Below are 41807 nucleotides of genomic sequence, written 5' to 3'. Positions count from 1 at the left end.
TGCTATTATAGTTAACTCATTGAAATCAGTCAAGTTTTTGTCCTGAATCTAACTCGTAAGCAGCGCACTTTAACGACCACTCGGAGCCGTGAACATAAGGCGTTTCTGAGTTTGCTTGTGGGGATGCCATCACCCATTGGTCAAATAGCCGGGGGGCTTTTTTGCTGTGAGATGTGCCAGGAGGACATCGCTGGACTATTGGCGGTAGTGGTTAGCAGACAGCGGCACATCTTGAAGTCTGTGAGACCGCAAGCACGAACTCTGAAGAAGAGAAAGGGGTTTTCATAGCGAGTGCCATGTCGTTGCTTTGTCGAGCGTTACCGGATCGCAACCCGGCAACTTACATCGTTGTGTAGGAGAGCCCGGCAACCGATTGGGGTTATGACGGAAGAACCCAGGCTGCTCGGGCAAGGCGCAACCTTGAGTCGCCGCTCCTTTAACCAGCCACAGATCCTCATGAAGGCTGCACTGTCCATCAATCGAAACTGGAAGATGACCCACAAAAAATATATCGTGCCTCTTATTACTGAGAGGTTAAGCCATGGACTTCAACGCCGTCCGCATGTTCGTCAGCGTAGCGCAGACCGGCAGCCTGTCAGCTGCCGCCGAGCGCCTGGATATTCCATTGCCGACCTTGAGCCGGCGTATTCGCGAGCTTGAACAGCAACTGAAAGTGCAACTGCTCGAACGCTCTGTACGAGGCACCAGGCTCACCGATTCGGGGATGCGGTTGTACGAACATGCCAGTCGCGGCATTGAAGCGTTGGCCGAGGGCGAACAGGCGGTGATCAGTGATCAGGCGCTGCTCAAAGGCCGCCTTCGGTTGTCATTACCACCTTCGTTTGAGCCCTGGTGGGATGTCTTGTCGGCGTTCCAGCGCCGCTATCCACAGGTCCAGGTCAGCGTCCATACCACCGAGCGGCGTATCGACTTGATCGAGGATGGTGTCGATGTGGCGTTGCGGGTCGGCATGATTGCCCACGAGACCATGGTTGCCCGCCGCCTGCTGAACTATCGCCACTGGTTGGTGGCCAGTCCGACGCTGATTGAAAGGCTGGGTATGCCTGCCAGTGTCGAGGCTTTGCACGGTTATCCCTGTGGCACCTGGAGTCAGGGAACCTGGCAGTTGGGAAGCGTGGAATTCAAGCCGCAGGCCATGTTGACCACGAATGACTATGCGCATTTGCGCAGCCGGGCGTTGGCCGGCGATCTGGTGACGGAGCTCCCGCCTTTTCTAGCCGGGCCCGCCATCCGCGAAGGGAAGCTGCTGGTGCTGCTACCTGAGCATCCACTGCCGGAGCAGCAGATCAACCTGATCTACCCATCACACCGTCATCCGTCGGCTATCGTGCGGGCGTATTTGGATTTTGCGCAGGGGTACGTGGAATATTTGGCGAGCGCGTCGTCAATGACCATTTTGGCTCCAGTCAGTTATTAAATCCGCAGACTATTCGCAGGGAAGCGATCAATGCGTTATTTACTTGGATGTCTGGTTTTGCTGGCAACAGCCGTTGCGGTCGCTGGCGACCGTGCTGTGACTTCGGGTTCACATCTCCAGGGTAGGAATGGTCACCTGGCCACATTCGATCAGTTGGCCAGCAGTCACTTGAAGTCCATTATTTGGTTTGGCGGCATACCCGGCAAGAAAGCCGATGGCTACCAAGACGATACAGAGCAGGGATCTTCGGATAATCATCGGGAATTCGCTGAGTCATTGGTATGAAAACATGCAGCACTGAGTCCCGATTGTGAAAAAGGTTCCTGGCGTGCGTTACGCACCAGCCACCCTGATCAGTCATTTGTCTGCTGCTGAGGCGCCACAAATATTTCCCCTACGTTTTTGCGATTCCACATATCCGCCACGTCTCCCATCGTCAAGGGCTCGCCACTCTTGATCCAGGCCATGAACGGCCGGTCGAACCTGAACGACTCCCCGCACTCGCCGACCAGAAACTGGCGAACCTTTTGCGTATTTCGGTAGTGCTTATCCAATGGGGTGGTGCGGGTGATGGGGCCGGAGTGCCAGTCGAAGATCATTGCCATTCCTTTGGTGATTAAGATGTGAGCGGTATGAGCGGCGTAGCCCCCTGGCTACCGGGAAAGGCCACAGTTCATCACCACCATCCCGATATCGGCCTTGTCGGTACTGAACGGTATTTCTCCTCGCACCTCGAACCCGCAGCTTTCATAGAAACGCTGCGCACTGGCATTGGACTTCAGCACCTCCAGCCAGATAGAGCCTTGCTGACGGTTTTTTGCTGACTGAAAAATGAACTGCAAGAGCTGCTTCCCGTAGCCTCGGCCGGCCTGTGTTTTGAGGAAGTAGACTTTCTGAAGCTCAGCACCAACCTGTCCAGGCAAGGGCATGGGTTTGGACCAGTTGATCTTGGCAAAGCCTACGCCTTGGTTGTCTGCATCAAATGCCATAAGCCAGCAATGACAGGCAGGCGACTCGATTGATTGCTGGAGTTCGCGGATTGAGAAGTCTTTGTTCAGGAAGTCCTGCATGCCCGCAGCGCTCCAGATGTCAGAGAAATGCTCTCGATAGGTCTCCATGCCGAGATTCCGAAGTAGGGGGATGGCTTCTATGGTTGCTTCCCTAATGCCGATCACTGTTTTGCTCCCTGTCTGAATTATCGGATGCGGCTGCTACTCGATTGCTCCTTTGGGTCAAAACCGGTTTTCAGTTGTTCGATACTCACCTGATAGGTCTCACCCGTCGCCAGCGTTACGCTGACCCAAAGTGGCGGGTCAGTTTGTTTGTAATCCGCCCGACGTTGCCTAGGCGGTGATCATCGTCGTCGTTTCAGGCAATGCTTGGTGGTTGATAACAGAAAGGTAATCTTCAAGCTACCTTGGTGAAAGGGTCGGTTCGTTAATCTCAAGTCTGGAAAGTTTGCTGTAGTGACTTGAGAGATAAACCCTATGAACCTGTTAAAACTAAGTATTGCTGCATTGATGTTGTCACTGTCCACGGCCGCGCTCGCCACGGGAGGCGGTGACCGTGTGTTCGACCAGATGATGAGCGATAACCAGAAAGCCATGGCCGCTTATGCGGCAAAAAAAGGCAAGGACGAGCCCCAGGTCCAGGGCTATCGCTACGGGATGAAGCTGGACATCGCCAAGGTGGTCAACATAACGCCACCGATCCGCTCCTGTGACATCGTGCCATCGCGCATGACCTACGAGGATTCGGGCGGCAAGCTCAATACCATCGAATATAAAGTCATGGGGCAGTGCCGTAATAATGGCCGCTGAAAGGTTGCCTTATGACTGCACCGCCACCGTTGATTGACCGTGAGCTGGCGCAACGTTTTCTGACATGCGTACGTTGTGCCAGTTTTCGCCAGGCCGCCAGAAGCCTGAATATCCGCGCCGCAGTGCTGCGCAAACAAATGATCCACCTGGAAAGCCATCTGGATAGCCCGCTGTTTGTGTATCAGGACAGCGCCCTGCGCCTGACCCTCAAGGGGCAGCGTCTGCAAGCGGCACTGGTGGCGCGTTTTGGCGATGTGCAACCACCGGCGAGCGTCTTGCCTCAACCGTTGTTGCGCCTGGCCGTGGAAGATTCCCTCATGCACGATCTGCTGGCGCGTGAGGTCTTGGATTTCATGCGCAAGCACCCGGCAATGCAGTTGGAAGTCATCCCGTTGACGGGCGAGCCAACGCGTCAGGCCGATATCATGGTGTGGCTGGCCGATCCTGGTCGCCCGCGGCCTTCCCCTGGGTTTGCCATGACCACGCCGCAACGGCTGGCACGCATTGATTACAGCCCGCATATTGCCAAGCGCTACTGTCGCGGTAACCGTTTGCCGGCGCAAATCGCAGACCTGTCTGACTTTATGCTGGTACAAGGTCGTACGAATGCTCCGGTGGCGGCTTTTGAGCCCTGGAACCGCCTGGTCAAACAGCGCCAGAGGGCAGTAGCCCAGGTGCATTCCCAGGCGTGGGTGCGGGAGTGGGTCAGGCACAGTGCCTGTGTCGGCTTGTTGCCAAACTACATCACCCATCTGGACAAGACGCTGCTGGGCCTGACGCCGTTATTCAGCGAACGCATGGAGCGGCTGGCATGGCTGTCCACTGCGCCCTTGACGGCCGAGCAACCTCATGTGCAAGCGTTGGTGGCGCTGATTCACAAAGCCTTTGACGAGCGCAGTGATTGGTTTGAAAGAGTGGTCGGCTAGCCCCCTTGAGGTGGAGGAGTGTCATCTGAGTCAGCAGCAACTTTAATCATTCTGAAATATTTGGCGAGATCCTTTGGAAGTTGCTGGGCCCTTTGTTTATAAGGCCTGCGTCGTGATTCAAGAGCGAAAGTCGTCACCGTCACAAAAGTGTCTTTTAAATAAACCCAAACCGTCATCTGCTCTTTGGAAGCTCCCCGTCGCCAAGTTGTACTTAACGATAACGAGGGGAAGTTGATGTCGATTAGCGATTCGAAATACGTTGGATTCACTCAGTTGAGCCTGGCCGTCATGGGCAGTGTATTGGCCATGTCGGTTCAGGCTGGCACGGTGACCACCGATGGTGCTGATATCGTGCTGAAAACCAAGGGCGGCCTCGAAGTTGCCACCGCCGACAAAGAGTTCAGCTTCAAGTTGGGCGGGCGTATCCAGGCTGATTACGCCAGGTTCAATGACTACTACACCCGTAACGGTAACTCGGCAGACGCCGCCTATTTTCGTCGGGCCTACCTGGAGTTTGGTGGTACGGCCTACAAGGACTGGAAGTATCAGATCAATTACGACCTGTCCCGTAACGTGGGCAATGACAGCACAGGCTACTTCGACGAAGGCAGTGTGACTTACACCGGGTTCAATCCACTGAATCTGAAAGTCGGTCGTTTCTACACGGATTTCGGCCTGGAGAAAGCCACCAGTTCCAAGTGGGTCACGGCCCTGGAGCGCAACCTTTCCTACGACGTGGCGGAGTGGATCAACGACAACTCCGGCATGGGCGTACAGGCCACCGGCGTCGTAGGGAGCATGGCCTACTTGTCCGGCAGCGTATTCAGCGAAAACAACAACGACACCGACGGTGACAGCGTCAAGCGCTACAACCTGCGTGGTGTGTTTGCGCCGTTGCATGAGTCCGGCAATGTGCTGCACGTGGGGCTGCAATACGCCTACCGTGACCTCAAGGATGCAGCCATCGACACCCGTATCCGTTCACGCATGGGTATGCGTGGCGTCGAGACCAATGGTGGCAACAGCGCGGGCACCAACGGTACCCGCTCGGTATTTGGCGGCAGTGCTGCCCAGCAGGGTTTGTGGCAGGACGATTCGGTGTGGGGCCTGGAAGGCGCCTGGGCGCTGGACGCGTTCTCGGTACAGGGCGAATACCTGCGCCGGACGCTCAAGGCCGATGCCGCACGCAGTGACATCAAGGCCAGCGGTTATTACGCGCAGATGGCCTACACCCTGACCGGCGAGCCACGCCTCTACAAACTCGATGGCGCCAAGTTCGACTCGATCAAGCCGCAGAACAAACAGATCGGCGCCTGGGAGGTGTTCTACCGCTACGACGCGTTTACTGTCGAGGACGACAATGTGGTGGTCAGCACCAACGTGCGCCAGGTCGGCGACAGCGAGGGCAAGGCACACACCCTGGGGGTCAACTGGTACGCCAACGAAGCCGTCAAGGTCAGTGCCAACTACGTCAAGGCCCGCACGGATAACGTCAGCAACACCGTGGGCGATGACACGGGCGATGGCATCGTGATGCGCTTGCAATACGTGTTCTAGAACACGCAGGAAAGTGGGGTGCCGATGGGGCAGTGTTGATGCCCATCGGTGCCATCCTGGCAGTGTTTCATCGAGAAGGGTTCTCGGTCGCTACGTTGCTCATGTCCAGAGTCATCCCGCACTTTCTCACCACACAGTTGACGGTCTTTGCCATCACGTTGTTCGTGCTGTCGCTGGGGCGCGTTGACCAAGAACCAAAGGCCCTGGTGCTTGATCTGATTCGCCGGGCTTTTAGTCCCAATCCTATTTGCTTCTTTTTTGGCACTGATAAGCTTTTTTCCTGGAAACAGTCTCGGGAAATTCTTGTCATGATCTTAAATGCCGCCGTGCCCAACGAGTTCAACGCCTTGCGCGTCATCACGTTGGCAACCGACGCTACCTGCGCAAGTCGGCTCTCCGGCGCCTTGAGTGCTATGGGTATTACGCCTCTGGCCAATGTTGAGTCCTTGAGCGCAATGCAGGCCTGGCTGGATGAAAGCCCGGTCGATGTCATCGTCTGCGAAATTCGGCTTGGGTGCGACGATGGGTTGATGCTGCCCAGCCTGCTCAAGGGGCGGTATGACGCTGGCACTCTGACGCAGTTGCCGAGTATTTTCTGGACGGGTGAAACCACCTTGAATGCTCGGGCGCAAGCGGTCGATGGGGCCTGTGTACCGCCTCGACAAGGTAGCAACAATCAATTCTGGATCAGACACATTGGCGGGGTGGCCGTGAGCGCACTGGAGTCCCATGCGCGTCTGGCCCGCACCGCGGGTATTCTGGTGGAGATCCTGCGTGACGGCACGCCTCTGGAGCTGGGCGATGCCTTGCGAGCCGTGATGCTGACCCGCGCAGAAGCCGACCCCAAGTTGAACATGGCCACCTTCGACGCCCTGGCCGAGGATGAAGTGATCAATGCCCTGACCACAGGGGAGGGGCTGCGCTTCGTGTTCCAGCCACAGTTCGAACTGTTGAGCCGGCGTGTGGTGGGCGCCGAGGCGTTGGTGCGCTGGAAGCATCCGCAGTTTGGTGAAATACCGCCGTCAGTGCTGATGCCCCTGGTCAACCGGCTGGGCTTGGACCTGTTGCTGTTCAGCCTGGTTGAAATGTGGACCATCCGGGTCATGCTGGCCCTCAAGCGTGAACGCATCTGGATTCCCATTGCGGTCAATGCGTCGGCGAAAACCATTTGCACCCCGCACTTCGCTGACAGTATGGCGGCGCGTATGCGGCAGGCCGACCTGCCAACCCGGCTGCTGAAAATCGAACTCACCGAGGATGTGCCTGAGCCGGATGAACTCTTGCTGTCGGCTTCGCTGACGGCCATTCGCACCAAGGGTTTTCAGGTGTCCCTGGATGACTTTGGTACTGGGGCGGCCACCTTGAATTTGTTGGCAAACCTGTCGTTTGATGAGATGAAAATCGACGGCTCGTTCGTGCGGGCTGTCGAGCAGCATGCCTCGTCACGCAAGGTGATCGCAGGCATCGTCAATTGGGCGGGCTTGCTCAATTTGAACCTGGTGGCCGAGGGCATCGAGGATGAGTCCACCATCCCGTTGCTGCACCGCTTGGGATGTCGCGTCGGCCAGGGGTATGCCCTGGCTCGGCCAATGGAAATCGATGCGTTCCTGGGTTTCGTGATCGAGCAGGGAAAACCCCAGTAACGCGCCTCCGCTCGCCTTCAGTCCTAAGACTGATGGTGTTTTTAGGAGTGCTCCGATGTCCATTTCTGCGTTATTGCCTTAAATTTCCATCATCGAATTTTTTATCGAGGGCTCCAGGAATTAGTGCCTCTTTGCGTCGGGTAATTATTGCTTGCTGTAATTGACTTGAGAAATCGACTGTTCACCGGGCAACTTTAAAGTTTGTCTGTGGGCACTTTTTTGCGTAAACAAAAGTTCGCCCGTTACTCTTTTAGTGTGCGATTGCTCAGTTGCACGGATGTAATTGATGTTGTAGGTCCGTCAGCCATGACGGCAACTTACCAATGATGAATGGGTGTTATTCATCTTTTTGCTCGTTATACAGAGTGTCCTGTGATCTATGAAACGCTTACAAATTGCTTTGCTGGATGATCATGCAATCGTGCGACATGGTTTGGTCAATCGGCTGGTGCAGGAGCCTGACTTTGAAGTGGTCGGCGTCTATTCCCGCACGCGTGACCTGCTGGCAGGGCTGGCGAAAGATCCGGCACAGGTACTGTTGTTGGACTACGTGCTTGGGCCGAATGAGTTGGACGGAGTTTTACTGATTCGCGCACTGCGGGTGAAGTTTCCACAATGCCGCATTCTGGTGTTCTCCACGCACCATGATGCCGCCACCGTGATCCTGGCCCTGCGTGTCGGCGCCCGGGGCTTTCTCGGGAAGGGCGAAGACATGACCCAGTTGATCGATGCGGTACGGCTGGTGGCCTCGGGGGCGGTGTACCTGAGTCCGGACATGGCTTATCGGGTGGCCGAAGCGACGGCTGTCACTTATGACGGGGAGGCCAGGAGTCGTGAGGACGCATTGCGCTTTGTCAGTCTGTCTGCCCGTGAGCAGGAAGTGATCCGCTGTTACCTGACGGGCATGACCATCACCGAAATTGCCGAGAAATTCAATCGCAGTATCAAGACCATCAGCTCACAAAAGGCCTCGGCCTTTCGCAAGTTGGGTGTGATGTCGAACAACGAGTTGTTCAAGATCAAGCACATCATTGAGGGTGTGTGAGCCCGTTGGCTTTGTGCGCCGTGTCATTTTCCGTTTGTTACATATACTCAAGTACGTATCAGACGTTGTATCGCAGAGTTATCCCTGTTTTCCAGCAGCACCGCGTGTGCTGGGCTGAGTGGGCTTGATCACGATGAAACCTATACGTATTGCTTTACTCGATGACCACGCTGTTGTTCGCCATGGCCTGGCCAATACCCTGGCCGCCGAGACGAACTTTGAAGTGGTAGGCATTTATGAGCGCAGCCGAGACCTGATCGCCGGTCTCGCCACGGCGCCTGCCGACCTGTTGCTGCTGGATTTCTCCCTGAGCCCCGATGAGTTGGACGGCGTGTCGCTGATCCGCGCCTTACGGGTCAAGTTTCCTGCTTGCCAGATCCTCATCCTGTCCAGCCATCACGACCCGGCGACCGTGGGCCTGGCCATGCGCGTCGGTGCCCGGGGGTTTGTTGGCAAGGGCGAAGACATGGGCCAGTTGCTCAAGGCCATCCGCAAAGTGGCTTCGGGGGCGGTGTACCTGAGTACCGACATGACCTATCGCCTGGCCGAAACCGTCACCAGCGATACCCGCAAGGCTTCGGACGAGGTGCCGGACGCACTGATCCTGGCGGAGTTGACCAGTCGCGAGCAGGAAGTCATCCGCTGTTACCTGGCAGGCATGACCATCACGGAAATCGCCGAAAAATTCAATCGCAGCATCAAGACCATCAGTACCCAGAAAACTTCGGCGTTTCGCAAGCTGGGGGTCACGTCGAACAACGAACTGTTCAAGCTCAACAAGATCATTGGTTCGCCATGAGGCAGTGGCTATGTGGGGGTGTGCTGCTGTGGTTGATGGGGGGAACGCCTGGCCTTTGTGCAGGCCCCATTCAGTTGAGCGAACAGGAGCAACGCTGGATAGAGCAGCATCCGGTGCTACGGGTGGGCGTGGTCGAGGACCTGATTCCTTTCGAGTACATGAGTGAGGGGATACTGCGAGGCCGCTCAGCGCAGTATCTGCAATTTGTGACGGATGCCACGGGTCTCAAATTCACGTATGTACCGGGAAAGACCCTGGAGATACGCGAGAAAATGCTCCTTGAAGGTCAGGTCGACCTGTTGTCCTCTTATCTGCACTTCAGGACTGAGCCGGTCACTGAAGGCTTTACCGCGCTGACCTATCACACCACCGCGCCGATCATCGTGACGCGCGTCGACAGCCCCGGCATTTTTGATCTGGATCAACTGCAAGGTAAAACCGTAATGATCCCCGACGTTGATCATTACGAGCAGATATTCGGGGCAACGGGGGGCTACGCCAACCTGATCAAAAGCACCTCGGCCCTGGAGATGCTGACCCGCGTCGAGGATGGCAGGGCCGATGCAGTGGTCGCTTCCGAAACCTTCCTGATGCCTTATCTGTATCGGCAGTTCCAGGGCGTGCTGGAAACGTCGGGCGTGGTTGGGAGCCAGATACTGGATGTCAGCATGGCAGTTCGCGATGATCAGGTCATATTGCTTTCGATCCTTGGGAAAGTCCTGGGATCAATCACCGCCGAGCAACGCAATGAGATCTATAAACACTGGTATCAAGAGCTGGACCTGGATGTTCCGACTCTGTTAACCATCGCCAGCCACTACTTGCATATCCTGATTCTCGGGGCGTTGGTGCTGACCAGTTTGTGTGTGCTGGTCTATCGCGGTCATCGCCAGCGCTTGAAGGCGGTGCGTAACGAGCAGGAAAAAACCATGTTCCTGGCGGTCATGGGCCATGAAATACGTTCACCGATGAATGCCGTGCTGGCGGCCATGGAGTTGCTGGGGCACACCCGGCTCAATGAGCAGCAGCGCCACTTTGCGCACCTGGCCAATAGCGGCGCCAACGCCTTGGTGCGCTTGCTTGATGATGTGCTGCACACGCCTGACTCGGGTGCCAGGGCCTTGCGCCTGAGCGTCGAGCCGACCGATGTCACGGCGCTGGTGCAAGGTGTGGTTGGCTTGCACCGCCTGCGTGCCCGGGAAAAGCATTTGAGCTTGAATATGAACATCCAGGCACCGCTTCCCTTGCTGTTGCTCGACAGCTCCCGCCTGACGCAGATTTTTCATAACCTGCTTTCCAATGCCATCAAGTTCACCGATGCCGGAGGTGTCGACATCAAGCTGTGCCTGGTGGCCTCGCAGGCCGGTGACCCGCAGTTGCAAGTCAAGGTCCACGACACCGGGATCGGCATGAGCGAAGCGGTACAGGCCTCTTTGTTTCGTCCCTATGCCCAGGCCAGTCAATCGTACAAACGCTCCGGTGGTACGGGCCTGGGCCTGGTGATCTGCCAGCAACTGGCGAGCTTGATGCAGGGTTCGTTGAGCCTCAGCAGTGAACCGGGCGTGGGCACTACCATCATTCTCTGCGTGCCGGTGACCGTTGCACCTGAGCCCGCTGCACAACCACCGGTTCAGGCGTCAGCGCCTCAGGCTGTCACCGACGGCCTGCAGATCCTGGTGGTGGAAGACACCCTGGCCAACCAGGAGGTGCTGCGCGCCCAGATCGGCGGTTTTGGCTGCCAGGCCGTGATCGCTGCCGATGCTGCCCAGGCCCGGCTCTTGTTCGGTGAGCAGGCCTACGAACTGATCCTGATGGATTGCGACCTGCCGGACCAGGACGGTTACAGCCTGGTCCGCGAACTGCGGGTGTTCGAGCGCCAGTTGGGGCGGGCCCGTTGCCCGATCATTGCCATTTCTGCCTTGACCGGTGAGCAGCACCTTAAACGCTGCATGGGTGCTGGCATGGACGCGGTATTGAGCAAGCCGATACGCCTGGGACAACTGCGCGAGGTGATCGAGCGCTGGTGCGATGTCAAGTTGGCGGCACCCCGTGCGAGCCTGATGGCACCCAGGCTTGATCAGGCGGCGATCAATCGAGAAATGGCCAGTGACCTGGGAAGCCTGATCAAGGCGATAGCGCTTTGTGATCGTCCCAGCGCTGTGCATGTTGCCCATCGCGTGCACGGCGCGGCGCTGATTATGGAGTGGTCGGCCCTGGGCCAGAGTGCCAAGCGCCTGGAGAGCCTGTTGCGCGCGGAGCAGAGCTGGGATAGTCCCGTCTATGCGCAGGCCTTGCAGGCGTTGCTTGAGCATTGGCATGCCATGGGTGAGAGCACATCCTTCGACGTGCTGGCGCCTGCCCGCAGCACGCGGATGGCGCCGCGATGAGCGCCGTACTGGCACGCCTGCTGCTGATAGGGCTCCTGCTGGGTAATCTGGGTATGCAAGCGCAGGCCAGCCCGGAGCCGATGCAATTGACACAGCAGGAGCTTGAGTGGATTGCGGCCAACCCGGTGCTGCGTGTCGGGGTATTCGACAACCTGTTGCCCTTTGAATACATCAGCGATGGCCAGCTCAGAGGGTTGTCGGCCAAATACCTGGGGTTGATCAGCTCGCGCACGGACCTGCGTTTCGAGCCGGTGAGCACCACCACGCGCAGCGCTCGCCAAGACATGCTGCTCAGTGGCGAAGTCGACATATTGCCCACCCGGCGCCGTGATGACGATCCGGTGAAGGATCGCGGGTTGCTCTACACCACGCCTTACAACAACAGCTCGACTATCCTCGTCAGCCGTTTTGGCGATCAACCTTTCGTAGACCTGGAGCAGCTCGCCGGCAAGCGCCTGGTGATGTTGGGGCGCGAAGGGTATTCCGCATTCTTGCAGCAGAAGGTGCCCGGTATCACCATCATCTCGGCGCAGAATGCGGTGGACATGATGGCGATGGTCATGGACGGCCGCGCCGACGCGGCGATTGCCTCCGAATGGTTGCTGATTCCCTACCTGTCTCGCCAATACCGTGGGGTGTTGCAGATTTCCGGTGTGGTCCCCGAGCAACGTACCGGCGTAAGCATGGCGATACGTGACAGCGACCTGATCCTGCTGTCCATTTTGCAGAAGGCGCTGGCGTCCATCACCAGCGACGAGCGCAAGGCGATCTATGACGCCTGGTTCGCCGATATGAACCTGGATATTCCTACCATCAAGGCGATTGCCGAGCATTACCAAGGCGAACTGTGGCTATTGCTGTTCGTGGTGGCGCTGCTGCTCGCGCTGGTCGTGCAAAGTCGTCTGCAGCGGCGCCAGGCCATGCACAGTGAGCGAGAGAAGGCGATGTTTCTGGCCGTCATCAGCCATGAAGTACGCTCGCCGATGAACGCTGTATTGGCTGCTGTCGAGTTGTTGGAGCACACGCCGCTCGACGAGCAGCAGCGCCACTTCACCGGGTTGGCCAATAGCGGGGCCAACACCTTGCTACGGCTGGTGGATGATGTGCTGGATATCTCCAAGATGGAGGCCGGGCAACTGACTCTCAATCTTGAGCCGGTGGATCTCTGGGCACTGGTCCTGCGGATAGTGGACGAGTATCGAGCGCCCGCCGAGGACAAAGGCCTTGAACTGATGGTGACGGGCGAGCGCCCCGACGATCCCTTGCTGCTGGATGACCTACGCCTGGCGCAGGTGCTGCGCAACCTGGTGTCCAATGCCGTCAAGTTCACCGATATCGGTCGGGTCGAAGTGCAACTGCAACTGCTGGAAAAACCTGCGGTTGAGGTCCGACAGCTGGTGATTCGGGTCATCGACACGGGTATCGGCTTGTCCGAGCAGGCGCAGTCCTCGCTGTTCCGGCCTTACGCCCAGGCCAAACAATCCTACCGGCGTACGGGGGGTACCGGGCTGGGCCTGGTGATCTGTCGGCGGCTGGTACGGCTGATGCATGGTGAGCTGGTCCTCAGTAGCCTGCAAGGCGTCGGTACCCAGGTCGAAGTGAGGCTGCCTGTTGAGCGCGCCGCTTGCCATGCACTGCCGGCAACCGAACAGGCCCCGACTCCTGAGGTGAGCAACGGTTTGCAGGTGCTGGTGCTCGACGATTCGTTGCCCCGCCGGCAAGGGTTGCAGGCACTGCTCGGCAGCCTTGGTCACGGGGCGCTGCTGGCGGCGAATGCCGCCCAGGGGAGGGCGCTGTTCAGTGCCCGCAGGGTCGACATGGTGCTGATCGACTGTGACTCGCCAGAGGGTGGCGCGCAACGCATTGCCGGCGCATTGCGTGAGTTGGAGCGTGAGCAGGAGCGCTCCTATTGTCCAATCATTGCCCTCTCGCCATCTGCCGGTAATGAATACCTTCAGCGTTGTTTCGACGTGGGTATAGATGGCGTGCTGACTAAACCGATCGAACAGGCCAAGTTGCAACAGATGATTGAACTCTGGTGCGAAGTTCCCCAGGCTCCCCCGGTTGAGCCGCGTCCGGAACCTGCTGCGGCGCCGGAGGAACTGCACAAGGAACTCAACCGCCTGATTGAGCGGCTTGCCCTGCGTGATCGCAGTTCGGCGTTGGACGCGATACAGAAGCTGCACATGGCAGCGTTGGTGATTGGCTGGGCAGACTTTGCGGTCACGGTGCAGCATATCCAAGCGTTGGTGCAGGATGAAGTGAACTGGCCGGCAGAAGCGATTGCGGACCATGCTCGTAGCTTGCTGGAGCACCGGGGTGGGCTTGTCTGCGGGGCGCAGGTGAGCGGCTGAGCGGCTGTGATTGCGATGGGATCACCGCGTTTTACTTGCCAGGCCGCAGCGCCAACATTCTATTTCGGTATTTGCCCAATACGCTGGGTTTAAGAACTATTGGAGTGACCGCTTTTTAGGAGTGATCCTATTGACGCAGTGTCGACGCTTTTTAAACAGGAGTTAAGGCGAAACAGTAAGTTCTGCGGGGCCTGTAAGTGCTGAAAAGTTTAGGCGTTAAATTGTTTTTCAGAGCACTCCTATATTGAGTTCGATGCGTCCTCCCTAAACTTCATCCCGCAACAACACAGAAGCTCTCCGGCAAGCGGAAGCTTTAAAACTTACTGTAGAACATCGCTCTCTCGGAGTTACTCATGAATTACAAAGCCCGCGCCCTCGCTGTACTGGTCGCTGCCACAGTCTCTTCCGCTGCTCTGGCTTCGGACGGCAAAATCGATTTCAACGGCGAACTTAAAGCCGAAACCTGCAAAGTTGCAGTGAACGGTGCATCCGGTGCGAATGGGACTACCGTCACGCTGCCAACCATCTCCACCGCTTCCCTGACTACCGCAGGCCAAGTGGCCGGCCAGACCGGTTTCAACATCGAGCTGAGCGATTGCTCTGCTGCGATCAAGACCGCTGCTGCCTTCTTCGAGCCGGGCGGAAGCGTTGACCCGGCCAGCGGCAACCTGAAGAACGTGAGTGGTTCTGCCACCAAAGTTCAACTGCAACTGGTTGACGCAACCAATGGCCAGGCGATCATGGCCGGCAACACCGTGCAGGTCACTTCGACCAGCCGTGTCGACGTTGCAAACACCACAGCCATCCTGCCATACGCAGTTCAGTACTTCGCCCAGGCTGCTACTACTCCGGGCACCGTTGTCAGCTCCGTGACTTACTCCATCAACTATCAGTAAGTCGCAGACCATGGACACACGCCCTGCTGTTTATTGAAAGGGCGTGCTTCCATGCGGCAACGGGATTGCTTTATGTCTTGCTCACTTGCATTCAAGCAACTGCTCCTGACAGGGATGGCGACACTGATGTGTTCCCAGGCCTTGGCAGGGGTAGTGATTACTGGAACCCGCCTGATCTACCCGGCGGACCACAAAGAAATCACCGTAAAACTCAATAACAACGGCACGCAGCCAGCGCTGACCCAGTCGTGGATCGATACCGGCGACGTCAAGTCGACCCCGACCAGCTCCAAGGCGCCGTTCCTGCTTTCGCCACCCGTGGCGCGCATTGATCCGACCAAGGGCCAAAGCCTGCGGCTGATGTTCACGGGGGCTCCCTTGGCCCAGGACAAAGAGTCGGTGTTCTGGCTCAACGTGTTGGAAATTCCGCCCAAGCCTGAAGCCGGCACGGACCTCAATACCCTGCAAATGGCGTTTCGTTCACGGATCAAATTGTTCTACCGCCCGAGCGATTTGCCGGGTACTGCCAGTGAGGCGATTGAGCAGGTGCAATGGCAACTGGTGCCGGCGCGTGACGGGCAAGGTCTGGCCTTGCAGGCGTTCAATCCGACGGCGTTCTACGTCTCGCTGGTTGAACTGGAACTGGTGGCCGGCGCCCAGCGTGAGCGCAGTGAAGACGGCATGATCGCTCCGGGTGAAACCCGGCAGTTCGTACTGCCCGCGCTCAAGGCGCGACCGGCCGGCGATGCCCTGGTGGAGTTCAACGCCATCAATGATTACGGCGCACTGGTCCCGACTCGGAAACCACTCCAGCGCTGATCAATCCCTGACGTTTCTACTCGCGAGTCATTTATGTCGACCTCTTTCAGCAGCAGGCTTTTTCTGCGGGCGCGGCCTCGCTTCGCCTTGAATCCGCTCACGGCCTTGATCCTCAAGGTGCTGGCCGTTGCCCCGGGCGTAATAGCCGTGCAGGACGCACTGGCGCAAGAGGTGCAATTCAATGACGCGTTCCTGCCTGAGGACTCGCGCAATCTCGACCTTGGTGCCTACCAGGCCGGCAACCCGGTGATGCCGGGGCAATACCGTGCAGACGTGGTGCTCAACGGCCAGTTGAACAGCCGCCAGGACATCCGCATCGAGGCCCAGGCCGACGGCAGCAAGCCGGTGGTGTGCATGACCCGTAGCTTGCTTGAACGCCAGGGCGTGGAGATGTCCAGCCTGTCGCCCGAAGCCAGCCTGGCTCTCGACAACCAGGGCTGCGCTGCTGTGGGCATGTTGATCCAGGGCGCCACCGCAAACTTTTCACCGGATAACCAGGCCCTCGACCTGAGCATTCCGCAAATGGCGCTCAAGCGTAATGCGCGCGGCTATGTCAGCCCCGAGTTGTGGGACCGTGGCGTCACCGCCGGTATGCTCAGCTATAACTTCAGCGGCAACCGTAACCACACCCGCAGCGGCAATTCCGACTCGGCGTTCCTGGGGCTGCAAGGCGGTCTTAACCTGGGTGACTGGCGCCTGCGCCACAATGCCTCGGTCAATTGGCAGTCACGCCTGGGCACTGAATACCAGGCCCTGGACACTTACGCCCAACGCGATATTACTGCGCTGAAAAGCCAGTTGACGGTGGGTGAGTCCAACACCACCGGCGAGATCTTCGACACCTTGTCGTACCGTGGTGTGCAGTTGGCGAGCGATGACCGCATGTTGCCCGACTCCATGCGCGGTTATGCCCCGGTGATCCGTGGCATTGCCCGTACCAACGCGCGGGTGACCATTCGCCAGGCCGGTAACATCCTGCTGGAAACCACCGTGGCCCCCGGCGCCTTTGTGATCGATGACCTGTACTCCACCGGCTATGGCGGCGACCTGAATGTGAGCGTGGCCGAGGCCGACGGTACCGAACAGAACTTCATCGTGCCCTATGCCTCGGTCAGCCAATTGCTGCGCCCGGGTACCTCGCGTTTCAGCCTGACCGCCGGTGAAACCCGCAACAACTTCGTCGACCAGCAGTCGCGTCTGTTGCAAGGTACTGTGCAATACGGCCTGAACAATACCTTCACCGGGTTTGCCGGCATGCAGTCGAGTGATGACTACACGGCCGTGCTGACCGGCCTGGCATTTGGCACGCCTATCGGGGCCATGGCCGTTGACTTGACCCACGCCCAGACTGACCTGGCCACCGGTGCCGCCAAAGGGCAGAGTATGCGCGTGTCCTACAGCAAGAACGTGCTCAGCACCGGTAGTAACTTCTCCGTTGCGGCCTATCGGTTTTCCACCAGCGAATACCTGGATTTCAGCAACGCCATACAACTGCTCGATGCCGAGAAAAGTGGCTGGGACACCAGCATGTTCGGACGCCCACGCAGCCGCTTCTCAGTCACCGCCGATCAGAGCCTGGGCGACTGGGGACAAGTGGCAATCAGTGGCTTTGCGCAGAACTATTGGAACCTGCCGGGCAGTGACTTGCAGTACCAGTTCAGCTACAGCAAGCAGTTCAATCGCATCAGCTTCAGTGTGAACGCCAACCGCAGCCGCATGGGCCTGGGCGATATGCAAAACAGCTTCTTGCTGACCATGAGCATGCCCCTGGAGTTTGGTGCGTCTGGCCACACCCCGCAAATAACCGCGCAGGTGGGGCGTGACACCGAAGGCAATTACAGCGAGCAGGCCGGTATCAGTGGCACCGCTGGCGATGACCGCCAGTATGGCTACGGTGCGACCATCGGTCATGACGGTGCCAACAACAGCAAGAGCGCAGCCCTTAATGGCCAGTACACCGGCGCCCGGGCCATGCTCAGCGCTGCCCTGGGCCGTGGCGATGGCTATACCAGCGCCTCGGTGGGCGCCAGCGGTACCGTGGTGGCCCATGCCGCGGGCGTAACCATGACGCCGTATCGCGGTGAAACCATGGCGGTGGTCAGTGCGCCGGGTGCCGAGGGCGCCAAGGTGTCTGGTTATCCGGGGCTCAAGCTCGACGGCAGCGGCAACGCGGTGGTGCCGTACCTGCGCCCTTATGAATTGAACGAAGTGGCAATCGACCCGATCGGCAGCTCGCTGGATGTCGAACTCAACGAAACCAGCCAACAAGTGGCCCCGCGTGCCGGCGCCGTGGTGCATCTCAAATACACCACCAACCAGGGCCGCGCGGTGTTACTCAATGTGCGCCTCGACGACGGCAGCAGCTTGCCTTTCGGTGCGGGTGTGACCGATGCCGAAGGCACGTCGGTGGGGATGGTCGGGCAGGGCGGTCAGCTCTACGCCCGGATCAAGCCTGAAACCCGCCAGTTGCTGATCAACTGGGGCAGCAAGACCCATCAGCAATGCGCGCTGGTGATCCCGGCCGGCCCCGGCGAAGGGCAGCAGTTGCAGCAGTTGGACGCCGTGTGTGCGGCCGGTAAACAAGTGGCTGGCAGCGTACAGCCCAACACTCTTCAAAAGGTACAGTTATGAACATCAGTGCTCTGCTCAAGCCGTGCCTGGCCGTTGTGGCACTATGGGCGGCGGCCGACACCGCCATGGCGGTCACCTGCACCTACACCGGTGGTATCCAGGCGGCAGTGGGTTCGATGCCGCTGCAGGTATCGTCGATCAACGTGGGACGCGATGTACCGGTGGGCACCGAGGTCTTTCGCCAGAAGTTCACTCTGGTTGCAGGCCATGCGCCGACATTGGACTGCTTGTATGCTCCCTTTCAATTGTGGACAGAGTACACGGTTGACACAAGCTACCCCTTGGCCACTTGGTCCAGCGGCACCTATGCCAACAAAGTCTACAGAACCAGCACCCCTGGACTGGGGGTGGCCTTCAACAACACGGGTGGCCTGCTGCCAAGGCGTACGAACTCACAAGCATCCAACTGCTCGTCGGGTTTCAGATGCCTTATTCCGTTTGCTGACAACCAGAATAGGGGCCCTGCCAACTTTGAATTGATTCTGATCAAGCTAGGCGATGTGAGACCGGGGATACTGATGGGTAACTCATTGCCAACCATAAGCCTGTATGCCAACGCAGGCGATGCCAGGATGTTGGGCTTCAAGATGGGCATCTCCGGCAGTATTCAGATTGTCTCGCGCACTTGTAGTACACCAGATGTTTCGGTGCCTATGGGGTCTCATCTGACCGCCAAGTTCACCGGGCTCAACAGCACCACGGGTTGGACGGATTTTGCCATCGCTTTGAATGACTGTCCGGCGTTCAGCGGGATCTATACGACAACGGGGCCGGCTTGGGAATCGCAAAGTGGCACGTCACCTTCCGGTTCGAACAATGGCAGCGGTACCCGAGTCAACAACTCCTTGCAGTACCGTATCGACCCGGCCCGCGTGGCGATCAACGCAACCAATGGTGTGCTTGCCCTCGACCCTGGCGCGACGGGGAATGTACCAGCCGCTACCGGTGTCGGCGTGCAGGTGGCGACCAGCAACGGTACGCCTGTGCCGTTGGCAACCAACCGAGCCAGCGGCCTTACCTTGCGCACCACCGAGGGCAGCTATTCGATCCCTCTGCGTGCGCGTTACCTGCAAACCGCGAGCAAGGTCACGCCGGGGCCGGCCAATGCTTCGGCGACGTTTACGATTATTTATCAGTGAGGGGCCAGCAACCGCGCAATCTCCAGTCGCAAGGCACCGTGGATGTCCTCGGCGTACGGCGTGGCGGTTTGCCTGTGATGGCGGTGTTTCAGTCACAAACTGTGGCGGCTGATCCAACGCCATCGCAGGCAAGCCAGTTCCCGCACTTGATTCATGTCGCGGCCAAAATCCCGGACCTGCCACCAACCCCCTGTGGGAGCGGGCTTGCCCGCGATGGCGTGCGCAAGAACGCCTCGACCCTTAAAACCGATCCAATCGATACGCCTCAAGTGCCGGCAAACCCTGCGGCTGTGGCACGTAGATCGGCGAAGCCAACTGCGCGATAAGCTCGGCCGTCACCGCTGCTTGCGTCAGGCCCAGGTGTTGATGGCCGAACGCGAGCAACACTTTGCCGTCGCACACCCGGTCGATGATCGGCAGCGAGTCCGGCAATGAAGGCCGAAAGCCCATCCACGGCGTCGCGTCTTCAGCACTCAGGTCATGCCGCAGCAGGCCGTGGCTCAGGCGATGCAATTGCCAGGCGCGCTCCATATTCGCTGGGCGGTCGAGGCCGGCGAACTCAACGGTGCCGGCCAGCCTCAGCCCGTCGGTCATCGGCGTCATGATGAACTTGCGCTCCAGCGAGGTGACGGCAAACGGCAGCCGCTCCTGCTCATGGGGCAGCATCAGGTGATAGCCGCGCTCGGTGTCCAGCGGCACCTTTTTACCCGTCAGTGCCAGGGTGAGTCTGGCCGAGTGCGCGCCGCAGGCGATCAGTACCTGGCGTGCGCACATTTGGCCCTGGTCGGTGATCAAGGTAACACCCTGGGCCTGTAGCTGGCCGCCCTGGACCTGTTGTTGGAGAAAGCGCACGCCACAGGACTTGGCAGCTTCGACCAACTCGCCCACCACGCGATACGGATCCAGGAAGTGCCCGGTACGAGGAAAGAACAACCCCCCTTGAATCCGCTCACTCAATTGCGGCGCGGCCTGCTGTACGGCGTCGGCCGACCAGAACTCCACCGGCACTTGTTGGTGGGTCATGCGCGCTTTCAATCCTTCAATCGCTTGCCGTGATTCGGAACGCTCAAACACCAGCAGCGAGCCGTCTTCGCGCATCAATTCAGGCCGGGCAATGCTTGCCAGCAGGCGGTGCCAGGCACCCAGGCTGCTTTCGTTAAGGGCACGAATGCCGGCCACCGTGCGCTGGTAGGCCGTCGGGCGCAGGTTCAACAACAGGCGGGCAAACCAGGGCAGGGCGTGGGGCAGGTATTTCCAGTCCAGGCGCAGCGGCCCCATGGGGTCCATCAACATTGCGGGCAAACGCATCAGGATCGACAGGTCGGCAATGGGGAACACTTGCTCGGTCGCTAGGTGCCCGGCGTTGCCGAACGAGGCGCCCATGCCGGGTGCCTGCTGGTCGATAACCACGACGCGCCGGCCCTGGCGTGCCAGTTGCAGGGCGCATGCGACGCCGATAATGCCGGCGCCGACCACGGCAATGTCGATCTCGGGTTGACGATTGTCAGGCATGTTCAGGCTTCTCTCAGGCCGTCGAGCAAGCGGCGCAACGCCAACGGATTACTGTGCTTGAGGGCGTCGGGCAGCAGGCTGTCCGGGAAGTCCTGGTAGCACACCGGGCGCAGGAAACGCAGGATCGCGGCTGTGCCCACCGAGGTCGAGCGCGAGTCCGAGGTGGCCGGGAACGGCCCACCATGCACCATCGCATCACACACCTCGACTCCGGTCGGCCAGCCGTTCACCAACAGGCGCCCGGCCTTGCGCTCCAGGGTCGGTAACAACGCCCGTGCGTGCTCGATATCGCCGTCATCCAGGTGCAGGGTGGCGGTCAACTGGCCTTCGAGATGTTCGGTGACCTGGCGAACTTCGTTGTCATTGGCACATTGCACCACCAGTGATGCTGCGCCGAAGATTTCAGCCTGCAAGCGCGGGTTGGCGAGGAAGTCTTGCGCGTGAGTGGTAAACAGCTGCGCCTGGCATTGGTTCGGGCCTTGCGCTGCCAAGCCGCTGGCCACGTGTTGAGCATGTTCGGCCAAGGTGCCGACGCCCGTTTCATAGGCATTGAAGATACCGGGGGTGAGCATGGTCTGTGCCGGGCGCTCTTTTAGTTGCTCGCTGGCGAGGCTGATAAAACGCTCCAGCGCTGCTCCCTGAACCGCAATCACCAGCCCTGGGTTGGTGCAGAACTGCCCGGCACCCAGGGTCAGCGACGTGACAAAGCCTTGGGCCAGTGCCTCACCACGCGTCTTGAGGGCACCGGCAAACAGGTACACCGGATTGACTGCACTCATTTCCGCATACACCGGGATTGGCTCAGGCCGCGCCTGGGCTGCCTGGCACAAGGCGATGCCGCCACTTTGCGAACCCGTGAAACCCACGGCCTTGATGCGCGGGTCGGTGACCAGCGCAATCCCCACTTCGCGGCCGGAACCATACAGCAGGGAGAACACGCCTTCGGGCAAGTCACAGTGCTTGACGGCACGGGCCACGGCGCGGCCCACCAACTCACTGGTGCCCGGATGGGCGCCATGGGCCTTGACGATCACCGGGCAACCGGCAGCCAGTGCAGATGCGGTGTCGCCCCCGGCCACCGAAAATGCCAGCGGGAAGTTGCTGGCGCCAAACACCGCCACCGGCCCCAGCGGCACCTGGCGCTGGCGCAAGTCGGCGCGTGGCAGGGGTTGACGGTCTGGCTGTGCGGGGTCGACCCGCACATCCAGCCATTCGCCGGCGCGCACGGTACGGGCGAAGGTGCGCAGTTGCTGGCAGGTGCGACCACGCTCGCCCTGGATCCGCGCAGGCGCCAAGCCGGTTTCGGCCACGGCACGCTCGATCAGTTCATCGCCGAGGGCTTCGATTTCACTGGCGATGGTGTCGAGCAATGCAGCACGCGTCGCCAGGGACGTCTCGCGGTAGCTGTCGAAGGCTGACCATGCCAGCGCGCAGGCCTGGGCCACGTGCTCGGTGGTGCCTCCATGGTAGGCCGGCTCCAGCGCAGCATTGGTCGCTGGGTTGATCGCATGGATGGCTTCGCGGGTGCCGGGCGTAGCGTGCTGACCGATCAGCATATTGCCTGTCAGAGTCATGGTAAGTCCTTGCTAAAAGAGTCCAGCCGCTGCGCAACACGATGGTTTCACAGCGGCGTGCGCGGCAGTCAGTCGACGTTCTGTTCTGCCGACCAGTTGGCGTACCACTGGCGGAACAGCGCGTACTGGTTCTCGGCATAGCGGCGCTGGGCATCGCTGAGCACATCGCTTTGGTTGAAGTGCAGGCGGTATTGCAGGTCGCCATTGAGCACCATCAGGTGCTTGTAATAGAGCACCAGGTCGCAGCCTTCATCGAAGGACGACAGCACTGCCAGCGCCGCTTCCAGTTCGCGGGCCTGGCGTCGGGCCTTGGCGTCGCCCTTGGCGGCTTTCTTGCTCAGGGCCACCAGTTGCAGGACTTCCCGTGGCAGGGCGTTGCCAATGCCGGTGATGGCGCCGGTGGCGTTGCAGTTGACGAAACCGTGCACCACCTGGGTATCGACGCCGACCATCAAGGTCACGTCATCGTCCTTGGAGGTGATGTGTTCGGCCGCATAGCGCAGGTCGGCAGCGCCGCCGAACTCCTTGAAACCGATCAGGTTCGGGTGCTCGCGGCGCAGTTCGAAGAACAGGTCGGCGCGGGTCGCAAAGCCGTAGTAAGGGCTGTTGTAGATCACCGACGGCAGGTTCGGCGCGGCGCTGAGGATCGCCGCAAAGTGCGCCTTTTGTGCAGTCGCCGAGGCGCCACGGGACAGCACGCGCGGGATGACCATCAAGCCATGGGCGCCGACCTTGGCCGCGTGGGCGGCATGGGATATTGCCTCACGGCTGTTGACCGCGCCGGTGCCGACGATGGTCGGGATGCCGGCGGCCACCAGGCGCGCCACGCCTTCCTGGCGCTGGGCTTCGGTGAGCAGCGGCCAGTCGCCCATGGAACCGCAATACACCACGGCGCTCATGCCGATATCGATCAGCTCGCGGCCCTTGGCGACCAGGGCATCGAAGTCCGGCTGGCGCTCGGCAGTGCATGGGGTCATCAGGGCCGGGATGCAGCCGGTGAAGATGTTATCGCTCATTGTTTTATCTCCTTGGAAGGGGTTGGTTAAATGCTGCCGGGTGCGCAAATGCCCCAGGCAAAGGGATCCTGTGCGTCGATCAGCAACGTGCTGTCGGCGGTCATGTAGGCGCGGCCAGTGATGAACGGGCGGATACGCTGGCCTTCCCACTCAAAACGGCCTTCGAACTGGCTGGCGGTGATGCTGGCTTGTACCCAGGGCTCACCGGCCTGAAGTTTTCCATCGGCGGCCAGGCACGCCAGCTTGGCGCTGGTGCCGGTGCCGCAGGGTGAGCGGTCGTAGGCTTTGCCGGGGCACATGACGAAGTTGCGGCTGTCGGCCAGTTCGTCATCGGCAAACAGTTCGATATGGTCAATCAACGCGCCGTCTTCGCCCTGGATACCTTGGGCTTCGAGGGCCTTGAGCATCGCCCAGGTGAAGTCGGTGAGGGCGTCGACATTACCCATGTGCAGCGCCTGGCCGTGCTCCGACACCAGGAAAAACCAGTTGCCGCCCCAGGCGATATCGCCGTAGACACGGCCATGTCCTGGCACATCCACCGGCACCTGCTGGCGATAGCGATAGGCGGGCACGTTGCGCAGGGTCACGGCGCCATCCTCATGCAGGGTGGCGCTGACCGGGCCCACCGGCGTGTCGATGCTGTGCACTCCCGGTGCGATGTGCCCCAGGTAGTGCAGCGAGGCGACCAGGCCGATGGTGCCGTGGCCACACATGCCGAGGTAGCCGGCATTATTGAAGAAAATCACCCCGCAGGTGGCCCCCGGCGAGACGGGCTCGCAATACAGAGCGCCGACCAGGACATCGTTGCCACGGGGCTCCAGCAGGCACGCGCGGCGCCATTGATCATGTTCGCTGCGCAGGCAGTCGAGCTGGTCGGCGATGGTCTGACCGGCAAGGGCGGGGAAGCCATTCATGATCAGGCGCGTGGGTTCGCCGCCGGTATGGGAGTCAATCACGTGCAGTTGTTTCATCAAGCTCTTCCTTAGTGATTGGCCAGTTGCGCGTTGGCCGGATGCAGGCCGGTGGCGGGCAGCACGGCTTCGCTTTCGTCGTCTTCGTGTTCCAGTTCAACCAGGTGCGCAGGCACGCCGGTGGCTGCGCCCCAGTAGTAGATGCCCAGTGCGCAGGCGGCGACGACCACGGTGTCGAACGGGTGGGTAAGCACGCCCAGGCCACCAAAACTGCCGAGCTTGGACAGCACGATGGTCACTGCATAGAAGCCGATCAGCCACGCACTGGAGCGCACTTGCTGGGCGATGTTCAGGTGCTGGGTCGGCACCAGGCGACGGCACAGCAGGTACACCACAAACATCACGATTTGCAGGCCCAGCAGCCAGGACACGGTGTTCCAGCCTGACCAGTAGACGATCAGCGCGGCGATGATGAACGACAGCGGGCCCAGCACATTCATCCACTTGACCCGGAACGGGCGTGGCATGTCCGGGGCATTGCGCCGTAGTGCGGCGACGCATACCGGGGCCACCGCGTAGCTCAATACCAGGGCGGCGGATACCACGTTGATCAGCGCTTCCCAGGATGGGAATGGCAGGGTCCAGAATACCGACAGGCCAAAGGTCAGCCACAGCGCCGGGCGTGGGATGCCGGACTTTTTGTCGATGCGGGTGAAGATCTTGAAGAAGGTGCCAGTCTGCGCCCAGCCATAGATCACCCGTGGCGTGGCGTTCATGTAGATATTGCCGCAGCCGCTGGGGGAGATCACCGCGTCGGCCACCACCAGGTAGGCCAGCCAGCCCACGCCCAATGCCAGGGCGATATCGCGATAGGGCAGCGCCAGTTCCTTGCTGATCCCAGCCCAGCCGTTGGCGAGCATTTCGGTGGGCACGCCGCCGAGGAAGGCCACTTGCAACAACACATAAATGGCCGTGGACAGCAGCACCGAAAGGATCAGGGCAATGGGAATGGTGCGTTGTGGATTCTTCACTTCGCTGGCCACCGAAATGATCGGCGTCAGCCCCAGGTACGCAAAAATCACCCCTCCGGCAGACACCGCCATTTCGATCCCTGACAGGCCGAACGGCGCGAACCCTTGGGAGTGGAAGTTCGCCGGCTTGAAGAAGGTGAACAGTACGCCGATCACCAGCAACGGCACGACGAACTTGAACAGACTGACCAGGTTATTGGCGATGGCAAAGGTCTTCACGCTGCGGTAGTTGAGCACGAAAAACAGGCACAGCAGGCCAAACTGCAGCAGCCAGCCCAGGGTGGTGGGATCGCTGGACCCCGCCTTGGTCAGTTCGGGAAACCAGGCGGCGGCGTATTGCCGTGCAGCAACCACTTCAATCGCCACCAGGCTGGAGAATGCGATCAGCGTGATAAAACCCATCAGGTAGCCCAACAGCGGGCCGTGGGAATACACCGGGTAGCGCACCACGCCACCGGCACGGGGCAGGGCCGCACCCAATTCGCAATACACAATGCCCAGCAACAGCACCGCAAAGCCGCCCAGCAACCAGGAAAAAATCCCCGCCGGACCTGCAATGGACGACACGTGACTGGCGGCAAACAACCAACCGGAACCGAAGATGGCTCCCAGTCCGATAAAGGTGAGGTCGATCAGAGACAGCTGTTTCTTGAACTTGCCTTGGGCTGACATAGCGGCGCCTTCTTGTGGGTTATTGGATAGGCATGCAGTGGCGCTACAGTGAACCCATCGACCCGCTGGCGATTGATGTTTTGCGTGGCGATCAATGACGAATTCAGCACAATTGCCAGACTCGACAGGGCCATGGCCATCGGGCAATCTGCTGGCCTTGCGAGGCGATCAACGAGGCGGTGAGTGGCATGATGCAGAACGCGTTTGCAACCCTTTGCCAAGGCGGCGAGCAGCGGCCACACAGCCTCGAACAACTGCTGGCGGGCGTGGCCATGCTGTTGCCGATGCTCGATGTGATCCCCAATGCGACGATGTTTATCAAGGACGTGCAGGCGCGCTACGTCATGGCCAACCGTACGCTGGTGCAGCGTTGCGGCTTGAAAGACCGCCGGCCGCTACTGGGCAAAACCAGCGCCGAGGTGTTTCCCGCGCAGTTGGGGCCGGGTTATACCGAACAGGATCGGCGCGTGCTGGAGCAGGGCCTGGTGCTGGAAGACCAACTGGAGTTGCACCTGTACGGCAGCCGCGAACCCGGTTGGTGCCTGACCCATAAATGGCCGTTGCACAACCACGAAGGTGCGATCATCGGCCTGGCGGGCATTTCGGTCGACCTGCAATCGGCCAGCGAAACCCACCCGGCCTATCAGCGCTTGGCTGCTGTGGACGAATACATCCGCGCCCATTTCAACCGACGTGTGACCCTGGGTGAGTTGACGCGCATCGCCGGTACGTCCGTGGCGCAACTGGAGCGTTACTGCAAGCGCGTGTTCCACCTGACGCCCCGGCAGATGATCCAGAAAGTGCGCCTGGAGCATGCTCACCGCCTGTTGCATACCGAGTTGCCGATCACCGATGTGGCCTTGCAGTGCGGCTACACCGACCACAGTGCATTTACCCGGCAGTTCAAGGCGTTGACCGGTTTTACGCCGCGTCAGTATCGCCAGGCGACAAGTTAACCTTTGACCTTCAAACAACATTCTCAATGTGGTACGCCTTGCGCAGGGGCTCACCCATTTCTTCGTGAAGGCCGTTTTCCGTGAATGGCTTCGGGTTGGTAAATGTACGCGGTGTGGACGGGTCTCCGTCGAAGTCGAATGACTCGTTCGTCCATAACCCGACGGCTTGACGCTCGATATTATCTTCTAATCCTTTAGGTCCATCATTGATCTTGGTTTTTCCTTTAAATTCACTTTCGTTTACAGAGTTATAAGCGTGGGCCATTTCATGATATAAAACACTGATTGGAAATGTCTGGTGCTTGGTCTCTATGTATGAAGGGTTGACGCTTATGTCCCGGAAAAAGAAGTGCCCGTTATCATCGTCTGTTTGCTTGATCTCGACGGACTGATCTTCTTCAAATTGCCCGGTCTCCATGTTGAATATTTTAGCACTCGGTGTATCACCGGCAGGCGCAATATTGCGCCGATAGGCTTCATCAAGCTCCTTCAGCATTTTTTGCCCTGTGGGTGAGAGGCGTAGCAGCTCAAGGTCATCTGCAATCCGCTGTTTGAACTCAGGAGTTCCCGAAACTTTCAAGCCCTCGTGCCCTGCGTCAGAGTATTTGGCCTCTACTAGTTTAGAACCGGAGGTGCGTTGGACAGTATCATCTGTCTTGGCAAAAATCGTATTGGTATCACTGAGTGAGATAACCCGGTTTTTTTCTTTGCCAGTATAAATATGGCTGCCGCCACAACTCATTATAAAGTTATTGCCCAGACCGCCGTGCATAATAGTACGCCCACCCTTTGCGTACATTTCGTCATTGCCACGCCCACCATCCATGTAGGTTCTTTGGGTGTTGCCAAAGTAGCCTGCAAACATTCTGTCCTTGCCATCATTGCCGTACAGTGCTCCCATTCCGCGGCCTGCAATCAGTACATCATCGCCCTTGCCTCCCTCGGCATAACCAAAGCCGCTGCCAAGTCGCACCGTATCGTTGCCGGCACCCGCCAGCACCCGCGTATAACCACTTCCGGCCTGAACATAGTCGGCACCATCCCCGGTCTCGATGAGCATCCGTTCACTGACATCAGGATCGACCCAGACGTGGTCGTCGCCTCCGAGGGTTTTAATATGGATCTCCGGGATTTTATGATCACGCTGCTGACTGTCTATATGGTAGGTCTTGCCATTGATAATAATATCAATGCTTTTGTTGTTTGCTTTCTTTACGTGAACAGTGTCTGCATGACTTGTGGTTTCTATCACCAGGCGATCTTTTTTTACCTTGGTTTTAGGCGCTTCATATACCCACTTCAGTTCGCGAGAAACTGTAACGTTTCGATCGCTTAGGAGTGGGTACTTCTTTGATAGCTCCTCTTTGTCAGGATATATTCCCAGTTTTGGTTTTTTTATTTCAGATATCGTCAGGGTGTTTGAGAAATCACGATTTTGCTTTTTTACCCCGTCAGGCAAGCCATTGCTGGATGGTACTGGGTACTGTGTGGTGTTAGAGGGGCTGGAAGGTGGTCTGTCTATGGTTTTCATAATAAGGCCTATAATCAAAGTTGGTCCCGTCGAAACTTATGCAGGTGTTCATAATTGACTTGATAAGGTCTGTGGTATCGAAGGAAACATAGTTCCACAAGGCTTGACGGGTTTAATCGTGTAAAGACTTTTCAACGCACTCCGGTATGCAGCTTTCTCTACCTGGCGATGTCAGTACTTATGGTGGCTGACCCACCGTTATCGCCGTCTTACGGGGCGGCTTTACAGGGCCCACATTTGATCGTCATTGCTGCAACTGCTGGGCCTCACGCTTGAAAAAGCGGCCAGGGCCACGTCGAGCTGGCGGGTGGCGTCGGCGAACACCTGGCGATAGATCAGATCATGCTTGATGGAGGTCTGGGTCCAGAGCACGGCATCCAGTTGGTCGTTGGTGGGTACTGCTGACAACCGACCAATAGCGAAGAAAACAGGCAGATACTGGCGAAAGTGGGATTACGCGTGAAAGACTCGGCCTTAAAAGTGAAGGGGACTCAGGGTCAGTACATTAGCCTAATCGCCCAGGTTCGTACGTGACCCGCGTGTCAGTGCATTTACCCGGCAGTTCAAGGCGTTGACCGGCTTTACGCCGCGTCAGTATCGCCAGGCGACGGCTGTGTAACCCCTGGCTCTACCACCACTTCCATTTGCCTTGTTTTTTGAGGGTGACGACTTTCTCTTCACGCTTATTGCGGATTTCAACCATCTTTTTGCGCATTTCCTTGCACCGGTTGCTGTTGAGAATCAGCAGGCCTGCTAGCGGCCCAACGAGCGCCATGAGGTAAAGGTAAAGGCTTGGGCGATAGATGATTGCCGGAAGGGATATCAGCAGGCACGTGAAATAAATTCCGGTACTTATCCAAACCCAATGAGTTCGACCGGACAGAACTTTGAATTTAGCGATCGTAAATATCAGGCCCGACCCCAGGCTGCCGAAAAAAAATATCTGGGAGAGCAGAACCGTTGGGAGTGTAGAGAGGTAGGTCACCGTTACCAAGACGGTGGTTATAGCAATCGAGAAGCACCCGACAAGGAGGTCGCCCCCTATAACCGGCATATAACGTTTGAGGAGTGGCCATGGATCTTCAATAAAAAAATTGGAGTCGTAGAGCGTTTTCCGGCCTTGCGACTTTTTCAGGTCTAGTCTCCTTTGCCGGCTCATGGCATTACTTCTTCATAGATGCCAATAGCTAATGTGTTGATGTTCCCAGACATTGCGCTGCTTCCCAAGCCAAGGGTTGCGGCCATGGCGTCTCGAATATGGCTTGCGGTGGACGCCTGGATTTCTGTGGCACTGATGCGTTTTGGTAGACTTCCTGTGGCCTGTTTTAACTTGAGTAGTTTCGGCGTCAACCGTGGATCTATTATGAGAGTCTCGCGCTGAATTTTGCCAAGGTGGAAGTGAGTTACCAGCCTCAGAAAGCTGAAGGCGCAAAGGACGGAGGGCCGGTGAAGTTTGGCTGGAGCATTCGCGAAAATATTAAAATCTAGAGTTACGGAGTAGCTTTGCTCTGGGGCAAGAGCCGGCGAGCCGACTCCTACATAAAGCGGGTTATTGCTGCAACTGCAGGGCCTCACGCTTGAAAAAGCGCTTCTGCGCAAACGGTATCTCTTCGCGGTCGCCATAGGGCGCGCTGTACCAGTTGCCGTAGGTAGGATTGGGCAACAGGAACCAGCGCTGGCCGAACCAGCCCGCATAGGGTTCGACCGCCCGGCGCTGGGCGGCCAGGGTGTTGTGTTCGGCCTGGACGAAATCCCCCAGGGAATCACCGGCCATCAACAGCACCCGCGCCTGGCTGGCGACCCATTGGCGCCGGCAGTTCTTGCCGTAGCCCGCTTGTTCGCAATGGCCGGTCGGGGTAGCGGCTGCCAGCACCTGCTCATTGTTTTCTATCGGGAAACCGCGCAAGCGCAGGTTGTCGACGGTGGCCTGGACCTGGCTGTGCTCACGATTGGTCAGGTAATACACCTTGATCCCGCGTTGCTTGGCCGCCTGCAAAAATGCCACAGCGCCGGGCAGAGCATGGGCCTTGGCCTGGTCGACCCAGGTGTTCCAGCGGTCATAGGAGTAGACCTGGTTGTTGATGATGTCCCGGGCATTGAGCGGCACGTTGTCCAGGAGGGTTTCATCGATATCGACGATCACCGCCGGCGGCAGGCCGGCCAGGTTGCGCGGGGCAAAGGGCAGGGCGTCCCAGCCCTTGGTGGCCAGGGCCACGTCGAGCTGGCGGGTGGCGTCGGCGAACACCTGGCGATAGATCAACTCATGCTCGATGGAGGTCTGGGTCCACAGCACTGCATCCAGTTGGTCGTTGGCGGGTGGGCGCTGTTGGCAGCCCATCAGTACCGAAGAAAGCAGGCATACGCCGGCAACATTCATCAGACGCATAAAAATAGTCGGCCTTAAAAAAATGGCGATAGTGGAGCGACGATCGGGCTCCGCACAGTACCGCAGTATTGCGCGCCAGCCCGCATCAGGCGCTTATTTTCACAAGGGTTAGATCGTTTATTTCCTTATCGAAGGTACATAGCACTTTAGTGAATATCCATCGCTGCCATTTCCAGGTCGCTGCATCGGGAGTGGATGTAATAACAAGCATTTGTCTGCTCCCACGCTTTTGCAGTCTGTCCTAAATGATAATCGGACGGTCTGACGTCTATTCCTGCTGCTCGGCCAGCGTCTTGCACCGTCGTGTGTCATCTCTAGAATCGGCCCCAGAATTTAGTCCTTTCCTGTCGATTACGGAGTTTCGAACATGATGAATGCCATGCAGATGCCAATGAACAACGCGATGCCGATGATGCCGATGATGGGCATGCCGATGATGATGGCCACCATGCAGTGCGAAATGACCGGTGATGCCATGATGTGCACGATGAAACCGGCAGCCGGCATGGACATGGCGATGTTCAAGAACAACGCCGAAATGATGGTGATGATGATGAACTGCGGCATGCCGATGATGATGCAGTGTACCAATCTGTCGATGATGTGCATGTCGCAAGACACCATGGCCATGATGAGCAACATGCCGGCGATGAACATGCCGATGGGGATGTCGATGCCGATGATGAAGTGCGTCATGGAATGCACCCTGCAAGCCGATGGCATGACCTGCAAGATGATGCCGATGCCCGGCATGAGCATGGCGATGATGGACAACTGCTGCATGCTGATGAAGAAAATGATGAATGACTGCGCCATGCCGATGATGATGAGTTGCAACGGCATGCCGATGATGTGCTGCACCTGCTGACAGGCTGTTCGCGGGCATGAAAAAGCCCCGCCTGATTGCTCAGGCGGGGCTTTTTGCATTCAGTCCAGGCGTTCGGGGTGGATGATGACCAGGAACGCCAGCGCATCGCTGTCTGCCGGGTTGCGGTAGCGGTGGGGCTGGTCGGCATAGAACAGAATCGAGTCGCCGGTGGACAGCAAGTATCGCTCCTCATTGACGCTGACTTCCAGCACGCCCTGAGCGACCACCAGGTTTGCCTGGATTCCTGGCCTGCGGCCTTCGCACACCTCTTCACCGCGCGCGCTCAGGCGTATCTCATAGAACTCCGACTGGCGTGACATGTCGTCGGGAAACAATGCACGGCTGACGAACGTACCATCGGCACTCACCAGGCGTTTGCTGTGGTGGGCGGGGAGCAATTCAACCCCTTCGAACGAGCGGTTTTCCAGGAACGCCGCCACCGATACTTTCAGGCCCTTGGCGATTTTGCACAGCACCTTGATCGACGGCACACTGCGTCCGGACTCGATTTGCGCAAGCATCGCCCGGCTTACTCCACAGGTGCGGGCCAGCGCATCCAGGGACAAGTAGCGTTTGCTGCGCAGGCGCTGCAGGTTATGCGCGACGCACTGGCTGATGGCATCGTCGTCGCGGGTGGCGCAATCCTTGGGTTGAGCGGTGGGAGGCAGCCGTTCGGGAAGGGCCTGGAGAAAACTCATCGGCCTTATGCCCGGCGTGTATCGCTGGATGCGTTACTGGTCTGCAAGGTGAATCCCGACAGCCCGGCACGCGCCGCATACATTGCCCACATCAGCTCGGCCGCTGCACGTGCCTGGCGGCGCTTGCGGTGGAGGGTGAAATCAATGACGTTGGCGGATATCGACATGGGGCAGTCTCGGGTGACGGTGGTGACTCGGTTGCTCCACATTACTGCGTGCAGCTTATTTCCTTAAATACTGAGTTTGCATTTATTAATTCTATTTTGGACTTAAAAACAGACGTGACCTGCCGTATCCCATGTTCTTCCAACGCTTGAACTTTTCCAGGATTCGGCCCATGCGCCTGCGACAACCTTTGCTGCTTCTTCCTTTCGGCGTCGCCCTGACATTCAGCCACCTGGCCCAGGCCCAGGAAGCGCTGCAGCTGGCGCCGCTGCAAGTCACCAGCAGTGAACTGAGCGAAGGCGAAGCGGCCCAGGCGCAACTGCGGCAGGTGCCCGGCGGGACCAATTACATTGACATGGCTAGCGTCGAGCAGGGGCGAGTCAGCAGCAACGAAGATGTGCTCAAGTACCAGGCCGGCATCTACGCCAAGGCGGCGAACAACGAAGGGGTGAAAATCTCCATTCGCGGCTCGGGCATCAACCGTGGTCCTGGCAGCCACGCGTCCGGCCTTTATGAAACCATCGACGGCCTGCCACTCACCGGCCCCGGCGGCACGCCTTACGAACTCAAGGACCCGTTGTGGCTCAGCCGGGTCGAAGTACTGCGCGGCGCCAACGGCTTTGACCGGGGCGCACTGGCCCTGGGTGGTGCGGTCAACTATGTGACCCACACCGGCTACGATGCCCCCAAGTTGCGCGTGCGCTACGAAGCTGGCAGCCATGGTTACGCCCAGCGGGAAATCAGCTCCGGGCAAGTGCTGGGTGATGCTGACTACTACATCAGCCTGACCGACTCTGACTACGATGGCTTCCAGCAACAAAGCGCCGGCAGTGGCAAGGGTGTGGCGGCCAACTTCGGCTACCGATTCAACCCGGACCTGGAAACCCGCTTCTATTTCCGTTACCGCGAAACCGCCAACGACAGCCCCGGCAAACTCACGCGCGAGCAGATCGAGCACAGCCCGCGCAAGGCCAATGCCGTCAACCTGGCGCGCGACTCCAAGCGCTTGCAGCCGGGGTCGACCTGGATCGCCAACAAGACCACATTGCAGTTGGACGATAACTCTCGGGTAGAGGCTGGGCTGGTCTATCACGATTACCCCATGGACCTGCGCGAAGGCACCAACCGGTTGAAGGTGGCATACACCGATATCAGCGGCACCTTGAATTACATCCGTCAGGACACGCTGCTGGGGCGCGACAGCAAGACCATCGTCGGCCTGCGCACCACCCAGGGTTTGCCCAATAACGGTGTGTCGGAGTACGTGCGTGTACCCGCCGGCACCACTGCTAACTTCACTCCCGGCACCAAGACCCGTGACTACAGTTACCTGGGCTCGGATACGGTGTTGCACGTGAGCAACGACCTGGAACTGTTGCCCGACCTGTGGCTGACCACCGGCCTGGCGGCGATCTACACCCGCCGCGAGACCGAAGTCACTTATCCCGACACCCGTGCCCCCTTGAGTACCCACGACTGGGACTACGCCCCGCGCGTGGGCCTGCGCTATGACTTCAACCCGCAGTTGCAGGTGTATGGCAACTTGAGCCGTTCGGTGGAGCCGCCGCATGCCTGGTCGATGATCTGGGGTTCGAACAAATTCTTTGCGAAAGACTCTGGCAGGCCGGAGGCGGGCCTGACCCGTGAAGGCGTGGAACTGCAAAACCAGACCGCCACTACCCTGGAACTGGGCGGGCGCGGCGAAGCCTGGTTCGGCCAGTGGGACCTGGCGTTGTATCACTCGCTGGTGCGCCATGAACTGCTCAGCGTCGAGACCCAGGCGGCGAGTCTCACCGCCTCGCAGGTAGTCGCCGAGTCCAACGCCAGCCCGACCATCCACCAGGGCCTGGAACTGAGCCTCACCAGCCCGCTGTGGGACGGTGGTAATGCCGGCCGCCTGGCCCTGCGCCAGGCCTACACCTTCAGCAACTTCCACTACCGCGACGACCCACGCTTTGGCGACAACACGTTGCCCGGCATCCCCAAGCACTATTACCAGGCGCAGTTGCGCTATAGCCATCCCAGCGGTTTTTTCAGCAGCCTCAATGGCGAGTATTCCTCGCGGGTGGCGGTGGACTATGCCAACTCCTACTACGCGTCAGCCTATGGCTTATTGGGCGCCACCGTTGGTTACGACGCACCGAAACAGGACTGGCAAGCCTGGGTCGACCTGCGCAACCTGACCAACCAGCGCTACGCCAATACCGTGACCCCGGGTTATGACGATCAAGGCCGTGATATGGCGCGCTCGACGCCGGGCGATGGCATGGGCGTGTATGCCGGGGTTTCCTGGAGCCTGCGTTAAGGCTCCTAAACTTATAGCCAGGCGCCATCGTCGGGCCCTTGCCCTGCTATCGTTTTGCTGTCATCGTTTGCGCGATTGGTAATCTTTCTTGTTTGAGAATTTTTTGCGCATGCATGATTTTCCTGTGGCCGAATGTGATATCGCCCGCCGCCAGCAGACACTCACCGCGCTCTACAGCGACCACCACTCCTGGTTGCACGGTTGGCTGCGCAAGAAACTCGGCTGCTCACAGCATGCGGCGGACCTGGCCCAGGATGCATTCGTACGGGTGTTGTTGCTGGCCGAGCCCCACAACATTCAAGAGCCCCGGGCATTTCTCGCGACCACAGCCGGACGCCTGCTGATTGACGGCGCGCGGCGGCGCAAGATCGAGAAAGCCTACATGCAAGCCCTGGCCGTCCAATACGAAGACGCTGGCATGCCCGACCCGGCGGCCATTCATGTGGCGCTGCAGGCCTTGGAGCGCATTGCGCTGATGCTCGCCGGTCTGCCGGACAAGGCTCGCGAGGCGTTCCTGCTCAGCCGCCTGGACGGGCTGACCTACAGTGAAATCGCCGCCCAGCTCCAGGTGTCGTCCAGCACGGTGAAAAACTACATTTCCAGCGCGCTGGTGCATTGCTACCACACGCTGCACGGTGCCGACCCGCTGTGACATCCTCCGAGCAGATTGTCAGTGAGGCGGCGCGCTGGTTGGCGCTGCTCAATGACGAGGACGTCAGCGCTACCGACCGCGAAGACTTTGAGGCGTGGTGCGAGACCGACCCACGTCATCGGGTGGCTTTCGAGCGCATGCGATCGCTGTGGGGCAGCCTTGATGAACTGCCTGCCGAGCCGGCACGCCTGGCGTTGAATCAGGCCTTTGTTCCACGTAAATCCGGGTACGCCGTGCGAGGTGGGCAAGCCCTGGCGTTGCTGGGTGTGTTGGTTATCGGTTGGCTGGGTGTTGAGCAACTGCCGGTGTGGACAGCTGACCAACGTACCAGCGTCGGTGAGCGGCGTCAGGTTGTCCTGGCCGATGGTAGCCAGGTGCAGCTCAACAGCAACTCGGCGCTGGACGTGAAATTCGATGGCCGCCAGCGTGTGATCGAATTGCTCAAGGGCGAGATGTGGGTCGAAGTGGCCAAGGACGCGCAACGGCCATTCATGGTGCGCACTGACCAGGGCACGGCAACGGCACTGGGTACGCGTTTCCTGGTCCAGCGTGCCGCGGACGGCTCGACCGTGGTCACGGTGATCGAGTCAACAGTGGCCGCCAAAGGCAACGACAGCGAAGCGGTGAAAGTGACCGCAGGCCAGCGTGCGATCCTCAAGCAGGGCCGTGCGCAGCCGGCACAACCGGACGGCAACAGCGACCCGGCTGCCTGGACCCGAGGCTTGCTCACGGTGGATGACCGGCCTTTGAGCGAAGTCCTGCAAACCCTGGCCAGCTATCGCCATGGCGTAGTGCATTTTGATCCCCAGGCGTTGCAAGGCATGCGTGTGTCGGGTGTGTTCAAGCTCGACGATAGCGACGCGGCGCTGGCGACCCTGGCGGATAACCTACCGATCAAGGTGGAGTATTTCACTGACCTGATGGTGCTGGTCAAACCCCTCTGAGCGGGCTGAAAACACCCATTCAAATAAAAAAACCTGTCATTCATACCCGATTTCCCGACATGGCCGTCATGGAATATAGAACTCCATTTTCCAGGACCTCTCATGTCACGCTTTGCTCGTCCGTTGCACCCGCTGGCGCTGTCAGTGGCGATGGCTTTTGCCGCTGTGCCCCTGACCATTCACACGGCATGGGCTGATGAAAGCAGCCATTTCTCGATCCCTGCCGGTGACCTGAGCCAGGCCCTCAACGGCTTTGCCGAACAGGCCGGGCTGGCCCTGGCCTTTGACCCGGCCTTGACCCGCGGCAAGCGCAGCAGTGGCTTGAGCGGGCAGTTGAGCAGCGACGCAGCACTGGCCCAGTTGCTGGCGGGTAGCGGTCTACGTGCCCAGGCATTGACTGCCAAGCGCTACCGCATCGAGCCCATCCCCCAGGCGGACGGTTCTGTGGAGTTACAGGCCACGACCATCAGCGGTGCCTATCAAAGCGAAAGCCCGATCGGCCCGGTGTCCGGTTATGTCGCCACGCGCAGCCTGTCCGGCACCAAGACCGACACCGCGTTGATCGAGACCCCGCAATCGATCTCGGTGGTCACCAAGGACCAGATGCGTGCGCAGAATGCCGAGAGCCTCAACCAGATCCTGCGCTACAGCGCCGCGGTCGTCCCGGAAACCCGTGGCGCCACTGCCTCGCGCCTGGATCAGTTGACCATCCGTGGCTTCTCGCCGGTGACATACCTGGATGGTTTGCGCGTGGCGTCAAGCCGCGATGCCTCGCCGCAAAAGGATGCTTTTGACCTGGAGCGCGTGGAGGTCCTGCGCGGCCCGGCGTCGGTGTTGTACGGCCAGGGCAGCCCCAGCGGTGTGATCAACATGGTCACCAAGCGCCCGCTGGATACGCCGTTCCATGAAGTGGGCGTCGAGTACGGCACCTTCAACAAGAAACGCACCACCTTCGACCTCAGCGGCCCGCTGGACGAGCAAGGGGTTTATTCGTATCGCGTCGCCGGGTTGTTCGATGATGCCGACGGCCAGGTCGAACACACCGAGACCCGTCGGCAGTCCCTGTCGTCGGCCTTTACCTGGCGTCCGAATGAGGCCACCTCGCTGACCTTGCTCGGGCATTTCCAGAAGGACCCCAAGGGTGCGTCCTACGGTTCGGTCCCGGCCTGGGGTTCGGTGCTGCACAGCCCGCTCGGGCGCAAGATCGATGTGGATTTCTATGACGGCGAGAAAAACTTCGAGAAGAGTGATCGCGAGCATTACTCCATCGGCTATGCCTTCGAGCATCATTTCAACGATGTCTGGACCGTGCGCCAGAACGCCCGCTATATGCGCAGCGAAGGGATCTATCGCAGCATCTACAGCAATAATCTGCAGGCCGATTACCGCACCATGAACCGCTCGACCATCGCCACCGATGTCGATATGGACGCCTACAACCTGGATAACCAGTTGCAAGGCAAGTTCGACACCGGCCCGGTGCAGCACACGCTGTTGATGGGGCTTGATTACCAGAACACCAGCGTCGATACCAAGGCCGGTTATGGCAAGGGATCGGACCTGGATATCTTCGACCCGGTATACGGCGTGCCAGTGCAGACGCCGGCATTCACCACTGACGCCACGTCTCGCAGTGAGCAGACCGGGGTGTATCTGCAAGAGCAAATGAAATGGGACAAGTGGGTACTGTTGATGGGCGGCCGTTATGACTGGGCCAGCACCGACAACACCACGCTGACCCTCAAGACCGGCGCCAAGTCCAAATCCTCCCTGGACAGCAAAGCCTTTACTGGCCGCCTGGGTGTGGTCTACCTCTTCGATAACGGCCTGGCGCCCTACGCCAGCTATTCCGAATCCTTCTCCCCGCAAACCGGTACCGGCTACGGCGGTTCGGTGTTCAAGCCGACCGAAGGCAAGCAGTACGAAATCGGCATCAAGTACCAGCCGCCAGGCAGCAACAGCTTTATCACCGCCGCCATCTTCGACCTGCGCCAGAACAACGTGCCGACCATGGATCCGGACCCCACTCATCTGTGTGGCAGTGGTCGTTGCCAGGTACAGGACGGTGAAGTGCGCTCCCGTGGCTTCGAACTGGAAGGCAAGGCCAGCCTTAACGACAACCTGGATATCACGGCGGCCTATGCCTACCTCGATAACCGCATCAGCAAATCCAACAGCACCGTGCGCTACGCGCCGATCACCGACATTGGCGTAGGCCCGGCCGTACCGACCCAGGGCACCACCACCTATGCTGTACCACGCCACACGGCCTCGGTATGGGCCGACTACACCTTGCACGACGGCAACCTCAAGGGTTTTGGCGTAGGTGCGGGCGCACGTTACGTCGGCTCGTCCTGGGGCGATACTGCCAATACCTTGAAGGTCCCGGGCTACACCTTGTTTGATGCGGCGGTGCACTACGACATCCCGCACATCAATACCCTGGGCGACAACCTGCGCCTGGCGCTGAACGCCACCAACCTGGCGGATAAAGAGTACGTCGCGTCCTGCTATTCGTACTCGTGGTGCTGGTATGGCTCGCAGCGTACGGTGCAGGCCAGTGCGACGTATCAGTGGTGAGTTGAAAAAACGCCCTGCGTAGCAATGCCGTCTCAAAAGGTCAGTTCGTTATCGAGCTGACCTTTTTTATTGCAGCGGGCAAGGGTTTTGCTCAAATGTATCGAGAAGGCATTTTGCTGGCCCCCACGCCGCCAATGTTTCGCCAAAATCACTTTTATTTTCAGGTGGTTAGGTGGGATGCCAATGCGCAACGTAAAAGTCATGCTGATTGCCTTGGCCCTGGCGAGCGGGACTGCGGTGGCCCAGGGCAAGGCGCTGCGCGAAGGGGATCGGTATATGTGCAGTTGGGGCGCGGGGACGGCGGCCAGGGCCCAGGAGCTGAAGTTGGCCGGCGTTTCATTGTATGCGGCGCGGCAGAAGATCCAGCGGTACAAGTTCGACAAGTCCTGGATGCGCATGATGGCCATGGGCATCACCGAGCAGACCTATGACAGCCCTTCGCGACTCAAGCCTACGGCCGTTCGCGCAAGCTTTTATGAAGAGTGCGTGCGTTACAAGTTGGCGCGCAAATAGACTTTTGTAGGAGCGGGCTTGCCCGCGAAAAACGTCAACGATAACGCGGGGTGTCTGGTCCCCCACGTTGCTCCCAGGTGCTTGGCCGGCAAGCCGGCGCCTACACAAACGTCAACTGCGTTCATGGATGTTCATTAACCTGATAGTTATTAAGGTTTTAACCTGGAAAGTTTGTAAGTTGCACCAAAAAGTAGCACTGAGGAAGTCATGCTCCATAAAAAATGTGTGGTTATTGAATGACTTAGCGCTGTTTTAATCCGACGAAAGGCTATTAATCAACTTGTTACAAGTTGTCTCGCTGGTTATTATGCCCCGGCGTTCACCTCCCACGGTTTATGCATTTTTAAATCCCAAGTGTCCATCAGCTACTTGGGATTTTTTTTGCTCGCGATTTGACCTTCATACCTGAATGTTCGTGGTTTTTCTGGCGCCAATGCACCAGCGCCGTCGGGAAAAAGTGTGGGGTAGCTAACACTTTCACAGGATTACTCACACGTGCTGCACAACCTGATCTACCCTGCATGGATCACGTCTATCGCGTCATGTGCGAGCAAGGGTGTCCAGGATGATTCCGATTGTTGAGTTGAGCCGCATCATGGCGTCCGGTTTCGTCCCGCTGTCGTGCGACTGTAGCGTCAACCCCCAGGGGTTTTTGACGATCCGTGTCTTCGAGCCCGAGTCCGGTCGTGTGGACCTGCTGTTGACCGGTGTGTCGCCACAGGGCCTGGACAGCATCCGTGCCATCTCCAACCTGATCGGCGAACTGCGCACCGAGCTTGCGGCCGGGCGCCGTGGGTTTGCGGCATTCGGCTAGGTATCAGAGCCTGCGCAGAAACGAGCGGACAATCCGCTTGGTGGCGTCGGTGGCATCCAATTGCTCCAGGGCACTGTAGGCATGCCACTGGCAATCGATGATTTCATTGCAGGGCCTGGCCTGGTCAATGTTCACCACCGAGGCTTCAAACACGTGATGCAGTGTGTCACTGGCCTTTAATTCTTGCAGATACAGCAAACCATCCACGTTCAGCCCGGTTTCCTCTTGCAGTTCACGCTCGGCCGCGCCGACTGGGCGCTCATTGCGCTCGACCTTGCCACCGGGCAATGCCCATTTCGACCTGGCCTTGCGCACGAACAGAATATGCCCCTTGTGCTCGCAAATCACCGTTGCGCGTATTTTCATCGTCTGTGCCCCCGCAGCCAGGTGATAGTCATAAAAGTGTAATGCAATTGTCATGCTGGGTCTTTATAGGGGGAGGCTGGAGACCGCGCAGGAAAACACCGATACTGCCCGACTGAAAGAATACTGATGAAGGAAAGTCAGATGAGCACCATCCGCTGGGGCATGATCGGTTGTGGCAGTGTTACTGAAATCAAGAGTGGACCCGCTTTCTACAAAGCACCAGGCTCGGCGCTGGTGGCCGTGATGGGGCGGCGCGAGGAAGCGGTGCGCGATTATGCGGCACGCCACGGGATTGCCCGGACCTACACGGATGCCCAGGCACTGGTCAATGACCCCGAAGTGGATGCGGTGTACATCGCTACGCCACCTGACAGCCATCTGGAATACAGCCTGCTGGCGGCTGCGGCGGGCAAGCATTGCTGCGTCGAGAAACCGATGTCGCTGAATGCTGAACAGAGCGCATTGATGCAGCGCACCTTCGAGCGCGCCGGGCTGCATCTGTTTGTGTCCTATTACCGCCGCTCCCTGCCGCGCTTCCAGCAGGTGCGCGCCTGGCTGCAAGAGGGGCGCATCGGCGAGTTGCGGCACCTCAGTTGGACGTTGTGCAAGCCGCCGTCGCCGACCGATACCCAAGCCAGCAACTGGCGTACCGATCCGGCAATTTCCGGGGGGGGCTATTTTGCCGACCTGGCCAGCCATGGCCTCGACCTGTTCCAGTACCTGGCGGGAGATATCGTCGAGGTCACGGGTTACACCGCACGCCAGGCCGAGCGCTATGCGGCGGAAGATGCCGTCACCGCCTGCTGGAGCTTCAGCTCGGGCGCACTGGGGATGGGCTGCTGGAACTTTGTCGCCGACC

38 protein-coding genes and 2 pseudogenes (1 of these 40 cut by a window edge) are annotated in these 41807 nt (G+C 59.0%); 24 read left to right on the top strand and 16 right to left on the bottom strand.

Annotated features, from left to right (window positions below; all coding sequences use genetic code 11):
• Positions 1-541 precede the first annotated feature (541 nt).
• Together KL786_RS04035 and KL786_RS04030 are read left to right on the top strand one after the other, a co-directional pair.
• On the top strand, positions 542-1438 hold the full coding sequence (locus KL786_RS04035) for a LysR family transcriptional regulator (protein WP_215516834.1): 897 nt from the start codon (positions 542-544) through the stop codon (positions 1436-1438).
• 30 nt (positions 1439-1468) lie between these two features.
• Positions 1469-1723 (top strand): hypothetical protein, encoded by a 255-nt coding sequence (locus KL786_RS04030; RefSeq protein WP_215516833.1) that lies wholly within the window; start codon positions 1469-1471, stop codon positions 1721-1723.
• Positions 1724-1791: 68 nt separating this feature from the next.
• Here the strand turns inward: KL786_RS04030 and KL786_RS04025 are convergent, their stop codons facing one another.
• Positions 1792-2037, bottom strand: coding sequence for a DUF6434 domain-containing protein (locus tag KL786_RS04025; protein ID WP_215516832.1), 246 nt, complete (start codon positions 2035-2037; stop codon positions 1792-1794).
• Between the two features lie 54 nt (positions 2038-2091).
• On the bottom strand, positions 2092-2613 hold the full coding sequence (locus tag KL786_RS04020) for a GNAT family N-acetyltransferase (RefSeq protein ID WP_215516831.1): 522 nt from the start codon (positions 2611-2613) through the stop codon (positions 2092-2094).
• A 312-nt stretch (positions 2614-2925) separates the two neighbouring features.
• Between KL786_RS04020 and KL786_RS04015 the strand changes: the two genes are divergently transcribed.
• The 12 genes from KL786_RS04015 to KL786_RS03960 all read left to right on the top strand — a co-directional run bounded on the left by KL786_RS04015 (position 2926) and on the right by KL786_RS03960 (position 19454).
• Positions 2926-3258, top strand: coding sequence for a DUF2790 domain-containing protein (locus tag KL786_RS04015; RefSeq protein ID WP_032857318.1), 333 nt, complete (start codon positions 2926-2928; stop codon positions 3256-3258).
• Between the two features lie 11 nt (positions 3259-3269).
• The gene (locus KL786_RS04010; protein ID WP_215516830.1) at positions 3270-4184 is read left to right on the top strand and encodes a LysR family transcriptional regulator; all 915 of its coding nucleotides are present in this window, start codon (positions 3270-3272) and stop codon (positions 4182-4184) included.
• A 288-nt stretch (positions 4185-4472) separates the two neighbouring features.
• On the top strand, positions 4473-5741 hold the full coding sequence (locus KL786_RS04005; RefSeq protein WP_458730142.1) for an OprO/OprP family phosphate-selective porin: 1269 nt from the start codon (positions 4473-4475) through the stop codon (positions 5739-5741).
• 308 nt (positions 5742-6049) lie between these two features.
• The gene (locus KL786_RS04000) at positions 6050-7384 is read left to right on the top strand and encodes an EAL domain-containing protein (RefSeq protein WP_215516828.1); all 1335 of its coding nucleotides are present in this window, start codon (positions 6050-6052) and stop codon (positions 7382-7384) included.
• 379 nt (positions 7385-7763) lie between these two features.
• Positions 7764-8429 (top strand): response regulator transcription factor, encoded by a 666-nt coding sequence (locus KL786_RS03995; protein WP_215516827.1) that lies wholly within the window; start codon positions 7764-7766, stop codon positions 8427-8429.
• A gap of 133 nt (positions 8430-8562) precedes the next feature.
• Positions 8563-9228, top strand: a complete 666-nt coding sequence (locus KL786_RS03990; protein WP_215516826.1) for a response regulator transcription factor — start codon at positions 8563-8565, stop codon at positions 9226-9228.
• A gap of 74 nt (positions 9229-9302) precedes the next feature.
• Positions 9303-11615, top strand: a complete 2313-nt coding sequence (locus KL786_RS03985) for an ATP-binding protein (RefSeq protein ID WP_252193588.1) — start codon at positions 9303-9305, stop codon at positions 11613-11615.
• Positions 11612-13969 carry an ATP-binding protein gene (locus KL786_RS03980; protein ID WP_215516824.1) on the top strand — a complete coding sequence of 786 codons (2358 nt, stop codon included), beginning with the start codon at positions 11612-11614 and terminating at the stop codon, positions 13967-13969. Before KL786_RS03985 ends, KL786_RS03980 begins: the two co-directional genes overlap by 4 nt.
• A gap of 353 nt (positions 13970-14322) precedes the next feature.
• Positions 14323-14865 (top strand): fimbrial protein, encoded by a 543-nt coding sequence (locus tag KL786_RS03975; RefSeq protein ID WP_215516823.1) that lies wholly within the window; start codon positions 14323-14325, stop codon positions 14863-14865.
• A 72-nt stretch (positions 14866-14937) separates the two neighbouring features.
• Positions 14938-15684: a fimbrial biogenesis chaperone gene (locus KL786_RS03970; RefSeq protein ID WP_215516822.1), complete on the top strand. Its 747-nt coding sequence runs from the start codon at positions 14938-14940 to the stop codon at positions 15682-15684.
• Between the two features lie 33 nt (positions 15685-15717).
• Entirely contained in the window at positions 15718-18315 is a 2598-nt protein-coding gene (locus KL786_RS03965; protein WP_215516821.1) for a fimbria/pilus outer membrane usher protein, read from the top strand.
• Positions 18312-19454 (top strand): fimbrial protein, encoded by a 1143-nt coding sequence (locus tag KL786_RS03960; protein WP_215516820.1) that lies wholly within the window; start codon positions 18312-18314, stop codon positions 19452-19454. Before KL786_RS03965 ends, KL786_RS03960 begins: the two co-directional genes overlap by 4 nt.
• 240 nt (positions 19455-19694) lie before the next feature.
• Here the strand turns inward: KL786_RS03960 and KL786_RS03955 are convergent, their stop codons facing one another.
• The 5 genes from KL786_RS03955 to KL786_RS03935 form a co-directional block, all read right to left on the bottom strand.
• Complete coding sequence (locus KL786_RS03955; RefSeq protein ID WP_215516819.1) at positions 19695-20966, bottom strand: NAD(P)/FAD-dependent oxidoreductase; 1272 nt, start codon at positions 20964-20966, stop codon at positions 19695-19697.
• Positions 20967-20968: 2 nt separating this feature from the next.
• Complete coding sequence (locus KL786_RS03950) at positions 20969-22540, bottom strand: aldehyde dehydrogenase (NADP(+)) (protein WP_215516818.1); 1572 nt, start codon at positions 22538-22540, stop codon at positions 20969-20971.
• A gap of 68 nt (positions 22541-22608) precedes the next feature.
• Positions 22609-23556 carry a dihydrodipicolinate synthase family protein gene (locus tag KL786_RS03945; protein ID WP_215516817.1) on the bottom strand — a complete coding sequence of 316 codons (948 nt, stop codon included), beginning with the start codon at positions 23554-23556 and terminating at the stop codon, positions 22609-22611.
• Between the two features lie 26 nt (positions 23557-23582).
• Complete coding sequence (locus KL786_RS03940) at positions 23583-24527, bottom strand: 4-hydroxyproline epimerase (protein WP_215516816.1); 945 nt, start codon at positions 24525-24527, stop codon at positions 23583-23585.
• 11 nt (positions 24528-24538) lie between these two features.
• Entirely contained in the window at positions 24539-26170 is a 1632-nt protein-coding gene (locus KL786_RS03935) for an APC family permease (RefSeq protein ID WP_215516815.1), read from the bottom strand.
• A 188-nt stretch (positions 26171-26358) separates the two neighbouring features.
• Here KL786_RS03935 and KL786_RS03930 point away from each other — a divergent pair, with 188 nt between their 5' ends.
• Positions 26359-27126, top strand: a complete 768-nt coding sequence (locus tag KL786_RS03930; RefSeq protein WP_215516814.1) for an AraC family transcriptional regulator — start codon at positions 26359-26361, stop codon at positions 27124-27126.
• A 10-nt stretch (positions 27127-27136) separates the two neighbouring features.
• Here the strand turns inward: KL786_RS03930 and KL786_RS03925 are convergent, their stop codons facing one another.
• From KL786_RS03925 to KL786_RS03915, 3 genes and pseudogenes are all read right to left on the bottom strand, one after another.
• Complete coding sequence (locus KL786_RS03925) at positions 27137-28657, bottom strand: M91 family zinc metallopeptidase (RefSeq protein ID WP_215516813.1); 1521 nt, start codon at positions 28655-28657, stop codon at positions 27137-27139.
• A 282-nt stretch (positions 28658-28939) separates the two neighbouring features.
• Positions 28940-29094, bottom strand: a pseudogene (locus tag KL786_RS03920) (acid phosphatase); the annotation flags it as partial.
• Positions 29095-29285: 191 nt separating this feature from the next.
• Positions 29286-29816: a hypothetical protein gene (locus tag KL786_RS03915; RefSeq protein ID WP_252193586.1), complete on the bottom strand. Its 531-nt coding sequence runs from the start codon at positions 29814-29816 to the stop codon at positions 29286-29288.
• A 206-nt stretch (positions 29817-30022) separates the two neighbouring features.
• Here KL786_RS03915 and KL786_RS29410 point away from each other — a divergent pair.
• Positions 30023-30145, top strand: a pseudogene (locus KL786_RS29410) (type VI secretion system tube protein Hcp); the annotation flags it as partial.
• A gap of 61 nt (positions 30146-30206) precedes the next feature.
• Here KL786_RS29410 and KL786_RS03910 read toward each other — a convergent pair.
• Both KL786_RS03910 and KL786_RS03905 read right to left on the bottom strand, forming a co-directional pair.
• Positions 30207-31043: an HAD family acid phosphatase gene (locus tag KL786_RS03910; protein WP_215516812.1), complete on the bottom strand. Its 837-nt coding sequence runs from the start codon at positions 31041-31043 to the stop codon at positions 30207-30209.
• Between the two features lie 351 nt (positions 31044-31394).
• Positions 31395-31802: a hypothetical protein gene (locus KL786_RS03905; protein WP_252193597.1), complete on the bottom strand. Its 408-nt coding sequence runs from the start codon at positions 31800-31802 to the stop codon at positions 31395-31397.
• Here KL786_RS03905 and KL786_RS29405 point away from each other — a divergent pair.
• The gene (locus KL786_RS29405) at positions 31738-31911 is read left to right on the top strand and encodes a hypothetical protein (RefSeq protein ID WP_252193604.1); all 174 of its coding nucleotides are present in this window, start codon (positions 31738-31740) and stop codon (positions 31909-31911) included. The two genes, KL786_RS03905 and KL786_RS29405, sit on opposite strands and share 65 nt — an antisense overlap.
• A 59-nt stretch (positions 31912-31970) precedes the next feature.
• On the opposite strand, the gene KL786_RS03900 is transcribed toward KL786_RS29405, so the two are convergent.
• Together KL786_RS03900 and KL786_RS03895 are read right to left on the bottom strand one after the other, a co-directional pair.
• Complete coding sequence (locus KL786_RS03900) at positions 31971-32609, bottom strand: helix-turn-helix domain-containing protein (RefSeq protein WP_215516810.1); 639 nt, start codon at positions 32607-32609, stop codon at positions 31971-31973.
• 5 nt (positions 32610-32614) lie between these two features.
• Positions 32615-32776: a hypothetical protein gene (locus tag KL786_RS03895; protein ID WP_167360822.1), complete on the bottom strand. Its 162-nt coding sequence runs from the start codon at positions 32774-32776 to the stop codon at positions 32615-32617.
• A 170-nt stretch (positions 32777-32946) separates the two neighbouring features.
• Between KL786_RS03895 and KL786_RS03890 the strand changes: the two genes are divergently transcribed.
• The 4 genes from KL786_RS03890 to KL786_RS03875 all read left to right on the top strand — a co-directional run bounded on the left by KL786_RS03890 (position 32947) and on the right by KL786_RS03875 (position 39255).
• On the top strand, positions 32947-35079 hold the full coding sequence (locus KL786_RS03890; protein WP_215516809.1) for a TonB-dependent receptor family protein: 2133 nt from the start codon (positions 32947-32949) through the stop codon (positions 35077-35079).
• Between the two features lie 109 nt (positions 35080-35188).
• A complete protein-coding gene (locus KL786_RS03885; protein ID WP_032857274.1) occupies positions 35189-35731 on the top strand; it encodes a sigma-70 family RNA polymerase sigma factor in 543 nt (180 codons plus the stop codon).
• Positions 35728-36675, top strand: a complete 948-nt coding sequence (locus KL786_RS03880; RefSeq protein ID WP_215516808.1) for a FecR family protein — start codon at positions 35728-35730, stop codon at positions 36673-36675. The genes KL786_RS03885 and KL786_RS03880 overlap by 4 nt, the downstream gene beginning before the upstream one ends.
• Positions 36676-36777: 102 nt before the next feature.
• The gene (locus KL786_RS03875) at positions 36778-39255 is read left to right on the top strand and encodes a TonB-dependent siderophore receptor (protein ID WP_215516807.1); all 2478 of its coding nucleotides are present in this window, start codon (positions 36778-36780) and stop codon (positions 39253-39255) included.
• 32 nt (positions 39256-39287) lie between these two features.
• Here KL786_RS03875 and KL786_RS03870 read toward each other — a convergent pair whose 3' ends face one another.
• Positions 39288-39458 (bottom strand): hypothetical protein, encoded by a 171-nt coding sequence (locus KL786_RS03870; RefSeq protein WP_215516806.1) that lies wholly within the window; start codon positions 39456-39458, stop codon positions 39288-39290.
• Here KL786_RS03870 and KL786_RS03865 point away from each other — a divergent pair.
• Both KL786_RS03865 and KL786_RS03860 read left to right on the top strand, forming a co-directional pair.
• Positions 39439-39768 (top strand): hypothetical protein, encoded by a 330-nt coding sequence (locus tag KL786_RS03865; protein WP_215516805.1) that lies wholly within the window; start codon positions 39439-39441, stop codon positions 39766-39768. The genes KL786_RS03870 and KL786_RS03865 overlap by 20 nt on opposite strands.
• 565 nt (positions 39769-40333) lie before the next feature.
• A complete protein-coding gene (locus KL786_RS03860) occupies positions 40334-40582 on the top strand; it encodes a DUF1652 domain-containing protein (protein WP_032857266.1) in 249 nt (82 codons plus the stop codon).
• A gap of 3 nt (positions 40583-40585) precedes the next feature.
• On the opposite strand, the gene KL786_RS03855 is transcribed toward KL786_RS03860, so the two are convergent.
• Positions 40586-40948, bottom strand: a complete 363-nt coding sequence (locus KL786_RS03855; protein ID WP_215516910.1) for an NUDIX hydrolase — start codon at positions 40946-40948, stop codon at positions 40586-40588.
• Between the two features lie 141 nt (positions 40949-41089).
• Here KL786_RS03855 and KL786_RS03850 point away from each other — a divergent pair, with 141 nt between their 5' ends.
• Positions 41090-41807 carry the 5' portion of a Gfo/Idh/MocA family protein gene (locus KL786_RS03850; RefSeq protein ID WP_215516804.1) on the top strand. 251 nt of this gene lie beyond the right edge of the window, so only the first 718 of its 969 coding nucleotides appear in the window; it begins with the start codon at positions 41090-41092; its stop codon lies off the right edge, out of view.

The sequence above is a fragment of the Pseudomonas sp. TAE6080 genome, from assembly GCF_018732265.1.
GTDB lineage: Bacteria > Pseudomonadota > Gammaproteobacteria > Pseudomonadales > Pseudomonadaceae > Aquipseudomonas > Aquipseudomonas brenneri.
Note: the sequence above shows the minus strand (reverse complement) of the source record. Positions and strands in the feature narration are given on the sequence as shown.

Bases quoted from the DNA above. Each gene is read 5' to 3' on its own strand.
- KL786_RS03980 (WP_215516824.1), top strand. From the start codon at position 11,612: ATGAGCGCCGTACTGGCACGCCTGCTGCTGATAGGGCTCCTGCTGGGT.
- KL786_RS04010 (WP_215516830.1), top strand. From the start codon at position 3,270: ATGACTGCACCGCCACCGTTGATTGACCGTGAGCTGGCGCAACGTTTT.
- KL786_RS03900 (WP_215516810.1), bottom strand. From the start codon at position 32,609: ATGAGTTTTCTCCAGGCCCTTCCCGAACGGCTGCCTCCCACCGCTCAA.
- KL786_RS03940 (WP_215516816.1), bottom strand. From the start codon at position 24,527: ATGAAACAACTGCACGTGATTGACTCCCATACCGGCGGCGAACCCACG.
- KL786_RS03915 (WP_252193586.1), bottom strand. From the start codon at position 29,816: ATGAGCCGGCAAAGGAGACTAGACCTGAAAAAGTCGCAAGGCCGGAAA.
- KL786_RS03895 (WP_167360822.1), bottom strand. From the start codon at position 32,776: ATGTCGATATCCGCCAACGTCATTGATTTCACCCTCCACCGCAAGCGC.
- KL786_RS03855 (WP_215516910.1), bottom strand. From the start codon at position 40,948: ATGAAAATACGCGCAACGGTGATTTGCGAGCACAAGGGGCATATTCTG.
- KL786_RS03875 (WP_215516807.1), top strand. From the start codon at position 36,778: ATGTCACGCTTTGCTCGTCCGTTGCACCCGCTGGCGCTGTCAGTGGCG.
- KL786_RS03970 (WP_215516822.1), top strand. From the start codon at position 14,938: ATGTCTTGCTCACTTGCATTCAAGCAACTGCTCCTGACAGGGATGGCG.
- KL786_RS29405 (WP_252193604.1), top strand. From the start codon at position 31,738: ATGGAATGCACCCTGCAAGCCGATGGCATGACCTGCAAGATGATGCCG.
- KL786_RS03860 (WP_032857266.1), top strand. From the start codon at position 40,334: ATGATTCCGATTGTTGAGTTGAGCCGCATCATGGCGTCCGGTTTCGTC.
- KL786_RS03925 (WP_215516813.1), bottom strand. From the start codon at position 28,657: ATGAAAACCATAGACAGACCACCTTCCAGCCCCTCTAACACCACACAG.
- KL786_RS03885 (WP_032857274.1), top strand. From the start codon at position 35,189: ATGCATGATTTTCCTGTGGCCGAATGTGATATCGCCCGCCGCCAGCAG.
- KL786_RS03905 (WP_252193597.1), bottom strand. From the start codon at position 31,802: ATGCTCATGCCGGGCATCGGCATCATCTTGCAGGTCATGCCATCGGCT.
- KL786_RS03910 (WP_215516812.1), bottom strand. From the start codon at position 31,043: ATGCGTCTGATGAATGTTGCCGGCGTATGCCTGCTTTCTTCGGTACTG.
- KL786_RS03935 (WP_215516815.1), bottom strand. From the start codon at position 26,170: ATGTCAGCCCAAGGCAAGTTCAAGAAACAGCTGTCTCTGATCGACCTC.
- KL786_RS03990 (WP_215516826.1), top strand. From the start codon at position 8,563: ATGAAACCTATACGTATTGCTTTACTCGATGACCACGCTGTTGTTCGC.
- KL786_RS03995 (WP_215516827.1), top strand. From the start codon at position 7,764: ATGAAACGCTTACAAATTGCTTTGCTGGATGATCATGCAATCGTGCGA.
- KL786_RS03890 (WP_215516809.1), top strand. From the start codon at position 32,947: ATGCGCCTGCGACAACCTTTGCTGCTTCTTCCTTTCGGCGTCGCCCTG.
- KL786_RS03945 (WP_215516817.1), bottom strand. From the start codon at position 23,556: ATGAGCGATAACATCTTCACCGGCTGCATCCCGGCCCTGATGACCCCA.
- KL786_RS03950 (WP_215516818.1), bottom strand. From the start codon at position 22,540: ATGACTCTGACAGGCAATATGCTGATCGGTCAGCACGCTACGCCCGGC.
- KL786_RS03865 (WP_215516805.1), top strand. From the start codon at position 39,439: ATGCGCAACGTAAAAGTCATGCTGATTGCCTTGGCCCTGGCGAGCGGG.
- KL786_RS03870 (WP_215516806.1), bottom strand. From the start codon at position 39,458: ATGACTTTTACGTTGCGCATTGGCATCCCACCTAACCACCTGAAAATA.
- KL786_RS04005 (WP_458730142.1), top strand. From the start codon at position 4,473: ATGGGCAGTGTATTGGCCATGTCGGTTCAGGCTGGCACGGTGACCACC.
- KL786_RS03975 (WP_215516823.1), top strand. From the start codon at position 14,323: ATGAATTACAAAGCCCGCGCCCTCGCTGTACTGGTCGCTGCCACAGTC.
- KL786_RS04025 (WP_215516832.1), bottom strand. From the start codon at position 2,037: ATGATCTTCGACTGGCACTCCGGCCCCATCACCCGCACCACCCCATTG.
- KL786_RS03965 (WP_215516821.1), top strand. From the start codon at position 15,718: ATGTCGACCTCTTTCAGCAGCAGGCTTTTTCTGCGGGCGCGGCCTCGC.
- KL786_RS04015 (WP_032857318.1), top strand. From the start codon at position 2,926: ATGAACCTGTTAAAACTAAGTATTGCTGCATTGATGTTGTCACTGTCC.
- KL786_RS04000 (WP_215516828.1), top strand. From the start codon at position 6,050: ATGATCTTAAATGCCGCCGTGCCCAACGAGTTCAACGCCTTGCGCGTC.
- KL786_RS04030 (WP_215516833.1), top strand. From the start codon at position 1,469: ATGCGTTATTTACTTGGATGTCTGGTTTTGCTGGCAACAGCCGTTGCG.
- KL786_RS04035 (WP_215516834.1), top strand. From the start codon at position 542: ATGGACTTCAACGCCGTCCGCATGTTCGTCAGCGTAGCGCAGACCGGC.
- KL786_RS03955 (WP_215516819.1), bottom strand. From the start codon at position 20,966: ATGCCTGACAATCGTCAACCCGAGATCGACATTGCCGTGGTCGGCGCC.
- KL786_RS03960 (WP_215516820.1), top strand. From the start codon at position 18,312: ATGAACATCAGTGCTCTGCTCAAGCCGTGCCTGGCCGTTGTGGCACTA.
- KL786_RS03930 (WP_215516814.1), top strand. From the start codon at position 26,359: ATGATGCAGAACGCGTTTGCAACCCTTTGCCAAGGCGGCGAGCAGCGG.